This is a genomic window from Mesorhizobium sp. M0848 (assembly GCF_040319805.1).
In the GTDB taxonomy this organism is placed as follows: domain Bacteria; phylum Pseudomonadota; class Alphaproteobacteria; order Rhizobiales; family Rhizobiaceae; genus Mesorhizobium.
Genome location: NZ_JAMYOM010000041.1, coordinates 1 through 46398, shown reverse-complemented (window position 1 = coordinate 46398; position 46398 = coordinate 1). Strand labels below are relative to the sequence as shown.

At 63.8% G+C, this 46398-nt stretch carries 41 protein-coding genes; 18 read left to right on the top strand and 23 right to left on the bottom strand.

The features are described from left to right. Window positions 1-261: 261 nt before the first annotated feature. The gene (mutS, locus tag NKH95_RS31565; protein ID WP_352894317.1) at window positions 262-2985 is read right to left on the bottom strand and encodes a DNA mismatch repair protein MutS; all 2724 of its coding nucleotides are present in this window, start codon (window positions 2983-2985) and stop codon (window positions 262-264) included. 213 nt (window positions 2986-3198) lie between these two features. On the opposite strand from mutS, the gene NKH95_RS31560 reads away from it, so the two are divergent. Beyond that, window positions 3199-5478: an NADP-dependent malic enzyme gene (locus tag NKH95_RS31560; RefSeq protein ID WP_023811643.1), complete on the top strand. Its 2280-nt coding sequence runs from the start codon at window positions 3199-3201 to the stop codon at window positions 5476-5478. A 33-nt stretch (window positions 5479-5511) separates the two neighbouring features. On the opposite strand, the gene NKH95_RS31555 is transcribed toward NKH95_RS31560, so the two are convergent. Both NKH95_RS31555 and NKH95_RS31550 read right to left on the bottom strand, forming a co-directional pair. Further along, the gene (locus NKH95_RS31555; RefSeq protein WP_128304819.1) at window positions 5512-6213 is read right to left on the bottom strand and encodes an antitoxin Xre/MbcA/ParS-like domain-containing protein; all 702 of its coding nucleotides are present in this window, start codon (window positions 6211-6213) and stop codon (window positions 5512-5514) included. 490 nt (window positions 6214-6703) lie between these two features. After that, window positions 6704-7696, bottom strand: a complete 993-nt coding sequence (locus NKH95_RS31550) for an adenosine kinase (RefSeq protein WP_027039710.1) — start codon at window positions 7694-7696, stop codon at window positions 6704-6706. A gap of 228 nt (window positions 7697-7924) precedes the next feature. On the opposite strand from NKH95_RS31550, the gene NKH95_RS31545 reads away from it, so the two are divergent. Together NKH95_RS31545 and NKH95_RS31540 are read left to right on the top strand one after the other, a co-directional pair. Next, the gene (locus tag NKH95_RS31545; RefSeq protein WP_352439729.1) at window positions 7925-8857 is read left to right on the top strand and encodes a DMT family transporter; all 933 of its coding nucleotides are present in this window, start codon (window positions 7925-7927) and stop codon (window positions 8855-8857) included. 89 nt (window positions 8858-8946) lie between these two features. Continuing rightward, window positions 8947-9657: a sulfate transporter family protein gene (locus tag NKH95_RS31540; protein ID WP_352439728.1), complete on the top strand. Its 711-nt coding sequence runs from the start codon at window positions 8947-8949 to the stop codon at window positions 9655-9657. A gap of 9 nt (window positions 9658-9666) precedes the next feature. Here NKH95_RS31540 and NKH95_RS31535 read toward each other — a convergent pair whose 3' ends face one another. The 6 genes from NKH95_RS31535 to NKH95_RS31510 form a co-directional block, all read right to left on the bottom strand. Continuing rightward, on the bottom strand, window positions 9667-10665 hold the full coding sequence (locus NKH95_RS31535) for a proline racemase family protein (RefSeq protein WP_352439727.1): 999 nt from the start codon (window positions 10663-10665) through the stop codon (window positions 9667-9669). Window positions 10666-10679: 14 nt separating this feature from the next. After that, on the bottom strand, window positions 10680-11483 hold the full coding sequence (locus NKH95_RS31530) for an isocitrate lyase/PEP mutase family protein (RefSeq protein WP_352894315.1): 804 nt from the start codon (window positions 11481-11483) through the stop codon (window positions 10680-10682). Window positions 11484-11560: 77 nt separating this feature from the next. Further along, window positions 11561-12415 carry a hypothetical protein gene (locus NKH95_RS31525; RefSeq protein ID WP_352439725.1) on the bottom strand — a complete coding sequence of 285 codons (855 nt, stop codon included), beginning with the start codon at window positions 12413-12415 and terminating at the stop codon, window positions 11561-11563. 72 nt (window positions 12416-12487) lie between these two features. Then, window positions 12488-13150: an HAD family hydrolase gene (locus NKH95_RS31520; protein WP_128304824.1), complete on the bottom strand. Its 663-nt coding sequence runs from the start codon at window positions 13148-13150 to the stop codon at window positions 12488-12490. Continuing rightward, entirely contained in the window at window positions 13150-13635 is a 486-nt protein-coding gene (gene dut, locus NKH95_RS31515) for a dUTP diphosphatase (protein ID WP_352894313.1), read from the bottom strand. The genes NKH95_RS31520 and dut overlap by 1 nt, the downstream gene beginning before the upstream one ends. A gap of 301 nt (window positions 13636-13936) precedes the next feature. Beyond that, window positions 13937-14407, bottom strand: coding sequence for an Lrp/AsnC family transcriptional regulator (locus tag NKH95_RS31510; protein ID WP_023811653.1), 471 nt, complete (start codon window positions 14405-14407; stop codon window positions 13937-13939). A 114-nt stretch (window positions 14408-14521) separates the two neighbouring features. Between NKH95_RS31510 and NKH95_RS31505 the strand changes: the two genes are divergently transcribed. The 3 genes from NKH95_RS31505 to NKH95_RS31495 all read left to right on the top strand — a co-directional run bounded on the left by NKH95_RS31505 (window position 14522) and on the right by NKH95_RS31495 (window position 17288). Further along, a complete protein-coding gene (locus NKH95_RS31505; protein WP_023811654.1) occupies window positions 14522-14770 on the top strand; it encodes a DUF6356 family protein in 249 nt (82 codons plus the stop codon). A gap of 15 nt (window positions 14771-14785) precedes the next feature. Beyond that, window positions 14786-15586 (top strand): class II glutamine amidotransferase, encoded by an 801-nt coding sequence (locus NKH95_RS31500; RefSeq protein ID WP_352439724.1) that lies wholly within the window; start codon window positions 14786-14788, stop codon window positions 15584-15586. A gap of 328 nt (window positions 15587-15914) precedes the next feature. Next, entirely contained in the window at window positions 15915-17288 is a 1374-nt protein-coding gene (locus tag NKH95_RS31495; RefSeq protein ID WP_023811656.1) for an amidase, read from the top strand. Here NKH95_RS31495 and NKH95_RS31490 read toward each other — a convergent pair. Further along, window positions 17282-18355 (bottom strand): NAD(P)/FAD-dependent oxidoreductase, encoded by a 1074-nt coding sequence (locus tag NKH95_RS31490; protein ID WP_352439723.1) that lies wholly within the window; start codon window positions 18353-18355, stop codon window positions 17282-17284. The two genes, NKH95_RS31495 and NKH95_RS31490, sit on opposite strands and share 7 nt — an antisense overlap. A 237-nt stretch (window positions 18356-18592) precedes the next feature. Between NKH95_RS31490 and NKH95_RS31485 the strand changes: the two genes are divergently transcribed. Beyond that, complete coding sequence (locus NKH95_RS31485) at window positions 18593-20185, top strand: peptide chain release factor 3 (RefSeq protein WP_352439722.1); 1593 nt, start codon at window positions 18593-18595, stop codon at window positions 20183-20185. A gap of 174 nt (window positions 20186-20359) precedes the next feature. On the opposite strand, the gene NKH95_RS31480 is transcribed toward NKH95_RS31485, so the two are convergent. Next, window positions 20360-20830: a VOC family protein gene (locus NKH95_RS31480; protein ID WP_352439721.1), complete on the bottom strand. Its 471-nt coding sequence runs from the start codon at window positions 20828-20830 to the stop codon at window positions 20360-20362. A 250-nt stretch (window positions 20831-21080) separates the two neighbouring features. Here NKH95_RS31480 and ilvD point away from each other — a divergent pair, with 250 nt between their 5' ends. Beyond that, a complete protein-coding gene (gene ilvD, locus NKH95_RS31475) occupies window positions 21081-22925 on the top strand; it encodes a dihydroxy-acid dehydratase (protein WP_023811662.1) in 1845 nt (614 codons plus the stop codon). A gap of 159 nt (window positions 22926-23084) precedes the next feature. Here the strand turns inward: ilvD and NKH95_RS31470 are convergent, their stop codons facing one another. Further along, entirely contained in the window at window positions 23085-24839 is a 1755-nt protein-coding gene (locus NKH95_RS31470; protein WP_352439720.1) for an ABC transporter ATP-binding protein, read from the bottom strand. Window positions 24840-25008: 169 nt separating this feature from the next. Between NKH95_RS31470 and NKH95_RS31465 the strand changes: the two genes are divergently transcribed. Both NKH95_RS31465 and NKH95_RS31460 read left to right on the top strand, forming a co-directional pair. Continuing rightward, complete coding sequence (locus tag NKH95_RS31465; RefSeq protein WP_023811664.1) at window positions 25009-26289, top strand: amidohydrolase family protein; 1281 nt, start codon at window positions 25009-25011, stop codon at window positions 26287-26289. Between the two features lie 106 nt (window positions 26290-26395). After that, window positions 26396-27319, top strand: a complete 924-nt coding sequence (locus tag NKH95_RS31460; protein ID WP_023811665.1) for a DMT family transporter — start codon at window positions 26396-26398, stop codon at window positions 27317-27319. 5 nt (window positions 27320-27324) lie between these two features. Here NKH95_RS31460 and NKH95_RS31455 read toward each other — a convergent pair whose 3' ends face one another. Then, complete coding sequence (locus tag NKH95_RS31455; RefSeq protein ID WP_023811666.1) at window positions 27325-28227, bottom strand: phosphotransferase family protein; 903 nt, start codon at window positions 28225-28227, stop codon at window positions 27325-27327. Window positions 28228-28328: 101 nt separating this feature from the next. On the opposite strand from NKH95_RS31455, the gene NKH95_RS31450 reads away from it, so the two are divergent. Continuing rightward, a complete protein-coding gene (locus NKH95_RS31450; RefSeq protein ID WP_164893001.1) occupies window positions 28329-28961 on the top strand; it encodes a class I SAM-dependent DNA methyltransferase in 633 nt (210 codons plus the stop codon). 1 nt (window position 28962) lies between these two features. Here NKH95_RS31450 and NKH95_RS31445 read toward each other — a convergent pair whose 3' ends face one another. Both NKH95_RS31445 and NKH95_RS31440 read right to left on the bottom strand, forming a co-directional pair. Then, complete coding sequence (locus tag NKH95_RS31445; RefSeq protein ID WP_128304830.1) at window positions 28963-31416, bottom strand: GcvT family protein; 2454 nt, start codon at window positions 31414-31416, stop codon at window positions 28963-28965. Further along, window positions 31413-32300, bottom strand: a complete 888-nt coding sequence (locus NKH95_RS31440; RefSeq protein ID WP_128304831.1) for a phosphotransferase family protein — start codon at window positions 32298-32300, stop codon at window positions 31413-31415. The genes NKH95_RS31445 and NKH95_RS31440 overlap by 4 nt, the downstream gene beginning before the upstream one ends. A gap of 403 nt (window positions 32301-32703) precedes the next feature. On the opposite strand from NKH95_RS31440, the gene NKH95_RS31435 reads away from it, so the two are divergent. Next, complete coding sequence (locus NKH95_RS31435; RefSeq protein WP_127290028.1) at window positions 32704-33480, top strand: DeoR/GlpR family DNA-binding transcription regulator; 777 nt, start codon at window positions 32704-32706, stop codon at window positions 33478-33480. Here the strand turns inward: NKH95_RS31435 and NKH95_RS31430 are convergent. Both NKH95_RS31430 and NKH95_RS31425 read right to left on the bottom strand, forming a co-directional pair. After that, a complete protein-coding gene (locus NKH95_RS31430; protein ID WP_128304832.1) occupies window positions 33477-34376 on the bottom strand; it encodes an NAD(P)/FAD-dependent oxidoreductase in 900 nt (299 codons plus the stop codon). The genes NKH95_RS31435 and NKH95_RS31430 overlap by 4 nt on opposite strands. Continuing rightward, the gene (locus NKH95_RS31425; protein ID WP_128304833.1) at window positions 34366-34815 is read right to left on the bottom strand and encodes an RrF2 family transcriptional regulator; all 450 of its coding nucleotides are present in this window, start codon (window positions 34813-34815) and stop codon (window positions 34366-34368) included. Before NKH95_RS31425 ends, NKH95_RS31430 begins: the two co-directional genes overlap by 11 nt. Window positions 34816-34903: 88 nt before the next feature. Between NKH95_RS31425 and NKH95_RS31420 the strand changes: the two genes are divergently transcribed. From NKH95_RS31420 to NKH95_RS31395, 6 genes are all read left to right on the top strand, one after another. Beyond that, a complete protein-coding gene (locus tag NKH95_RS31420) occupies window positions 34904-35815 on the top strand; it encodes a LysR family transcriptional regulator (RefSeq protein ID WP_023811673.1) in 912 nt (303 codons plus the stop codon). Window positions 35816-36034: 219 nt separating this feature from the next. Further along, window positions 36035-37189 (top strand): ABC transporter substrate-binding protein, encoded by a 1155-nt coding sequence (locus NKH95_RS31415; RefSeq protein WP_023811674.1) that lies wholly within the window; start codon window positions 36035-36037, stop codon window positions 37187-37189. A gap of 172 nt (window positions 37190-37361) precedes the next feature. Continuing rightward, the gene (locus NKH95_RS31410) at window positions 37362-38372 is read left to right on the top strand and encodes an ABC transporter ATP-binding protein (protein ID WP_352894309.1); all 1011 of its coding nucleotides are present in this window, start codon (window positions 37362-37364) and stop codon (window positions 38370-38372) included. A 223-nt stretch (window positions 38373-38595) separates the two neighbouring features. Then, on the top strand, window positions 38596-39561 hold the full coding sequence (locus NKH95_RS31405) for an ABC transporter permease (protein WP_023811677.1): 966 nt from the start codon (window positions 38596-38598) through the stop codon (window positions 39559-39561). Beyond that, entirely contained in the window at window positions 39551-40366 is an 816-nt protein-coding gene (locus NKH95_RS31400; protein ID WP_352894306.1) for an ABC transporter permease, read from the top strand. The genes NKH95_RS31405 and NKH95_RS31400 overlap by 11 nt, the downstream gene beginning before the upstream one ends. 103 nt (window positions 40367-40469) lie before the next feature. Further along, window positions 40470-41897, top strand: coding sequence for a gamma-aminobutyraldehyde dehydrogenase (locus NKH95_RS31395; RefSeq protein ID WP_352439716.1), 1428 nt, complete (start codon window positions 40470-40472; stop codon window positions 41895-41897). Between the two features lie 123 nt (window positions 41898-42020). Here the strand turns inward: NKH95_RS31395 and NKH95_RS31390 are convergent, their stop codons facing one another. The 6 genes from NKH95_RS31390 to fdhD form a co-directional block, all read right to left on the bottom strand. Further along, window positions 42021-42335, bottom strand: a complete 315-nt coding sequence (locus NKH95_RS31390) for a hypothetical protein (RefSeq protein WP_127290045.1) — start codon at window positions 42333-42335, stop codon at window positions 42021-42023. Window positions 42336-42389: 54 nt separating this feature from the next. Next, entirely contained in the window at window positions 42390-42752 is a 363-nt protein-coding gene (locus NKH95_RS31385) for a nuclear transport factor 2 family protein (protein ID WP_127290047.1), read from the bottom strand. 77 nt (window positions 42753-42829) lie between these two features. After that, window positions 42830-43309: a carboxymuconolactone decarboxylase family protein gene (locus NKH95_RS31380; protein WP_023811682.1), complete on the bottom strand. Its 480-nt coding sequence runs from the start codon at window positions 43307-43309 to the stop codon at window positions 42830-42832. A gap of 108 nt (window positions 43310-43417) precedes the next feature. Beyond that, a complete protein-coding gene (locus tag NKH95_RS31375; RefSeq protein ID WP_352719599.1) occupies window positions 43418-44971 on the bottom strand; it encodes an alpha/beta fold hydrolase in 1554 nt (517 codons plus the stop codon). Between the two features lie 112 nt (window positions 44972-45083). Continuing rightward, on the bottom strand, window positions 45084-45395 hold the full coding sequence (locus tag NKH95_RS31370; protein ID WP_352610808.1) for a formate dehydrogenase subunit delta: 312 nt from the start codon (window positions 45393-45395) through the stop codon (window positions 45084-45086). Next, window positions 45385-46215 (bottom strand): formate dehydrogenase accessory sulfurtransferase FdhD, encoded by an 831-nt coding sequence (gene fdhD / locus NKH95_RS31365; protein ID WP_352894303.1) that lies wholly within the window; start codon window positions 46213-46215, stop codon window positions 45385-45387. Before fdhD ends, NKH95_RS31370 begins: the two co-directional genes overlap by 11 nt. Between the last annotated feature and the right edge of the window lie 183 nt (window positions 46216-46398).

Sequence of the window (46398 nt, the reverse complement as noted above, 5' to 3'; positions counted from 1 at the left end):
CTCCAACTTCCCATCCATCACGCTGGTGTTCCCAAATGGCATCGCGAACCTCCCGGCGCAAAGCACGCCAAACTGTTCGCGATGTTCTCGCACACCTGTTCGCGATGTCTCCGGTCCAAACAGGGGGGAGATAGGCAGCTTCCGCGCTCCGCTCTCCTTGCATGGTGATTGGCGAAAGCCAAGGTGACGTCCGATCTCCCCCCTTGCGGGGGAGATGCCCGGTAGGGCAGAGGGGGGTGCTGTCCCGCCGACCTTTACTGGCTACGCCAGTCCCTTAAGCCGGTAAAGCGCCTCCAGCGCCTCGCGCGGCGTCATCTCGTCGGGATTGATCGCGCCGAGCGCGTCGCCGAGCGCATCGTTTTTCGCCGGCTTTGGCGCTTCGCGCTTCACCGCCACCGAAAACAGCGGCAGGTCATCCACCAGCCGGTTGGTCTTGCCGGAGACTTCGCCTTCTTCGAGCTGATGCAGCACTTCCTTAGCCCGGTCGACCACCGCCTCCGGCAGGCCGGCCAGCCGCGCCACCTGCACGCCGTAGGAGCGGTCGGCGGCACCCTTGCCGACCTCGTGCAGGAAGACGACGTCGTTTTCCCATTCCTTGACCCGCATGGTGACGTTGGAGAGCCGCGCCAGCTTGCCGGCCAGCGAGGTCATTTCGTGAAAGTGAGTAGCGAAGATCGCCCGGCAGCGGTTCTTCTCGTGCAGGTATTCGACCGCCGCCCAGGCGATCGACAGGCCGTCGAAAGTGGCGGTGCCGCGGCCGATCTCGTCGAGGATCACCAGCGCGCGTTCGCCGGCCTGGTTGAGGATCGCCGCCGTCTCGACCATCTCGACCATGAAGGTCGAGCGGCCGCGCGCCAGATCGTCCGAGGCGCCGACACGCGAGAACAGCCGGTCGACGACGCCGATATGGGCCGATGTCGCCGGCACGAACGAGCCGGTCTGGGCGAGGATGGCGATCAGTGCGTTCTGCCTGAGGAACGTCGACTTGCCGCCCATATTGGGGCCGGTCAGAAGCCAGATCGCGCCATTCTTGGCGCTGCCCTCCGGCGACAGGTCGCAATCATTGGCGACGAACGGGCCTTCGCCCGAACGGCGCAAGGCCTGCTCGACCACCGGATGCCGGCCCCCCAAAATGTCGAAAGCAAGGCTCGAATCCACCACCGGCCGGCACCAGGCTTCGCTTTCCGAGAGAAGCGCAAGTGCCGCCGAGACATCGAGCACGGCCAGCGCGTCCGCACCGGCGCGGATCTTCTCCGCTTCGCCGACCGCTTCCGCCGTCAGCGCGTCGAAGGCGGCAAGCTCGATGCTGAGCGCCCGGTCGGCGGCATTGGCGATCTTGGTCTCGAGTTCGGCAAGCTCGGTCGTGGTGAAGCGCATGGCGTTTGCCATGGTCTGGCGGTGGATGAAGCGCGCCTTGGCGCCGTCGCTGCCGGTCATGATCGCGTGGTGATTGGCGGTCACCTCGATGTAGTAGCCAAGCACATTGTTGTGGCGGATCTTCAGCGAGCGGATGCCGGTCTCGTCGATCAGCGAGCGCTCCAGCCCGGCGATCACTTTGCGCGACTCATCGCGCAGCGCCCGCATCTCGTCGAGATCGGCATGGTAGCCGCCGCGCACGAAGCCGCTGTCACGCTTGAGCAGCGGCAGCTCGTCGCCGAGCGCCTGCGTCAGATGCTGCGAAAGCGCTTGGGGCAGTGCATGGATGGCGGCGAGTGCGGCCGTCAATTCCTGCGGCAGGGCGGTCGCCGCGAAAATCTCGGCGATCGCGCCTGCCGCCTCGAAGGCGGCGCGCAGCGCGCCGAGGTCGCGCGGCCCGCCCCGGTTGAGCGCCAGCCTAGACAGCGCGCGCGGCATGTCGGCGACGCTCTTCAGGCTCGACCGCACCGCCTGGCAGAGCCGGGTCTCGGAACGGAAGAACGAAACCGAGTCCAGCCTGCCGCCGATCGCCACCGGGTCGGTCAGCGGCGCCATCAGCCGGTCGGCGAGCAGCCTTGCGCCGCCGCCGGTGACCGTGCGGTCGATCGCCTTGAACAGCGAGCCTTCGCGGCTGCCCGACAGCGTGCGTAAGAGTTCGAGATTGCCGCGTGTTGCCGGGTCGATGAACAGGGTCGATCCCTGCTCCTCGCGCTCCGGCCGCGACAGCGGCGGACGCTCGGCTTTCTGCGTCTTCTCGACATAGGCGATGGCGCCCGAGATCGCCGATAGCTCGGCGCGCGAAAAGGCGCCAAAGCTATCCGGCGTCGCCACATCGAAGAAACGGGCGATGCGTCCCGTGGCCGAGGCCGAATCAAACAGCGACGGCGGTTGCGGGCTGGCGACGCGGCCGAGCACGTCGAACACCGGCTTCAGCTCCGGATCATGGAACACCGGCTCGGCGACGATCAGCTCGCGCGGATCGACGCGGAAAATGTCGGCCAAAAGCCGGTCGGCGGTGGTGTCGGTGACGCGGAAGGCGCCGGTCGAGATGTCGATCCAGGCCAGCGCAAAGGAGTGGTCCGCTCCGCCTTTCACCCGCCCCAGCGCCATCAGGAAACTCGATTCCGACGGCGCCAGCAATTTGTCCTCGGTGATGGTGCCCGGTGTCACCAGCCGCACCACGTCGCGGCGCACCACCGATTTGCCGCCGCGTTTCTTGGCCTCGGCCGGATCCTCGATCTGTTCGCAGACGGCAACGCGGAAACCCTGGCCGATCAGCTTTTGCAGATAATCGTCGGCGGCATGCACCGGCACGCCGCACATCGGAATGTCGAGCCCTTGATACTTGCCGCGTTTGGTCAGCACGATGCCCAACGCCCGGCTCGCCTTCTCGGCATCGTCGAAGAACAGCTCGTAGAAATCGCCCATGCGATAGAACAGCAGCGAATCGGGGTTCGCCGCCTTGATCTCGATGAATTGCTCGATCATCGGCGTGGCGCCGGCGTGGGCGGTCGGCACCGGCGTCATCGCCTCGGGGGCGTCTGGCTCGTTCGGGCTGTGCATGTTCATGCGCGGCACGCTAGCAGATGTGATGATGCGGTTTAATGCCAGAGCTTCGAAAAACAGGGGACGACGGGACGGCAGCTTGTCCGCAATTGCCGATGCGGACGGCGATTCCAGCGCGCTGGCGGTTTACACGCGGCGGCGCGTGGTCTTAATTCGGTCCGACACAAAGCACCCGCTTCAACGAGGTGCTGCACCGGTGAGGAAATCAGAAACATCATGGCCAGGAAAACCGAGAACAACGGTCCGTCCGTCAGTGCGCAGGAAGCGCTCGAATTCCACGCCATGGGTCGCCCCGGCAAGCTGGAGGTCGTTGCCACCAAGCCGATGGCGACGCAACGCGACCTCAGCCTCGCCTATTCGCCTGGCGTCGCGGTTCCTGTTCTGGCCATCGCCGAAGACCCCTCGCGCGCCTTCGACTACACGACGCGCGGCAATATGGTCGCCGTCATCTCCAACGGCACCGCCATTCTCGGCCTTGGCAATCTCGGCGCGCTGGCCTCCAAGCCGGTGATGGAGGGCAAGGCGGTGCTGTTCAAGCGCTTCGCCGATGTCGATTCCATCGACCTCGAGGTCGATACCGAGGACGCCGACGAGTTCATCAACTGTGTGCGTTTCCTCGGGCCCTCTTTCGGCGGCATCAATCTCGAGGACATCAAGGCGCCGGAATGCTTCATCATCGAGCAGCGCCTGCGCGAATTGATGGACATCCCGGTCTTCCATGACGACCAGCACGGCACTGCGATCATCTCGGCCGCCGGCCTGATCAACGCGCTGGAAATCACCGGCCGCGACATGAAGACCACAAAAATGGTCTGCAACGGCGCCGGTGCAGCCGGCATCGCCTGTATCGAGCTGATGAAGGCGATGGGTTTTGCGCCGGAAAACATCACTTTGTGCGACACCAAGGGCGTGGTCTTTCAAGGCCGCACCGAAGGCATGAACCAGTGGAAGTCGGCGCATGCGGTCAAGACCGAGGCGCGCAGCCTCGCCGAGGCACTCGATGGCGCCGACGTCTTCCTCGGCCTCTCCGCCAAGGGCGCGCTGACCACCGCCATGGTGCAGTCGATGGCCAAGAACCCGATCATCTTCGCCATGGCCAATCCCGATCCGGAAATCACGCCGGAGGAGGTCGCCGAGATCCGCACCGACGCCATCATGGCCACCGGTCGTTCTGATTACCCCAACCAGGTCAACAACGTGCTCGGCTTTCCCTACATCTTCCGCGGCGCGCTGGATGTCAGGGCAACCACCATCAATGACGACATGAAGATCGCCGCCGCCCAGGCGCTGGCGGCATTGGCACGCCAGGATGTGCCCGACGACGTCGCCGCCGCCTATCAGGGCAACCGGCCGAAATTCGGCCCCAACTACATCATCCCGGTGCCGTTCGACCCGCGCCTGATCTCGGCCATCCCGATTGCGGTGGCCAAGGCGGCGATGGATTCCGGCGTCGCCCGCAAGCCGATCCTCGATCTCGACCGTTATGCGCAGGAGCTGTCGGCCCGCCGCGACCCGATCGCCTCGACCCTGCAGCGCATCTACGACCGCGTGCGGCGCCAGCCCAAGCGCATCGTCTTCGCCGAGGGCGAAGAGGAGCAGGTCATGCGCGCCGCCGTCTCCTATGTGAATCAGCGGCTCGGCACCGCCATCCTGCTCGGACGCGACGACGTCATCAAGGAAAACGCCAAGCACGCCGGCATCGACCTCAACAAGCAAGGCATCGAGATCATCAATGCAAGGCTGTCGCGCCGCAACGGCATCTACACCGACTATCTCTACGAGCGCATGCAGCGCAAAGGCTTCCTGTTCCGCGACTGCCAGCGGCTGATCAACAACGACCGCAACCATTTTGCCGCCTGCATGGTGGCGCTGGGCGACGCCGACGGCATCGTGACGGGCGTCACCCGCAACTATTCGACAGCACTCGACGACATCCGCCGCGTCATCGACGCCAAGCCCGGCCATCGCGTCATCGGCGTCTCGATCGTGCTGGCGCGGGGCAAGACCGTGCTGGTCGCCGACACCGCCGTGCACGATATGCCGAACGCCGAGCAGATCGCCGACATCGCCGAGGAGGCCGCAGGCTTTGCCCGCCGCATGGGTTATGAGCCGAGGCTCGCCATGCTCGCTTATTCGACCTTCGGCCATCCGCAGGGCGAGCGCTCCGAGCGCGTCCAGGAAGCGGTGCGCATCCTCGACAAGCGCCGCGTCGACTTCGAGTATGACGGCGAAATGGCCGCCGACGTCGCCCTCAACGCCCGCGCCATGGCGCAATATCCGTTCATAAGGCTGACCGGCCCGGCCAATGTGTTGATCATGCCGGCGTTCCACTCGGCCTCGATCTCGACCAAGATGCTGCAGGAACTCGGCGGCTCCACGGTCATCGGTCCTCTGCTGGTCGGCCTGAACAAGCCGGTTCAGATCGTGTCGCTCAACGCCAAGGACAGCGACATCGTCAACATGGCGGCGATCGCGGCGTATACGGCGGGGACTTGAGGGGCGAGCCTGAGCGGTGAGGTCGCGAGGCGTTCAGCGCGGCGCGAATACGCGCGCGGCCTCAACGACCTCGTCGACCTGATCCTGCCGAAGCAGGTCGACGGGAATGCGGCCGTCGAGCTGCGCCGAGGGCCGCGTCAGCCACAGCCATGCGAGCCTTGGATTGGTGATCAGCGACAGCACGTCGCGAATGCCTGCAACCGGCCGGCCGTCGACGAACTGCGCCAGCGGGAAGACATGTTTGCGGCCGCCCTTGCGCAAGGCGATGACCTCACCCCGTCTCTGCCAACGGTGCAGGGTCGAGCGGGCGATGCGCAAATGCTCTTCCAGATAGGTCGAGCCGGCGACGCGGCCCGCCCAGTCCTCGATCAGCATCGATTCGAGATCGTCGGACTTTGGCAGCGAGGGGGGCTCGACATCGGTCAACGGGGTCATCGGCGGATTGATCACGCCGGCAATACCGGCTTCGCTGCGGCGCGCGGCTTCCGCCGCCAGCGCGCGCACGAATTTCGAGGCCAGGCCGGGCAGGTCGGCATGGATGGCGTCGATGGCGCGCTGGTGCTTCGGCGACAGCAAGGTGACGGCGGACGCTATGCTGCCGGCGATCTTGCCGACCGAGACCATGGTTGGCTTGTTGATGGCCTCATCATAGTGGGCAAGCGCGCGTTCGACCTCCTCCGCGACCATCTCCGCGAAGTCGTCCTGCCTGAGGGCCTGGATCTGAAATCTGTTCATGCATCTGTCTTCCGGGCCGCGCTCCCCTCAGCTGCGGCCGATTGTTGAATCTCTAGAGCGGAAAGCGGAAATCGCGGCGGCAATGAATCCGGCCGCCCGACAGCATGCTGTCTAGCATTTCTTGACACCCCAACTGACTGAGGGCGCACCGAAATGTCAGTCGCGGGACGCCCAGATTGCGTGTAGGTGCGATGTATGACAGCCGCGCGACGGTGAGAAGCGGACGGCCAAGCTGCCGATCTCCCCCCTCGTGGGGGAGATGCCCGGCAGGGCAGAGGGGCGCGCGAAGGATCGCTACGGAACGATGTTTTGCGCCCGCGCTCCAGGTCCTTCTGACGACGTCAACGTCGCGCAAGAATCCAGGAATTCATGCCGTCTATTTCGGGGTCGGCGGCAGTGTAAAGCCTTGAAGATGCTGGCGGGACGGTGCCCCCCTCTGGCCTGCCGGCCATCTCCCCCACGAGGGGGGAGATCGGCAGCTTGATGGCTGCTAAAGCAACCCCGCCTGCTCAGCCTCTCGGCGCAGATTCTGCCGTGGCCTGGGGCCGATCTGCTGGATCACCAGTCCGGCCGCCAGTGAGCCAAGGTCGCCGCAGGTCTGCAGGTCGCGGCCTTGCGTGTAGCCATGCAGGAAGCCCGCGGCATAGAGATCGCCGGCGCCGGTCGTGTCGACCAGTTCCTTGATGGCGGTCGCCTTGATCACCACGGTTTCGTCGCCGCGTACGATCACCGAGCCTTTTTCCGAGCGGGTGACGGCGGCGATCCGGCAATCCTTGCGGATCTGGGCCAGCGCCTCGTCGAACGACGACGTCTGGTAGAGCGACTTGATCTCGTGGCTGTTGGCAAAGACGATATCGACCGTGCCCGAGCGCATCAGGTCGAGGAATTCGTCGCGGTAGCGGTCGACGCAAAACGAATCCGACAGTGTCATGGAGACTTCGCGGCCTGCCGCGTGCGCCAGCTTCGCCGTCTGGCGGATTGCCTCCTTGGCGCGCGGCGGGTCCCACAGATACCCTTCGAAATAGGTGACCTTGGCGCCAGACGCCTTGTCGGCTTCGACATCCTCAGGGCCAAGCTCGACGCAGGCGCCGAGATAGGTGTTCATCGAGCGCTCGCCGTCGGGCGTGACGAAGATCATCGAGCGCGCCGTCGGCGGCTCACCCTTGAGCGGCGTGGTGTCGAAGGCGACGCCCTGCGCATGGATGTCGTGGGCGTAGATTTCGCCGAGCGCATCGTTGGAGACCTTGCCGAAGAAGGCGGCGCGGCCGCCGAAGCTGGCGACACCGGCCGCCGTGTTGCCGGCACTGCCGCCGGACGCCTCGATCGCCGGACCCATGCGGCTGTAGAGCAGTTCGGCGCGTTGTGTGTCGATGAGGTTCATCGCGCCCTTGATGATGCCGTTGGTCTCGAGGAATTCCTCGTCGCACTGGGCGATGATGTCGACAATGGCATTGCCGATGCAAAGCACGTCATAATCCGGCATCAAAATCTCCGCCAAAACCCGAGCCGGCTTCTTGCCACGCCGGTCCGGCGCGGGTCTAGCGATTTGAAACCGGTTTGCCTAGGGCGTGAGACGCAACTTTGGCGGAACAGGCAAAAGGCGCATCAGCCGGGAGGCGCTATGACAATTCGACCGTGGCCGAAGCATTTCGTCGCCGCACCGCCTACAAGCCTGGTTCAGCCGATCCCGTTTCGAAGGCGAGCCAGCCCCATGTCTACAAAGAAGATCTCGACAAAGAACGAGCCTGCAAAGAACGACATGACCACCGACCTGACACTGCTCGTCGTGCTGGCAGTGCTCTGGGGCGCCTCCTACACCTTCATCAAGATCGGCGTCGAAACCATCCCGCCGGTCACCTTCATAGCCGCCCGCACCCTGATCGCCGGCGGTATCCTGTTCGCCATCATCCGCTGGCGCGGGCTCGCCATGCCGGGCGATGCGGCAAGCTGGCGCCGCTTTGCCTTCCAGGCATGCCTCAACAGCGTCATACCATTCACCCTGATCGCCGCCGCCGAGCGCTCGGTCGATGCAGGCCTCGCCACCATCCTGAACGCGACCTCACCGATCTTCACCTTCCTGTTCACCGCGCTCATCACCCGCCATGAGCCGGTCACGGTGCGCAAGCTGATTGGCGTCGGCGCCGGTATAGCTGGAATATGCCTGATCATCGGAACCCAGGCGCTTGATGGCATCGGTCACCAATTGTGGGCGCAGCTTGCCATCGTCGCAGCGACAATCTGCTATGCCGGTGCGGCCATTTTCGGCCGTGGCTTCAAGGGCCTCGACCCGATGCTGCCGGCCGCCGGATCGATGCTGTGCGGCGCAATCATCCTGGTGCCGCTCAGTCTTGTGTTCGACCAGCCGTGGACGCTGGCGCCGTCGACCGCATCGATCCTGGCCTTGCTCGGCCTGTCGGTGTTTTCGACCGCACTGGCTTTCGTCATCTATTTCCGCCTCATCCACACGCTGGGCTCGGTCGGCACCACTTCGCAGGCCTATCTGCGCGTGCCGATCGGCGTCGGCATCGGCGCCGTCTTCCTCGGTGAAAGCCTTGGTTCGACGGCATGGCTGGGCATGGCGTTTGTCGTGGCTGGGGTCGCTGCCATGGCCATCCCGGTTCGCAGGCCGGCGCTTGCGCGGTAGGCGCCCGCCGCTTGTGCTGGCGACCTGCACTGCTTATCTCGGGGGCGTCCGTCTTTCGGCGGTATCCGCTAACCCTTGGTTGAAGCACGGTGATTTTCGACGCTGCCCGCACTGCGGCCCTTGAGCTGCTCTCGCCTCCGTTTCGTGCCGTGTTCCTCAAGACGCTGGGCTTGACCCTGCTGGCGCTGGTGGCGCTGTGGTTCGGTCTGACCAGCCTTGTCGAGTGGCTGGCCCTGCCATGGTTGCAGACGCTGTTGCCCGGCATGCCGTCCTGGGCCGGCTGGCTGGGCGGCATCATCGCGGCAATAGCGCTTGCCTTCGGTATGGCGTTGCTCATCGCGCCGGTAACGGCTGTTGTCGCCGGCCTGTTCCTCGACGATATCGCCGAGGTGGTCGAGCGCACCGACTATCCCGGCGATCCATCCGGCCGCGCCATGCCAGCGCTGCGCTCGCTGGTGCTATCGATGCGATTTCTCGGCGTCGTCATTCTTGGCAACATCGTCGCCCTGCTGCTTCTCTTGGTGCCGGGCGTCAACATCGCCGCCTTCTTCATCGTCAACGGCTATCTGCTCGGGCGCGAGTTCTTCGAATTCGCTGCCATGCGCTTTCGCGACGAAGAAGAGGCCAGAGCCTTGCGCAGACACTATGCCGGCACGGTGTTTCTCGCCGGCCTGCTCATCGCTGCCTTCCTCGCCGTGCCGCTGCTCAATCTGGTGACGCCGCTCTTCGCCGCCGCCATGATGGTGCATCTGCACAAGGCGATTTCGGTGCGGGAAGTGGCTCGCTCCTCACGCGGCTGAGCATTTTCGTCAGCGCAACAGGAAACCGCGTCCCAGTTCGTCGTCGGCCTCGACAATGAACTCGGCCCGCCCGGAATAGTAGGCGCGGCCGCCGACGCGGGCGATGATCGCCTCGTGCGGGCCAGCCTTCGCCGTCCGCACCACGGACCCGGAAAAACGCGAGCCGGCGATGCTCTCGAACATGCGTGTCTGCCCGATCGCGATCTCGCCCTTGGCATGCATGGCCGCCAACCGCGCGGTCACGCCGGAGCCGGTCGGCGAGCGGTCGACCTCGGCCTCGGCGAAGACGCAGATGTTCTTAGTCACCTCGCTGGAAAACGCGTCGCGGCCATCGGTCAGGATGGTGCCGTAGAGGAAGGCAAGGTCGGCATGGTCGGGATGCGACAGCGGCAATTCGGCCTTGAGCCTGTCCGTCAGCGCGGTTGCCGCATCGACGAAATCGCGCACCCGGCTTCTGCCGAATTCAAGCCCGAATTGGTGACAATCGGCCAGCGCGTAGAAGGCGCCGCCATAGGCGACGTCGAAGCCGATCGTGCCATGACCCGCCAGCTCTATCGTCTGCCCGCCGGCGAACAGGAAGGCCGGCACGCTTTCGAACGACACCGCACCGGCCTTGCCGTCCCTGACCTCGACCGAGGCGACGACCAGCCCGCACGGCGCCTCGATATTGACTGTCGTGATTGGTTCCTGTTTCGCCACCAATCCCTCATCTACGGCGTAGCGGCCGAGCGCGACGATGGCGTGGCCGCACATCGTCGAGTAACCCTCATTGTGCATGAACAGCACGGCGAGGTCGGCGCCGGGCAGGTCCGGCTCGACCAGCAAGGCGCCATACATGTCGTAATGGCCGCGCGGCTCGAACATCAGGATTTTCCTGAGATGATCGAGATGGTCGCGCACATAGGCGCGCTTTTCTAGGATCGTGCCCTTGGGAATACCGGGATAGCCGCCGGTGACGATCCTGAGCGGCTCGCCGCCTGTATGCATGTCGACGACGGTCAGCGTCATGCGATGGGCCCCGTTCAAGCTGAAGACTTGCCGAAGAGGGCCTGCAATTTGCCGAACGGCATGGCGGCGCGGGTGAAGCCGAAGGTGCCGTCCTGCTGGATCTCGCGTGCCGCCGTTTCCAGCATGCCATAGGCGAAATTGGTCAGCCACGGCCCGAGCGAGATGCGCTTGACGCCGGCCATGGCGAGGTCGGCGATGGTGAAGCCAGGCTTTGCCATGACATTGACCGGCTTGCTGACCGCCGAGCAGAGCGTGCGGATCATCTCGACGTCGCCGATGCCTGGCGCATAGAGCACGTCGGCGCCGGCCTTCTCGAACGCCTGCAGCCGCTTGATGGTATCGTCGAGGTCGGACTTGCCCCACAGGAAATTCTCGGCCCGCGCCGTGAAGACGAAATCGCGCTTCAGCGCCCGCGCCGCCTCCACCGCCGCCGCAACGCGCTCGACAGCGTGCGCGAAATCATAGATTGGCTTGTCGGGGTCGCCGGTGTGGTCTTCGATCGAGCAGCCGGCAAGACCGGCCGCTTCGGCCGCGAAGATGGTTTCGGCGGCCTGCTCGGCGCTGTCGCCCTTGCCTTTCTCGAGGTCGGCCGAGACCGGCAGGCTGGTCGCCCCCGACACCTCGCGGCAATGGTGGATCATCTGGTCGAAGGTCACCGCGCCGTCCGGCAAGCCGCACGAAAAGGCAAAGCCGGCGCTGGTTGTCGCCAGCGCCGTGAAGCCGAACGAGCCGAGCAGCTTCGTCGTGCCGATATCCCAGGGATTGGGCATGACGAAGGTCGAGGCATGCAGGTCGCGGAAGATCTTGCCCTTGTCCATGGTAGTACCCCCATATGCGGTGTGGCTAAGTGGATTTTATCCTGCCCCATTTGGCCGGGCAAACGAATGCGGTTGGTTCAGAAGCGTTTGGCGTTCTCTCCTGCCAATTTGTCCAGCGTGTCGGAATCCTTGATGTAGCGCGATGTCTTCTTGTCCCAGTGATAGATGACGGAAATCGCGTGGGACTCTGGTCGGGGCGGAGTGTCGTCGCAGCTTTCGCCGTTGAGCACCGTGGCATCGGTCACCGTCACTTTGATGGCAGCATAGGACTTCCCCTCCGCGATGGCCTGAAAAGCTACATCCTGCTTGCGGCTGTAGGCGCACAGGTTTTCGTCGAACGTATAGATCATGTCGATCAGTTCGAATTTGTCGTCGCGGACCATGATCAGCGGCGTGATCACATAGTTCTGGCTCGAGTTGAAATGCGCGCTCATGGTGATCAGGACGTCATCGTTGGCGCTGACCGAAAGCTTGCCCGGTTCGCGGAAGTAGGTGCCGCGGTCGAGCGCGACATTGACGGCGTCGAGCAATTTTGGCTTGGCCGTGACGTCGTAGAGCGCCAGCACCGCATAGCCTTCGGCGCTGTCGGGAGAGTCACCGAGGTCGAACAGCATGGCCAGCCGGTCCTTGCCGCCGGCCTTGATCGCAAGCACCGCGGCATTGGAAAAGCCCGAAGTTTCGGGCGGCGAACCGCCGCCGTCCGGTCGCTCGATATGTCGCATCTCGATCGGTAACCCGCCCCTGTAGAAGCCGTCCTGGTCCGCGGCGAGATCTGGAATGACCATCCTCGCGAGGTCGAGATAGGTGGCATCCGTGCGGCCGGGCAAAGCACTGCCGAGTTCCGGGAAGCCGACGGCTTGCGCGCCGGCCGCAGTCCACAAAAACGGCAGCAGCGTCAAGGTAAGGAAGAAGCGGAACAGGGCGGGTTTCATGCGTGGCCTCGAATTGGCGGGGCCAAGCTAGCACGGACGATCGAGGCGTACAGCCGCGGGCTGCAGATCAGCTTAGTGGATCGGCACCAGCCCGGCCAGTTCGCGCATGTCGTCGAACAGGATGCCGCCGGCCTGGATCAGGCCAGCGCGGTCGGAATAGGGATCGGCATGATAGGAAAACACCCGCATGCCGGCGGCGATCCCGGCCTGCGTGCCGGCGACGCTGTCCTCGATGACGATGCAGTCGGCGGGCGCGAAGCCCATGGTCTTGACCGCATGCAGGAACAGGTCCGGGAACGGCTTGCCACGGCTGACCATGGTCGAGGAAAACATCGCGTGTTCGAACAGCGGCAACAGCCCGGTCTGGCCGAGCGTGATGTGCATCTTCGACACTCGGGCCGAGGTGGCGACGCAATAGGCGATACCGGCTGAACGCACGGCTTCGACGAACTCGCGGACGTAGGGGATCGCTTCGACGCCGTGGGCAAACAGATCCGGCAGGCCGGCGTTCCAGCGATCGACGAAATCGACGCCGAGCCTGACGCTGGTCTCTGCTTCGATCTCTTTCTGCACCGACGCCATGCTGCGGCCGGAGAAATTCTTGCGGCAATATTCGAAGCTTGTCGGATAGCCGGCAGCGGTCAGCCATTCGGCGAGGCGCCGATTGGCGAGGTTCTCGGTGTCGACCAGGATCCCGTCGCAGTCGAAGATGACAAGTTTAGGCAGTTCAGGCATCAGGCGGTGCCGGTCGACCCGAACCCGCCCGCGCCGCGCGCCGTGCCGCCAGATAGGTTGCGCTCTTCCACGGCGGCTTGCGTCACCGCGGCAAAAACGATCTGGGCGATGCGCATGCCGCGCGTCACCGCGAAGTCCTCGTCGCCGAGATTGATCAGCAGCACCTTCACCTCGCCGCGATAATCGCTGTCGATGGTGCCGGGCGTGTTGAGGACAGTCAGGCCGTGCTTGAAAGCAAGTCCGGAGCGCGGCCGCACCTGGCCCTCCATGCCTTCCGGAATTTCCAGGATCAGCCCGGTCGGCACCAAAGTACGCTTGCCAGGCAGGATCAGCAGCGGCCGGTCGTCGGGCACGGCGGCGCGCAGATCCATGCCGGCAGCACCGGTGCTTTCATAAGCAGGAAGGGGAAGTCCTTCAGCATGCGGCAACCTGACGAAGCCGACGGTCGGACCGATGACGGAGGGAGTTTGAAGGGCTGCGCGCATAAAATCGATCCTATCGGCGCGAACGGCGATTCGGTCAACTCGACTGTAATTCTATCAACGGCTTTCTTTTGGGCGGCACTGTGACCACCCAACGCTTCGTCATCCACGGGCGAAGCAAGGAGCGAAGCGACGCAGCGCAGAACATAGGATCCATGCCGCGACTTTAAAGCGTTGCTGCGGTGCAGAATTCTGCTCCGCTGCACTCCTCGGCCAAGGTCACGGCATGGATCCTCGGGTCTTCGCGACGGAACTTCGCTCCTGCTCCGCCCGTGGACGACGAAGTTGGGAGGCTTCAGCTAATCTACCTCAGTTCCATCGGAACGACGGTGGTCTCCTTGATCTCCTCCATCACGAAGGACGCGGACACATCCGACAGCGCCACCTTGGCGATCAGCCGCTGGTAGAGCCGGTCATAGGCCTTCACGTCGGCGACGCGGGCGCGCAAGACATAGTCGAGGTCGCCCGACATGCGGTAGACGCCGGTGATCTCGGGAAAGCCGGTCACTGCCGCGCGGAATTTCTGCAGCCACTCCGGGTCGTGGTTGGACGTGCGGATCAGGATGAAGACGGAAAGGCCAAGTCCGAGCTTTTCGGCATCGACCAGCGCCACGCGGCCGGTGATGACGCCATCCTCCTCCAGCCGCTTCACCCGGCGCCAGCAGGCATTGCGCGACAGCGCCACCCGTTCCGACAGCTGGTCGACCGACAGCGTGCCGTCGCGTTGCAATTCGGCAAGCAATTTCCGGTCGATTTCGTCGATTTCCAACGCCATGTGGGATGTTTGTCCCATCAACGGGTCAAATACAAGGATATTTTGAGACCGATGAACCGGCGAAGCGTGTCAGGATACTCATATCAGGAACTTCAAGCGCTGAAGGGGACCAGCATGTCGGTCGCAAGGATTTTCACCTCTCATCCGGCCAAGGTCGGCGAAACCTATTTCACTCATATGGCCTTTGCCGGCTGGTTCTCGTCGCGGCTGCTGATGGCGGCTGGCGCCGCGCTCGTTCACGCTTTCTTGCCATTTCTGTTTGAGACTACCGCCAGCCGAATCGTTCGTGAGCTTTACGAGCGGACGCACAACAGAGGCACACACGCGATCAAGGAGCCTGCGGCTCTTATGGATCGCGCCTAGAGGGCGACAGAAGCGATGTGCCGGTGGGCGGCCTATCTCGGTGAAGCAGTCTTTCTCGAAGACATGCTCACCGCGCCCTGTCACTCGCTGATCGCCCAGAGCCATTGCGCCCAGGAAGCGAAATCGCCGACCAATGGTGACGGTTTTGGCCTTGCCTGGTATGGCGACCGCCCGGAGCCGGGTCTCTACCGAGACATCCTGCCGGCATGGTCGGATCCCAATCTGAAGAGCCTGTGCCGGCAGATCAAATCCGGCCTGTTCCTCGCCCATGTGCGGGCGTCCACCGGCGGCGCCACCAGCCGCATGAATTGCCATCCGTTCATCTCCAGCTCTTGGTCGTTCATGCACAACGGCCAGATCGGCGGCTTCGAAAAAATCCGCCGCGCGCTGGAGAATTCGCTGTCCGACGCTGTCTTCGACCAGCGCGAAGGCACCACCGATTCCGAATTGTTTTTCCTGCTGATGATCGACGAGGGATTGACCGGCGATCCGCAAGGCGCCGTCTCCCGCGCCACCAGCCGCGTGCTCGAAGCCTCGCGCCGCGCCGGCCTCGAACCGGCGCTGAAACTCACCGCCGCCTTCTCCGACGGGCAGGCGCTGCATGCGGTGCGCTACGCCACCGACGCTCACGCACCGACGCTCTACACGTCTGTCCTGCGCAAGGGCGGCGGCCGCTGCATCGTTTCCGAGCCGTTCGACCGCGAGGGCGGCGACTGGCAGGCGATCCCGCCGTCGAATTTTGTGACGATCACTGGCGATGGCATGGTCATTCGCCCTTTCGCACCCGCATCGGCCAGGCTGGCACTGGCCGTCTAGTTGCAAAAGTGCGGCAACGCCGCGGGACAGCCCCCCCTCTGTCCTGCCGGACATCTCCCCCACACGGGGGGAGATTGGCACCTGCGACTGCCGCGCTATTCCTTGCAACGTCCGAGATTAGCGAAAGCTGTCGTGACATCCAATCTCCCCACCTGTGGGGGAGATGTCCGGCAGGACAGAGGGGGGCGCCGTAGAGTGCAGACTTGGACAGTCCAGTCTGCACAATTTCGATCAAACGCAGCCAATCCTCGAATGCTCAACTCCATTTGAAGCAGCGCCGCTGTCCGCCATCCGATCAGGCGAACGCGGCCAAGCCGGAGCATTGTCAATGGACCTCGTCTTTTCCTCAACCATCGAGCTGGCCACTGCCATCGCCGCGCGGAAGATCTCCGCCGTCGAGGCACTCGACGCGCATCTGGCGCAGATCGATGCGCACAACGATGCGGTCAACGCCGTCATCTCGCTCGACAGGGAAGGGGCTCGCGAGTGCGCCAAGAAGGCCGACGCGGCCCAGGCGCGCGGCGAGGCCCTCGGCCCGCTGCACGGCGTACCGTTCACGCTGAAGGACATGCACGATACATCCGGCATGAAGACCACGGTCGGCTTTCCGCCCTTTGCCGACTATGTCGCCAAACAGGACAGTCCGGTCGTCGCCCGCTTGCGTGCGGCTGGCGGCGTGCTGATGGCCAAGACCAATGTCGCGACCATGCTTTCGGACTGGCAGTCGAACAATCCGCTGTTTGGTCGCACCAGCAATCCCTGGAATCTCCAGCGCACGGCGGGCGGTTCCAGCGGCGGCGCGGCGGCTGCACTTTGCTCGGGGATGACGCCGTTCGATGTCGGCACCGACATGCAGGACTCAATCCGGCTGCCGGCCAGTTTCTGCGGTGTCTATGGCCTGAAGCCGACGGAGCACCGCGTCTCGCTGGCCGGCGTCTTTCCCGATCCCGGCGGTACTGCGCGCAGCGTGCGGCTGATGTCCTGCCTTGGGCCGCTGGCGCGCAGTGTGGAAGATTTGGCGCTGATCTATCAAATCATTGCCGGTCCTAATGGAAGCGACACCGATCTTGCGCCGGTGCCGGTCGAGGATATGCCAAGCCTCGACCTCAAGACATTGCGCATTGCCTTCGCGCCGTTCTTTCCCGGGTTTCCAGTGGCGGGCGACGTCAGCGCCGCGGTCGAAAGTCTCGCAAGGCAGTTACAATCCGCAGGAGCGGTCGTCGAAGAAGCAAAACTGCCGAAACTCGACCTGCATGACGATCTGGAGCAGGGCGGCGCGCTGATCGGCATGATGCTGGAGGCCGCTCAGCCTGAGCCGCCGGAGGAACCGACACCGGTCTCGCGCTGGTTCGAGGCACTCGCCCGCCGCGACAAATCCATTCTCGCCTGGGACCGGTTTTTCGAGGCCTACGACGCGTTGATCTGCCCGGTCGCCATGACCACCGCCTTCCCGCATTGCGAGCCGGGCACGCCGATCAAGGTCGACGGCAAGGAGCAGAGCTACTGGATGCTGCCGGCCTATGGCGCCGTGTTCAACTACAGCGGCCATCCAGCGCTTTCCATGCCGTGCGGACTGGACAGCACCGGCCTGCCGATCGGCCTGCAACTGGTCGGCAAACGCTGGTCGGAGTCACGGCTGCTCGGCATCGCCAAGGCAATCGAACCACTCACCGGCGGCTTTCGCCGTCCGCCCGCCTATTGAGCGAAGCGCGACAATCCATAAGGGGCAAGTAAGGGGTCGCGCTCGCCGTCGAGAATTTCCCTTGTGGCGAACAGGCTGACGGCCGGCGCCAGCGTGATGCCGGAATGCATAACGGCGACATAGACACCGTCCACGCCCTCGGCGCGGCTGATGATCGGAAAGCCGTCGATCGGCGTCGGCCGGTAGCCGACCGTGTGGAAATCGAGTTCCAACCCGTCGCTGTCGCGCAGCATGGCTTTCATGGCCGCAAACAGCGCGTGGGCGGTGGCTTCGGCATTCATACCCGGATCGGCGCCGCCAAAATCCGAGCCGGCGATGATGCGGCCTTCCGCCGTCTGGCGCATGTGCAGCCGCTCGGCCAGAACCAGACCGTTGAGCAGCTTTTTGTAAGGCCGTGAGTGGACGATCAGGCCGGGCGGCGTTTCGATCGGCAGGTTGATCCCGGCGGTCGCGGCGATCTCCGGCGAGCCGACGCCGGCCGCGACCACCACCTCGTCTGATGCAATCAATCCGTGCGAAGTGTCGACACCGGTGATCCTGCCGCCGGTCTGGACCAGGGCCGTCACCGTGCTGGAGATGGTCTTCGCGCCATGTCGCTTCGCGTCTGCCAATAGGGCATGGGCGGCGGCCACGGGCTCTGCGACACCTTCCTCAGCCACATGCAGGGCAAAGTCGGGAAGCTCGGCGAGATTGGGCTCGATGCGCGCGGCACCGGCGCGGTCGACGCGTTCGATGCCGTAGCCCCAGGCGGAATGCTCCGTGGCGTAGATTTCCATGTCGGTGGCCGACAGATCCCAGCACAGGCCACCGCACCAGCTGAGCGGCAGGCCGGGTAGGTCCTGCGCCAGCCGCGACCATTCGGCCATCGCGCGGGTGCGCAGCCGGAAATAGGGCTCCGGATTGCCCCAGCTGGCATTGATCCAGGCAAACGAGTTTGGGGTGGCGATTCCACCGACGGGGCTGTCGGAAATGACCGTGACCTGTGCTCCCGCCTTGCTCAGATGCCAGGCGATGGACGCGCCGATGATGCCGGCGCCGATGACGATCACTTGTTTCGCCGCAGTCATGTCTTGCTCCTCTGCCTCGCCATCCGGAGGGATGTTCATCCAGTGCCATCCCGGCAGCCGCTTGCCAACATCGCGCAGCGCAAAATATGCGGCAATGCACTGGCCGGAGCCACAGCACGACTGAGCTGTATGCTCTGATGGTGAGGCGGCGATCAGCAGCTTCCGAGCCGTCGGACCGGTCGACAGCCCGGCACTGCGCTGCTAGAAGCCCGGCCTGTCACACGGAAATCCCAGAGAATGCCCGAAGCAATAGAAGAAGAAGTGGCGCGCCGCCGCACCTTCGCGATCATCGCGCACCCGGACGCCGGCAAGACCACGCTCACCGAAAAGCTGCTGCTGTTCGGCGGCGCCATCCAGCTTGCCGGCGAGGTCAAGGCCAAGAAGGACAAGATTCAGACGCGGTCCGACTGGATGAAGATCGAGCGTGAGCGCGGCATCTCGGTCGTCACCTCGGTGATGACCTTCGAGTATGAAGACAATGTCTTCAACCTGCTCGACACGCCCGGCCACGAGGATTTCGCCGACGACACCTACCGCACGCTGTCGGCGGTCGACTCGGCGGTCATGGTCATCGATGCCGCCAAGGGCATCGAGCCGCGCACACTGAAGCTGTTCGAAGTCTGCCGGCTGCGCGACATTCCGATCATCACCTTCATCAACAAGATGGACCGCGAAAGCCGCGATCCGTTCGAGATTTTGGACGAGATCGAGCAGAAGCTGGCGCTGGATACTGCCCCCGTCACCTGGCCGATCGGCCGCGGCAAGAATTTTGCCGGCACCTATCATCTGGCGCTGAATGCCGTGCGCAGGGGCGACGCGGAGAAAGAACGCACGCCGGTTAATGGTCCCGATTCCAACCGCGTTGCTGGCCTTTTGCCAGAAAACGAACGCGAAGCCTTCATCGAGGAACTGGAGCTCGCGCGGGAAGCGTGCAGACCCCTTGATATAGAAGCCTTCCGAGAGGGCCATCTGACGCCGGTCTATTTCGGCTCGGCGCTGCGCAATTATGGCGTGCGCGACCTGATCGAGGCGCTTGGCGCTTTTGGACCGCCGCCGCGCGCGCAGGAGGCCGACACCCGCAAGGTCGAGGCAACCGAGGAGAAGATGACGTCCTTCGTCTTCAAGATCCAGGCCAACATGGATCCCAACCACCGCGACCGCATTGCCTTCGTCCGCGTCTGTTCGGGCAAGCTCGAGCGCGGCATGAAGGCCAAGCTGGTGCGTACGGGAAAGCCTATGTCGCTGTCGGCGCCGCAATTCTTCTTTGCCCGCACCCGCGTCACCGCCGACGAGGCGTTCGCCGGCGATGTCGTCGGCATTCCCAACCACGGCACGCTGCGTATTGGCGATACGCTGACCGAGGGCGAGGAAATCCTGTTCCGCGGCGTGCCGAATTTCGCACCGGAAATCCTGCGCCGCGTTCGCCTCGGCGACGCGATGAAAGCGAAAAAACTCAAGGAAGCGCTGCACCAGATGGCCGAAGAGGGCGTCGTGCAGCTGTTTTCGCCGGAGGACGGCTCGCCTGCCATCGTCGGCGTCGTCGGCGCCCTGCAGCTCGACGTGTTGAAGGAGCGGCTGAACTTCGAATACACGCTGCCGGTCGAATTCGAGATGTCGCGGTTTTCGGTCTGCCGCTGGATATCGGCCGACGACAAAGCCGAGACGCTTCGCTTCATCGAGGCGCATCGCGGCGACATCGCCCGCGACCTCGACAATGATCCAGTGTTCCTCGCCCAGCACGCTTTCTCGCTGAACTACGAAGCGGAACGCTGGAAGGCGATCAGATTTGCCACGATCAAGGACTATCAGGTCCGCGACAGAGCGGCGTAAGTCGCGCTTTTTCCTCCTCTCCGCTCACGGGGAGAAGGTGCCCGAAGGACGGATGAGGGGCGGCGCGACCTGGGGCTGATAGACTCCAACTTCCCCCGGCCCGTCGCAGGCTCCGGGCGTTCGAAGCTCGAAAAGCCAAGCATTTGGCTTTCCGTCCGCTACGCGGACCGCTTCTCACCCTCTGGCCGCTTCCTCGATCCTTGCGATGTCGATCTTGCTCATCTGCATCATCGCCGACATCACGCGGCCGGCCTTGGCCCGGTCCGGATCCAGCAGCAGGTGCGGCAGCTGCTCCGGCACAACTTGCCAGGAGACGCCGAATTTATCCTTCAGCCAGCTGCATTGCGACGGTTGGCCGCCACCTTCGATGAGCTTGTCCCAGAAGTCATCCACCTCTTCCTGCGTCTTGCAGTCGATCGACTGCGACATCGCCTCGGTGTGCTTGAACTGCGGTCCACCATTGAGCGCCTGGAACTGCACCCCGTCGAGTTCGAACGTGGTCACCAGCACCTTGCCTTCATCGGCGTGGCCTTCGGGCCAGCGCATTACGCTCAGCACCTTCGAATTCTTGAAGATGGAGACGTAGAAATTCATGGCCTCTTCGGCCTGGCCGTCGAACCACAGGCAGGTGGTGATCTTTTGCATGTCGTGCTCCTCGGGTTGTTTTGGTTGCGTTACGGCGAAACGGCTGACTCCGAACGCGGTGCCATTTCCATGCCGTCTGCCCAAGGACGGGCATGCAGTGCGCCATCCGACAGTGCCACGCATTTTTTTGAGAGAATCTGGCGCATTGCAAAATTGTGGCCAGACCGAGCTTGCGCGTCTATAACGCCTGCGGTCCGAATTCAGCTCCGCCGCGCCATGCCTGGCTGTGGCCAGCCACCAAGGAAAAAACATGCCTGCCTATCGCTCCCGCACCACCACCCATGGCCGCAACATGGCCGGCGCTCGCGGCCTCTGGCGCGCCACCGGCATGAAGGACAGCGATTTCGGCAAGCCGATCATCGCGGTGGTCAACTCCTTCACCCAGTTCGTGCCGGGCCATGTCCATCTGAAGGATCTCGGCCAGTTGGTCGCGCGCGAGATCGAGAAGGCCGGCGGCGTCGCCAAGGAATTCAACACCATCGCCGTCGACGACGGCATCGCCATGGGCCATGACGGCATGCTCTATTCGCTGCCGTCGCGCGAGCTGATCGCCGATTCCGTCGAATACATGGTCAACGCTCACTGTGCCGACGCCATGGTCTGCATCTCCAATTGCGACAAGATCACGCCCGGCATGCTGATGGCATCGTTGCGCCTCAACATCCCTACCGTCTTCGTTTCCGGCGGCCCGATGGAAGCCGGCAAGGTGGTGCTCGCCGGCAAGACGCAGGCTCTCGACCTGGTCGATGCCATGGTGGCGGCCGCCGACGACAGAATTTCCGACGAGGACGTCAAGGTCATCGAGCGCTCGGCCTGCCCGACCTGCGGCTCCTGCTCGGGCATGTTCACCGCCAATTCGATGAATTGCCTGACCGAGGCGCTTGGCCTTTCATTGCCCGGCAACGGCTCGACGCTGGCCACGCATGCCGACCGCAAGCGGCTGTTCGTCGAGGCCGGCCACCTGATCGTCGATCTCGCCCAGCGCTATTACGAGCAGGACGACGAAACCGCGCTGCCACGCAACATCGCCTCCAAAGGTGCGTTCGAGAACGCTATGACGCTCGACATCGCCATGGGCGGCTCGACCAACACCGTGCTGCACATTCTCGCCGCCGCGCATGAGGGCGAAATCGATTTCGATCAGGACGACATCGACGCGCTGTCGCGCAAGGTGCCGGTGCTGTGCAAGGTTGCTCCGGCCAAGTCCGACGTGCACATGGAAGACGTGCACCGCGCCGGCGGCATCATGGCCATCCTCGGCCAGCTCGACAATGCCGGCCTGCTCAACCGCGACCTGCCGACGGTGCACACGCGAACGCTGGGCGAAGCGCTCGACCATTGGGATATTTCTCGCACGACCAGCCAGAGTGTGCGCGATTTCTTCCTCGCCGCCCCTGGTGGCGTGCCGACACAGGTCGCTTTCAGCCAGGACCGCCGCTGGGACGAACTCGATCTCGACCGCGAGAAAGGCGTCATCCGCTCGACCGAACATCCCTTTTCCAAGGATGGCGGCCTCGCCGTGCTGAAAGGCAATCTGGCGCTCGACGGCTGCATCGTGAAGACGGCCGGCGTCGATGAATCGATCCTGAAGTTCACCGGCCCGGCCCGCGTGTTCGAAAGCCAGGATTCCAGCGTCAAGGCGATCCTGTCGAACGAGATCAAGGCCGGCGATGTGGTCGTCATCCGCTATGAAGGGCCGCGCGGCGGCCCAGGCATGCAGGAAATGCTTTATCCAACCAGCTATCTGAAGTCGAAAGGGCTCGGCAAGGCCTGCGCTCTGGTCACCGACGGCCGCTTCTCCGGCGGCACCTCGGGCCTGTCGATCGGCCACGCATCGCCGGAAGCCGCCGAAGGCGGGCTGATCGGGCTCGTGCAGGAGGGCGATACGATCGAGATCGACATCCCCAACCGCAGCATCCGCCTGGCTGTCGACGATGCCGAACTGGCAGCGCGCCGTGCTGCTATGGAGGCCAGGGGCGCCCTGGCCTGGAAGCCCGAGGAAAAGCGCAAGCGCAAGGTGACGACCGCCTTGCGCGCCTATGCCGCGATGGCGACCAGCGCGGCCAAGGGCGCGGTCAGGTTTGTGCCGGAATAAGGTTCGCGCCCAGGCCCCCTCATCCGGCCGCTACGCGGCCACCTTCTCCCCGCAGGGGAGAAGAGGCTGGCGCCGGCGCTGACGATCTCTTCTCCCCTCGGGGAGAAGGTGGCCCGAAGGGCCGGATAAGGGGGGCTGGCTCCAACATCCGGAACACCATCACGGCATCAACTGATACTCATAAAGCTTCTGGTAAAGCCCGCCCTGCTTGAGCAAGGTCTTGTGCGGGCCGCTTTCCACCACCTTGCCGGCTTCGAGCACCACGATCGTGTCTGCCTGGTGCACGGTTGACAGACGGTGCGCGATAACGACCGTCGTGCGGCCTTCCGTCAATTGCTGCAGCGCGTCTCGGAACAGTGCTTCCGATTCGGCATCGAGCGCGCTGGTCGCTTCGTCCAGAAGCAGGATCTCGGCATTGCGCAGCATGGCGCGTGCGATCGAGATCCGTTGGCGTTGGCCGCCCGACAGCAGGCCGCCATTCTCGCCGACATCCGTCTCGTAGCCTTTCGCCTGCGCGCTGATGAAGTCATGGGCGTTGGCCGCCTTGGCGGCGGCGATCACCTCTTCGTCGGTCGCACCCTCGCGCCCAAGCCGGATGTTGTGCATGATGGTGCCGGCAAACAGGAACGTGTCCTGGCTGACATAGGCGATCTTTTCCCGCAGCGATGCGAGCGTCGCATGGGAAATATCCTGACCATCGAACAGCACCTTGCCGCTCTTCGGGTCGTACATGCGCATGATCAGGTTTAGAATCGTCGACTTGCCGCCGCCGGAAGGCCCGACCAGCGCCGTCATCTTGCCGGGCGCAAGCGTCAGATCGAACCTGTCCAGCACCGGCGGCCCGTTCTGATAAGCGAAGTCGACGGCGTCGAACCGGATCTCGCCCGGTCCGGCCAGAAGCGGCTTCGCGTCCGGCTTCTCGACCAGAGTCAGCGGCTGGTCGGCGAGCTCGAACATCATGCGCACGCCGACAATGCCGCTTTCCAGCGATATGCGCACGCGCGCAAGGCGCTTTGCCGGCTCATAGGCAAACAGCAGCGCCCCGATGAAGGCCATGATGTTTCCCGGCATCTGGCCGCCCTGCAAGACCAGGAAGCCGCTGACGAAGATGGCCCCGGCAATTGCCAGCCCGGCCAGCGTCTCCATCACCGGGCTTGTCGCAGCCTCCAGCGTCGCGATGTTGTTGGCCCGGTTCTCGACGTCCGACACAGCCTTGTACATGCGGTTGCGCATTGCGCCTTCGAGGTTGAAGGATTTGACGACGCGGACGCCGATTGCCGTTTCCTGCATCACCTGCACGATCTGGCCGACCGAGCGAAACTCCATCGCGGCGAACTTGCGAACACGTTTGAGGATGCGGTTGACCCCGTAGATAGCCAAGGGGCCGACGACGAAGCAGATTATAGACAAGGCTGGCTGCTGCCAGACCATGACTCCTACCAGCACAACCAGCGACAACAGGTCGCGCACATAGGACGTGACAACGAGGTCGAGCACGTTGCGCGCCGCCTGCGCATTGTTGGTCATGCGTGTGATCAGGTCGGACGAGGAGGTCGAATGGTAGAATTCGATGCCTTGCGCCAGGATTCGATCGTAGATCTTGCGCTGGCGATCGGCGATGATGGCGTTGCCGACCCGGCTCATGAAATAAGCCTGGATGAAGTTGGCGAGACCCTTGAGAATGAAGATCGTGGCGACCCCCGCCGCAATCAGGTTGACGCGGTCAATCCGCTTGAAGACCACGAATTCGTCGGTGATCTCTTTGAGAATCCAGGCGCTGGCGCCGGTCGTGGCGGCCACCACAAGCATCGACAAGATCGCGGCGCCGTAGCCAAACCTGTGCTGATAAAAGGATTCCCGGATCAACCTCGCAACGAGGCGCTGGTTTTCCGTCGAGCGGAAGAAACGAAACAAACGGCGGATCCTTGAAACCGGGACAACGAAGGCGGCTTATAGAGGGAGTTGCGGCCGGATGGAACCATCCGCGGCCGCCGCGGACAAACCGCTGTTGCAAGCGGCATCGACGGGATGCGATTTTCAGCCTCGGCTATATCAGATGATTCTTTTGACGGGATGACGACAGATGGATTTCGACCTTATCGTTCGCGGCGGCACGCTGCCTGATGGCAGGGTTGCCGACATAGGCATCAGCGGCGAGACGATCGCGGCGATCGAGCCCATTATGCAGGGTTCCGCGCGAACCGAGGTCGACGCCCGCGGCAATCTGGTCTCGCCGCCCTTCGTCGATCCGCATTTCCACATGGACGCGACGCTCTCATACGGCATTCCACGCATCAACGCGTCGGGTACGCTGCTCGAAGGCATTTCGCTATGGGGCGAGTTGAAGCCGCTTTTGACGCATGAGGCGGTGCGTGATCGCGCATTGGCCTATTGCGACTGGGCGGTGTCGATGGGCCTGCTCGCCATCCGCACCCATGTCGATGTCTGCGATGACAGGCTGCTGGCGGTCGAGGCGCTGCTCGAGGTCAAGAAGACGGTCGCTCCCTATATCGACCTGCAACTGGTCGCTTTCCCGCAGGACGGGTTTTATCGCGCTCCATCTGCGCGTGAAAACACCATTCGCGCGCTCGACATGGGCGTCGACATTGTCGGCGGCATCCCGCATTTCGAGCGCACCATGGCCGACGGCACGCGCTCGGTAACGGAGCTGTGCGAGATCGCGGCCAGGCGCGGCCTGATGGTCGACCTGCATTGCGACGAGACCGACGACCCGCTGTCGCGTCACATCGAACAGCTTGCCTATGAGACGCAGCGCCTTGGTCTGCAAAACAGGGTGGCCGGCTCGCATCTCACATCGATGCATTCGATGGACAATTACTACGTCTCGAAGCTGCTGCCGCTGATCGCCGAGGCCGGCGTCTCGGTCATTCCCAATCCGCTGATCAACATCATGCTGCAGGGCCGCCACGACACCTTCCCGAAGCGCCGCGGCCTGACTCGGGTCAAGGAGATGCTGGCGCTCGGCATTCGCGTCGGCTGGGGCCAGGATTGCGTGCTCGATCCCTGGTATTCGCTTGGCACCGCCGACATGCTCGATGTCGCCTTCATGGGTCTGCACGTTGCTCAGATGTCGAGCCCGGCCGAGATGGCGCGCTGCTTCGACATGGTCACCAACGTCAATGCCGCGATCATGGGCCTCGATCATCTCGGCCTGGCGGTCGGCAAGCGCGCCAGCCTTGTCGTCCTCGATGCCGGCAATCCGGTCGAAGCCCTGCGCTTGCGCGCCGAGCGCCTGTGCGTCATCGCCAGGGGCAAGGTGGTGGCGGAGCGGACGAAGCAGGAAACCAGGCTGTCCATCGACGGAAGGCCGGGAATGGTGAACCGGCGGCACATATCCAGCTAGATACAGCCGATTCCTGGCGCTGGTCTTACCCATTGCCCGAATTCTCCTCGTCAAAGCCGCCGCTTCCGTCTACGACGCGGCTTACTAGGGAGGAATCGGGATCGGCATGACGCAGCCCGTGGCGCAGAATTCGACGATCAGGAATGTGCTTCTGGCCGGCATTCTGCTGATGCTGGCCGGCGACTTCCTGTTTGCGCTGAACGACGCCATGGGCAAGTGGCTGGTCGCCAGCTTCTCCGTCGGTCAGGTGGTGCTGATCCGCTCCATCGGCGCCTTTTTCGTGCTTGGCCCGATGATTGCCCATCAAGGCACGGCCAAGCTGTTTCGCATGGAGCGCTTGGAGCTGCAGCTGCTGCGCGTTGTCATGACCACGCTCGACACCGCGCTCTTTTATGCCGCCGTGGTCTATCTGCCGCTTGCCGATGTCATGAGTTTCTACATGGCCGGGCCGATCTACGTTGCGGCGCTCTCGCACCTCTTGCTTGGCGAAAAGGTCGGTTGGCGCCGCTGGATGGCGATCCTGCTCGGCTTCTGCGGCGTTTTGATCATGCTGAAACCGTCCTCGGCGGCGTTCTCGCTGTCGTCGGGCTTTGCGCTGGTGGGCAGCATCTCCTTCGCCTTCGCCATCATCCTCAACCGCCGGCTGCGCGGCACCAGCGACACCAATCTGGTGACATGGCAGACTATCGGCACGCTGCTGGTCGGGGGTGTGCTGACCATCGGCGCCTGGCAGACGCCGTCGGCGCTCGATCTCGGCGCCATGCTGCTGCTCGGCATCGTCTCCTGCGGCGCGCATCTGATGATCACCAGGGCGCTCAAGCTGGCGCCGGCTTCGACATTGGCGCCGCTGCACTACACGCTGCTGCTGTGGGCGGTGGTGTTCGGACTGGCATTCTTCGGCGACGTGCCAGGCCCGCGCATACTGATCGGCTCGGGCATCGTCGTTCTGGCCGGCCTGTTCATCTTCCACCGCCAGAAAGTGGTCGAGACTGCGGTGCCGCCCGAAAACGTGCCGAAGGGCGTGAATTAGTAGGCTCAGCCCTGACGTATCGCCGCCAGGTGCCGTGAAAACTCCGTCGTCTCCATCAGCGCCTTGCAGCGCGCGAACCGACCGTCGGCATAGGCGCGAAAATCATCGACCGGATTGTTGTTGGCGAGCTGGATCAGCCCCCACAGCGTCCACAACAGGTCGCACATCGCCTTGTAGATGACGATGCGGCCGCGCTCCGCCGGCTTGGCCTCGCCGCCGAAATAGGCGCGCATCATCTCCTCATCCTGCCCCGTGTCGAATTTGCCTTCCACGCTGAGGTCGCCAAGGTCCCAGAGTGGGTCATTCATGCCCGAATACTCCCAGTCGACGATCCACATCCGCTCGCCGGTATCGAGAAAGTTCTCGCACAGCGGATCGCAGTGGCAGGCAACGAGCGGCAGCGGATAGGCGGCCAGCGCCGAGCGCACGCTCTCGGCGTCGCGCACCACGTCATGATAACCGGCGGGCAGGGCGACCTCCTTGGTGGACAGCACCTTGAGGTAATCGTCGATCATCGCGAACAATTCGAAGCGGAAGGGAAACACCGCGCCTGAATCGTGCAGCTTGCGAAAGGCCTCGCCGGCGCGGGCCGGACTGCCCGGACGTGTCCGGAATTTCTCCGGCGACATCGTTTCGGCGCCGGCGATGTAGCGTGTCACCATCACCCCGGTGCCGGGGTCGACATGCAGCACCTCGGGACTGACCCCTGCCTTTGCCGCTTCGCGTGCAGCCACTGCTTCGTTGGCCCGGTTGATGTATTCCTCGGTGCCCTTGCCGGGAATGCGCAGGCAGAAGTCGCCGGCCTTGAAGACGAGGTTGGTGAGGCCGCCCAGCCGTTCCAGCGGCCCGCTGTAGCCGGCCAGCATGGGAATGGCGTCCAGTGCCGCACGCGCCTCGTCAGTCACCATGCCTGCGCCCCCACGCCGTTATTTGTCGCAGCGACGGTTCCACAATTTTCGCGCTTTGGCTATCATCACTGCGAGATCAAAAATTGGCGGACTGGATAAAAGTGGCGGACAGCAAACATCATGGCGCGCTCGGCGCGGCCTACGCGGCAAAGCGGCCCGAAGAGGTGGCCGCACTCTATGATCGCTGGTCGGAAACCTATGACGCCGACATGTCGGCCGCCGGCTATCGCCATCCGACGATCTGCCTTGCCTTGCTGGCCCGCCATCTGCCGCGCGGTTCAGCACCGCTGCTCGATGCCGGGGCCGGCACCGGGCTCATCGGCGAATGGCTTGATATTGCTGGTTACCCGCAAGTCGAGGCACTCGATATTTCACAAGGCATGCTGGATCAGGCGGCCCGCAAGGGCGTCTATTCCGCGCTCCATTGCCTGGCGCTCGGCGGTCATCTGCCCTTTGCCGATGATGCCTATGCCGGGATCATCTCGGCCGGCGTCTTCACCTCGGGCCATGTCGGCGTCGAGGGGCTGGACGAGCTAATCCGCATCTGCCGCCCGGGCGGCGTGATCGTGCTGACGGTCAAGAACACGCTGTGGGATGCCGGCTTTGCCACGCGTGTCGGCGAGATCGAGGCGCAAGGCCTCGTCACCCGCGTCGAGGAAACGCGCCCTTACGTCTCCATGCCGGGCGAAGCCGACACCGTGCCCAGCCGCGGTCTCGCACTGCGCGTGACCTGACCTACGCTTTGACCCTGGCGCCTGCCGGGTCGTACATCGGCTCGAGATGGATCTTGGCCGGTGTCCTCTCCATCGCAACCACCAGTTCATAGTCGCCCGAGACCAGAAAATCGTCGCTCACCCCGTCGGCGTTGCGCACATAGCCGTAGCCGATGGTCTTGCCCAGCGTGTAGCCATAACCACCGCTGCTGAGATAACCGACCGGATCGCCATTGCGCAGTATGGTTTCGCGACCGAGCAGCACGATCTCGGGGTCGTCGACCGTGAAGCCGGCAAAGCGTTTCTTCAGTGCCGCGCCGCTGGTCTTCTCCAGCGCGCGCCGTCCAACGAAATCGGTGTTCTTGCGCAGCTTGACCGCCCAACCGAGCCCGGCTTCCTGCGGCGTGTCGTTGGGGGTGATGTCGGAGCCCCAGGCGCGATAGCCTTTTTCCAGCCTTAGCGATTCCAGCGCCCGATAGCCGACCGGGCGGATGTCATGCTTCTCGCCTGCCGCCAGCAGCGCGTCGAAGACTTCGCCGGTGGCCGCGATCGGCACATGCAGTTCCCAGCCGAGTTCGCCGACATAGGTGACGCGCAGCGCCCGAACCGTGTGGCCGGCGATGGCAATCTCATGCACATGGCCGAACGGGAAGCCGGCATTCGACACGTCGGTTCCGGTCGCCGCCGAGAGCACGTCGCGCGCCCGAGGACCCATCAGCGACAGCGTGCCGAAATCCTCGGTGACGTCGACAAGCCTGGCGTCGAGCCCTTCGCCGATATGATCGCTGATCCATGAGAAATCATGCGTGCGGAAACCTGTGCCGGTGACGATGTAGAATTTCTCCTCGGCCAGCCTCGCCACAGTGAGATCAGCCTCGATACCGCCGCGCGTGTTGAGAAGCTGCGTGTAGGTCAGCCGGCCGACCGGTTTGCTGACGTCGTTGGCGCAGATCCAGTCCAGCGCCTTCAGCGCATCGGGCCCGCTCAACTCGTATTTGGCGAAGGAGGATTGATCGAATATGCCAACCTTTTCGCGCACATGACGGTGTTCGTCGCCGACCGCCGCGAACCAGTTCTGCTGGCCCATCGAATAGATGTCCTGCGGCTCGACGCCTTCGGGCGCGAACCAGTTCGGCCGCTCCCAGCCGAGCTTCGAGCCGAACACAGCATTATGCTGTTTCAGCCTGTCGTAGAGCGGCGAGAGGATACGGGGCCTCCCGCTGGCATACTCCTCATGCGGGAAGCCGATCGTATAGTGCTTGCCATAGGCCTCCAGCGTGCGGTCGCGGACCCACTGACGGTCGCGGTGCAGGTTGGAAAAGCGCCTGATGTCGACCACCCAAAGGTCGAGCGGCGCTTCGCCGTCGACCACCCACTGCGCCAGCACCCAGCCGGCGCCGCCGCCCGAGGCGATGCCGAAGGCGTTGAAGCCGGCGCCGACGAACATGTTGGCACATTCGGGCGCTGTGCCGAGAATGAAATTGCCGTCCGGCGTAAAACTCTCCGGCCCGTTGATCATCTGCTTGACGCCGACGGTTTCCAGCGCCGGCACGCGCGCGATCGCTTGGCTCATGTGCTGCTCGAAATGGTCGTAGTCGTCGTCGAACAGCCTGAACTCCCAATCATTGGGTACGTCGCCGCCGGGGAGACCAGTCGCCCAGGCCTGCGGGTTCGGCTCATAGCCGCCCATCACCAGCCCGCCGACTTCCTCCTTGAAATAGGTGCGTCGGTCAGGGTCGCGGATGGTCGGCGCGTCGGTCGCCAGACCGTCGATCTTCTCGGTGATGATGTACTGGTGCTTCACCGGCTGAAGCGGCACGTTGATGCCGGCCATGGCCCCCACTTGCCGCGCCCATTGGCCCGCACAGTTGACCACCTTGTCGCAGGCGATGTCGCCCTTGCTGGTCTTCACCGCCGTGATGCGGCCGTCCTTCATTTCGAAGCCGGTGACACGGACATCCTCGAACAGTTTGGCGCCATGCATGCGCGCGCCCTTGGCCAGCGACTGCGTGATGTCGGAGGGGCTCGCCTGGCCATCGGTCGGCAGCCAGGAGGCGCCGACGAGATCGCCGGTCTCCAGCAGCGGCCACATTCTTTTCACCTCGTCCGGCGACAGCAATTGCATGTCCATGCCGAAGCTTTTTGCTGTTGTCGCCAGCCTTTTGTACTCCGTCCAGCGGTCGGCATTGGTGGCGAGCCTGAGGCAGCCGGTCATCTTCCAGCCGGTGGCGAGACCGGTCTCGGCCTCCAGTCCCTTGTAGAGGTCGACGGAGTATTTCAGCACGCGGGTGATAGACGCCGACGAGCGCAATTGCCCGACAAGGCCGGCCGCATGCCAGGTCGAACCCGAGGTCAGCTTGCCCTGCTCCAGCAGCACCACGTCAGCCTTATGGTCGCGCGCCAGATGATAGGCCGTCGAACAGCCGATGATGCCGCCGCCGATGACGACGATGGCGGCCTGGCTCGGCAATGTCATGATTTCTGTATCCCGTATTTTGTCCGGTAGTTTTCAAGTGCCGCGTCGAGCCGGACGAGGTTTTCCTCGGTGTAGGCGACGTAGTCGATGCCTGGCGCGTCGAGATAGAGCTCGGAGACCATGCTCCACATCGCCTCGCGCAGCAGCGAGGCGCATTGCATGGCCGCGTGCGAACGGCGGATCGCATCGTCCGGCTCCTTCATGAAGTAGGCTGTCAGGAAGGCGAAGGATTCCTCGTCGCTCATGCCGGCGTTGGAGGCGGCGCCTGCGAGGTCGAACATCGCCGTGTTGAAACCGGCATATTCGAAGTCGATCAGCCACAGCCTGTTGCCGTCATCGAGAATGTTGGCCGGCAGCAGATCATTGTGGCCAAAGACGATCGGCAGCAGCTTCTGCGCGCGCTCCAGTTCGTCGGCCAGTGTCAAAAGGCGCGGCAAGTCGCTGCGCTTGCGGCTCCCGCCCTCTTCAAGCGTGCGCGCATAGTCGCGGATGACATGGAACACCCAGAACATGAAGCCGGCGCCGGAAACGTGATTGGGCATCTCCCGGTGGAAGGCGCGCATCAGAGCCGCGACGCGGCCGAGATTGGCGCGCACGTCTTCCGCCAGATAGGTTTTCGCACCGAGAAATTCCGTTACCAGTATGCCCGGTTCGGCATGGTGGACGGCTGGCGCGAAACCGGCGGCATGCGCCGCCCGCGCGGTCATAACCTCGCGCTCGCGAAAGACATGGTGGAACGGATAGTCCTTGCCGAAGCGCACGACATGTCGTCCGGCCGCGTCCGTGACCACATAATTCGCGTTGCTCAGGCCGCCGGGCAGCGGTGCGATCTCGATGCCACCGGTCCAGCAGGGCAGGGCGCGGATGCGATCTTCGGCGGTCACGGAATCATCCCTGGTTTGCTGGGCTTCGACAAGGCGCCGTGAACAGCGCAACGACGGCGGGGAGAAACGTAAATACTCTCGTCGGTGCGGGACGCCAGGATCGGTATCCCGCACCGCACCGACGAGCCCCTTGGCCAGGTTTTTGAGCCCGGCATCCGCCCCCGCGGATCTGAAAATTCCTTGTACAGGCACGTTCCAAACGGCCTGACCACTGAGTTGCGTCTCTGCCCCCAGTCGCAGATCTGAAGCCTGTTGATGTCTTTGATTTCACGCCCGGGTTGCCCGCTTGTCAATAAAAAGGTGTGACTTTTTTTGGGTATTTTGCCCGAAAGCATAAGGTAGTTCCTTTAAAAGCACTTGAATTACCTTAGAATCGGTCAGGAGCATCAGTTCGGGAAACCAGATGGCCCAGTCCAAACGACACGGCGAGATCCTGCGTCTCCTGCAGGAAGAGGGCACCGTCACCATCGCCAGTCTGGCCGACCGGCTGGGCGTGTCGCTCGAGACAGTGCGCCGCGACGTCAAGCCACTGACTGGTGATGGCTCTGTCCTCAAGATGCATGGCGCCATCGGCCTGCCGTCGATGATCGGCGAAGCGCCGTTCGAGCGGCGTATGCGTGAGAACGCCGACGCCAAGCGCGTCATTGCCCGCATGGTCGCCGCCACCATACGCGACGGCGAATCGATCATGCTCGACACCGGCACGACGACCTCGTTCCTTGCGCGTGAACTGCTTGGCCACCGGCGCCTGACGGTCGTCACCAATTCCTCGGATATTGCCCGCACGCTGGCCACCATCAACGGCAACAAGGTCTATATGGCGGGCGGCGAGCTGCGCAGCGATTCCGGCGCTGCTTTCGGCGCCTCGGCAATCGATTTTGTCAGTCGTTTTTCGGTCAGCCACGCCATCATTTCCACCGGCGGCGTCGACGCGGTGATGGGCGTCATGGATTTTGATCTGGATGAAGCCGAGTTCGCCCGCATGGTGCTGTCGCGCGGCCAGCGGTCCCTGGTCATCACCGATCACTCGAAATTCGGCCGTCTTGGTCTGGTCCAGGTCTGCGGCTTCGACAGCTTTTCCGAACTCGCCACCGATCGCTCGCCGCCGCACGACCTGGCCGCCGCCCTTGCGCAGGCCGGCGCGCGGCTTAGCATCGCCGACGAGGAAGCCGGGTTTTAGCTAAACACCAGCGACTGGTGGGCGCAGACGCCCGCAAAGGTGCCAGCCGATACCGCAAAGGCGATGTTGTGCATCGAACGTGCCGCGTCGCCGGCGGCGTAGACGCCGGGCACGGTCGTCTGCTGCCTGTCATCGACGGTGATTATCGGACCGAGAAGGCCTTCGGTGAAGCCGCAGCCGAGCTGTTCGGCCAGCGGGCTGGCCATGGTGTTGCGCGGCGCGGTGAACATCGCCCTGACGCCGGCCTTTCGGCTATCGTCGAGGTGGACGATCAACCCGCCGGAGCCGTCTTCCCGCAGCTCGGCAACGCTGGTGGGCTCAAACCGCACCTTTCGGCTCTCCAGCGCGCGCATCTGCTCTGTGTCAGGCTCGAACAGGCCGTTGCCGAACAGCGTGACATCGCCCCAATCGGCGATCAATTGCGCCTGATGCAGGGACATCGGGCCGGTTGCGAGCACGCCGAGCGGCCCGCCGGAAACCTCGTAGCCGTGGCAATAGGGGCAGTGCAGCACTTTTCTGCCCCAGAGCTCGGCAAGACCGGCAACCTCCGGCAGGATATCGCGCACCCCGGTGGCCAGCACCAGCCGTGTGGCGCCGAATGTCTCGCCGCCGTCGGTGGCGATTTCGAAATCGCTGCTGTCAGCAGCAACGGCCTTGTCCGCACGCCTGTCGACAACCCTGGCTGTCGGATAGGCCAGCAGCTGCCGCCTTGCGTCATCCAGGATTGCGCCGGGCGCGCGCCCGTCATGTCCGAGGAAGCCGTGCGAATGCTCGGCAAAGCGGTTGCGCGGCTGGCCGGCGTCGATCACCAGCACCTTGCGTCCAGCGCGCGCCACCTGGATGGCGGCGGACAGGCCGGCAAAGCTGCCGCCGACGACGGCAAGATCATACTGCATGGCTGGAGACTCCAATGAGGTCAAAACGGCGGCGGAAATCGGCGGTCAGGTCGGCCAGCGTGATGCGGCTCAGTTTCTCCGCCAGCAGCTTTTCGGCGGCGATGCGAAAATCGTCGAGCACGGCGATCACCGCCTGCTCGACGAGGCAGCCGGGGCTTTCCGGCTCGGTGCTGAACGGCAGCAGCGTCTCGCCAAGCGCTGCGCTGATCTCGGCCAGGGAGATTTTCTCGGGCGCCCGTCCGAGCAGCCAGCCGCCACCGTGCCCGCGTGACGAGGTGACGATGCCGGCATCGCGCAAGCCTGCGATGGTGCGGCGGACCACGACCGGATTGGTGTGGATGAAGGTGGCAAGCTGCTCGGAGGTCAGCGCCTGTTCGGGCTTCTCGGCCATGTGGACGAGAATGTGCAAGGTCGAGGACAGTCGGCTGTTGCGCTTCATGTAACTTAGTTAGTTACGATTGGCGAAGCCGTCAAGTGTTCGCCGGTTGCCACTTCCCAGCATCGCGTCCGCCGTGTTTAGTCCGGCCATGGCTTTCACCATCCGCCAGTTGCAGTTCTTCATCGCCGTCGCCGAGCAAGGCACGGTCTCGGGCGCCGCGCAGAACCTGTCAATCTCGCAATCGTCGGTCACCGAAGCGATCAAGGAGCTCGAAAGCGATCTCGGCGTCGAACTGTTCGAACGCCATCCGCGTGGCCTCAACATCACCCACAAGGGCCACCAGTTCCTGCGCCACGCGACGAAGATTCTCGCGGACGTTTCCGACGCGCGCCGCTCTTTCTCGGGCGAGCAGACGGTGGCGGCCGGCCGGCTGCAGCTCGGCGTCACCTCACTGGTCGCCGGCTATGTGCTGTCGGATCTGCTCGCCCGCTACCGCCGCGCCTATCCCGGTGTCGAGGTCTCTGCCATCGAGGACAATGGCGATTATCTCGAACACCTCCTGATCGGCGGCAAGCTCGACATTGCCGTCATGGTCACCTCCAATTTGCGCGACCGCACCGCGTTGCAGTCGGAAATCCTCGAAGTCTCGGCCTATCGGCTGTGGCTGCCGCTCGGTCATCCGCTCGTCGGCGCCGACATCATCGGCATTGGCGACATTGCCTCCGAAACGCTGATCATGCTGACCGTCGACGAGATCGAGGAGAATACCGGCAAGCTGCTGACGGCGATCGGCGCCAAGCCGCATGTCGCCTTCCGCACCCGTTCCGTGGAGGCCGTGCGCAGTCTGGTCGCCACCGGCGCCGGTGTGGCGCTGCTGCCCGACCTCGTCTACCGGCCCTGGTCGCTGGAAGGCGACCGCATCGAATCGCGCGACATTTCCGGCTCCTTGCCGGTGGTCCAGGTCGGCATGGTCTGGCGGCGCGGCTCCGGTCTGCCGCAGGCGGCGCGCGATTTCATCGGCCTTGCCCAGTCGCAACGGACGGTCCGCCAGCGTCCCTGAGAGATCGACTGCCCACCTATCGGAAAAACCGATATCGCCCTTCTGATAAATGAATTTGCGAAACCGGAGTTTTCAAAGCACTTTCGGTCCAGGGACCAAAGCCGCCATCAGAGCGGCATCAAGCCCAACGGACGAACTGACAGTTTTCAGTCCGCGCGTGACCCCTAGCGAAGACCGAAACCGGCTTTCAGGGTCAGGCGCCTAAATGGGAGATCGACAATGAATTCATTCCTGAAGTCATGCACTGCTCTGACGGTCGCGCTGACCTTTTCCGGTCAGGCCGTCGCCCAGGTCAAGGAACTTGGCAAGGGCGAAGGCCAGGTCAACATCGTTGCCTGGCCGGGCTATATCGAGCGCGGCGAAACCGACAAGGGCTATGACTGGGTGACCTCCTTCGAGAAGGAGACCGGCTGCAAGGTCAACGTCAAGACCGCCAACACCTCCGACGAGATGGTCTCGCTGATGAATGAGGGCGGCTTCGACCTCGTCACCGCTTCAGGCGATGCCTCGCTGCGCCTCGTTGCCGGCAAGCGCGTGCAGCCGATCAACACCGATCTCATCCCGAGCTGGAAGACGGTCGACGAGCGCCTCAAGGACGCGCCGTGGTTCACCGTCGGCGGCGCCCATTACGGCGTTCCTTACCAGTGGGGCCCGAACGTCCTCATGTACAACACCGACGTGTTCAAGGAGGCTCCCAAGAGCTGGAACATCGTCTTCGAGGAAATGAAGCTGCCTGACGGCAAGTCCAACAAGGGCCGCGTCCAAGCCTATGACGGGCCGATCCACATCGCGGATGCCGCCAACTATCTGATGTTCCACAAGCCGGAACTCGGCATCAAGGACCCCTACGAACTGAACGAGGATCAGTACAAGGCTGCGCTGGAATTGCTGCGCGTCCAGCGCACGCTGGTCGGCCGCTATTGGCACGACGCCGCCATTCAGGTCGACGATTTCCAGAACGAAGGCGTCGTCGCTTCCGGCTCGTGGCCGTATCAGGTCAACACGCTGGTCGCCGCCAAGAAGCCGGTCGCGTCCACCATCCCGGAGGAGGGCGCCACCGGTTGGGCCGACACCACGATGATGGAAGCCGATTCGGCCAACCCAAACTGCGCCTATATGTGGATGGAACATTCGCTGTCGCCCAAGGTGCAGGGCGATGTCTCGGCCTGGTTCGGTTCGCTGCCCGTCGTGCCCGCCGCCTGCAAGGGCAACGAGCTTTTGACCGACGAAGGCTGCAAGACCAACGGCTACGAGAATTTCGACAAGATCAAGTTCTGGAAGACGCCGGTGTCGAAATGCACCACCCAGAACGACCAGTGCGTGCCCTACTACCGCTGGGTGTCGGACTATATCGGCGTCATCGGCGGGCGGTGATTTTTCTTACCCTCCCTCTCGTGGGGAGGGTCGACGCATAGCGTCGGGGTGGGGTCGGCTCGGCGTTTTTCGAGGCACCCCCACCCGCGGCTTCGCCGCGACCTCTCCATAAGGGGGGAGGTAGGACGTCGCGCGACATCAGCACACCAAACCGGCAACGGACTGACAGCCCATGACCTCCGCCGTCTCCTTCCAGAAAGCCTCGCGCCATTTCGGCAGCGTGCGCGCCGTCGACGCGGTCGATCTCGATATCGCGCCGGGGGAATTCTTCGCCATGCTCGGGCCGTCCGGTTCCGGCAAGACCACTTGCCTGCGCCTCATCGCCGGCTTCGAGCAGCCGACATCGGGCTCGATCTCGATCTTCGGCGAACGCGCCGAGGGCGTTCCGCCCTATCGCCGCAACGTCAACACCGTGTTTCAGGACTATGCGCTGTTCCCGCATCTGAACGTGCTCGACAACGTCGCCTACGGGCTGATGGTCAAGGGCGTCGGCAAGGCTCAGCGGCACAAGGCGGCGGAAGAGGCGCTGTCACTGGTGCGGCTGCCCGGCTATGGCGCCCGCCGCCCCGGCCAGCTTTCCGGCGGCCAGCGCCAGCGCGTCGCGCTCGCCCGTGCGCTGGTCAACCAGCCAAAGGTGCTGCTGCTCGACGAGCCGCTCGGCGCGCTCGACCTCAAATTGCGCGAGAACATGCAGGAGGAGCTGAAGTCGCTGCAGAAGGCGCTCGGCATCACCTTCGTCTTCGTCACCCACGACCAGGGCGAAGCACTGTCGATGGCCGACCGCGTCGCCGTTTTCAACGACGGCAAGATCATGCAGGTCGGCACGCCGGAGGATATCTACCAGCGGCCGAAGACGCGTTTTGTTGCCGATTTTGTCGGCTCATCGAATGTACTGCCACCGGATTTCGTCCAGCGTTATTCCGGCCAGCATCGCTGGGGGAGTCTCCGCCCTGAATCCATTCGCGTCGGCCGCGCGGCCAGCGGGGGCACAAGTGGTGAAGGCGTGTCCGCCCGCCTCGTCTCGACCAACTATCTCGGCGCCACGACAAAACTGGCGCTCGACGCCGACGGCCTTCGACTGCACGCCATCATGCCGGCCGGCACGGCCTTGCCTGGGGAAGGCGAGGCGGTCGTGCTGACTTTCAACCGCGAGCACCTGCATCTGATGGACGAGCCGGCATGATGAAGGTTTGCGCATTGCACCCCCCTCTGTCCTGCCGGACATCTCCCCCGCAAGGGGGGAGATTGGCTGTTACCACTGGCTTCGCCAGCTTCCAACGCTGCAGAGCCGGTGAGGCGGACAAGCTGCTGATCTCCCCCCTTGCGGGGGAGATGTCCGGCAGGACAGAGGGGGGTGTGAAGGATCTCGGCCTCTCATACATCCTCCATGAGTACAGAGCTCCATCATGACGACCGCCGCGCTCAGCTCCAATCCCGCGCCCGCCATCCTGCCGGGCAGCGGCGGCCTGCGTGGCGCGCTGTCGGACCTTTTCTGGCGCAAGCCGAAGGTCCTGCTGTTGCTCATGCTGCTGCCGCCGGTGCTTTGGCTGGGCATCGTCTATATCGGCTCGCTGTTTGCGCTCCTGGCGCAGAGCTTTTTCTCCATCGACGAGTTTTCCGGTCTCATCAACCGTGAGTTCACGCTCAAGACCTATGGTGACCTGTTCCAGGCCGCCAATCTCGATATCATCCTGCGCACGGTGACGATGGCGGCTCTGGTCACGCTGGCCTCGGCCGTCATCGCTTTCCCCATCGCCTACTACGCGGCGCGCTATGCGCGCGGTCGCTGGAAGGCCTTGTTCTATCTCGGCATCATGCTGCCGCTGTGGTCGAGCTATCTGGTCAAGATCTACGCCTGGAAGCTCATCCTGGCCAAGGAAGGCATCCTCACCTGGCTCCTCGCCAAGCTGCATTTATTGTGGGTGCTCGACGCCTGGCTGTCGCTGCCGATCGTCGGCGGCAATTCGCTGTCGGTATCGTTCACCGGCACCTTCATCGTCTTCGTCTATGTCTGGCTACCGTTCATGATCCTGCCGGTACAGGCGGCGCTCGAGCGCGTGCCCGGCAATCTCGTCGAGGCCTCGTCCGATTTGGGCGCTTCGCCCGGCCAGACCTTCCGCAACGTGCTGTTCCCGCTGGCGCTGCCGGGCATCGTCGCCGGTTCGATCTTCACCTTCTCGCTGACGCTCGGCGACTATATCATCCCGCAGATCATCGGCACCTCGCGGCTGTTCATCGGCCAAGCCGTCTATTCGCAGCAAGGCACCGCCGGCAACATCCCGCTCGCCGCCGCCTTCACCGTGGTGCCGATCGTCATCATGGGCTTCTATCTCTGGGGCGCCAAGCGCATGGGGGCCTTCGATGCGCTCTGATGGTTCCCAGTCGGCGCCGCTCGGCCTGAAGATCGCCGCCGCCTGCGGCCTGCTGTTCCTGCATCTGCCGATCCTGCTGATCTTCGTCTATGCCTTCACCACCGAGGAGAAGAGCTTTGTCTGGCCACCCCCCGGCCTGACGACGCAATGGTTCGCCGTCACCTGGAACCGGCCGGATGTCTGGCAGGCATTGTCGCTGTCGGTCAGGGTTGCCGCGATCTCGACGGCGATCGCGCTCGTCCTCGGCACGCTCTGTTCGGCGGCGGTTTCGCGGACAAAATTCTTCGGCCGCGAAACCATCTCGCTGCTGGTCATCCTGCCGATCGCGCTGCCCGGCATCATCACCGGCATCGCGCTGCGCTCGGCCTTTTCGCTGGCAGATATCCCGTTCTCGTTCTGGACGATCGTGCTCGGCCACGCCACCTTCTGCGTCGTCGTCGTCTACAACAATGCCGTCGCCCGCTTTCGCCGCACCTCCGGATCGATGATCGAGGCGTCGATGGATCTCGGCGCCGACGGTTTTCAGACCTTCCGACATGTCGTGCTGCCCAACATTGCCACGGCGCTGCTTGCCGGCGGCATGCTGGCCTTCGCGCTGTCCTTCGACGAGGTCATCGTCACCACCTTCACCGCCGGCCAGCAGCAGACATTGCCGATCTGGATGCTGGAAGAGCTGATCCGTCCGCGCCAGCGCCCGGTGACCAATGTCGTCGCCATGGTCGTGGTGCTGGTGACGCTGCTGCCGATCGTTGCCGCCTATTACCTCACCCGCGACGGCGACCAGATTGCGGGCAGTGGAAAATGAAATCAGCGAATAGGGAGTGACGAATAGCGAATAGGGAAGATCGACAGTCAAACCCTACTCGCTATTCGCTACTCGCTACTCGCTCCTGTTAAGGAGAAACCTTATGGACACCCAGATGCTGATCGGCTCGAGATTCGAGAAGGGCACCGAAACCGAGGAGCCGATCCTCAATCCAAAGACCGGGGCGACCATCCTCAGCCTGCCCGAGGCCAGCCAGGCACAGATTGAGGCGGCGATCACTGCCGCCGAACAAGCGTTCGTCTTGTGGTCGCGCACCACGCCGGCGCAGCGCTCCGGCTATTTGCTGAAGATCGCCGACCGCATCGAGGCCGATGCCAAGGAATTCGCCACGCTCGAGGCGCTCAATTGCGGCAAGCCGATCAACGCCGTGCTCAATGATGAAATCCCGGCCATCGTCGACTGCTACCGCTTCTTCGCCGGTGCCGTCCGTTCGATGCCCGGCGTCGTCGCCGGCGAATACATTCCCGGCCATACTTCGATGGTCCGCCGCGACGCCATCGGCATCGTCGCTTCCATCGCGCCGTGGAACTATCCGCTGATGATGATGGCCTGGAAGTTGGCGCCGGCAATCGCCGGCGGCAACACCGTCGTCTTCAAGCCTTCCGAGCAGACACCGCTGACGGCGCTGAAGCTGGCAAAAATCCTTGCGGAAATCCTGCCGGAAGGCGTGGTCAATGTCGTGCTCGGCCGCGGCGACAGCGTCGGCAACACGCTGATCAACCATCCCAAGGTCAACATGATCTCGATCACCGGCGATGTCGCCACCGGCAAGAAAGTGCTGCAGGCGGCCGCCAAGTCGGTCAAGCGCACGCATCTCGAGCTCGGCGGCAAGGCGCCGGTCATCGTCTTCGACGACGCCGATCTTGGCGCCGTGGTCAACGGCCTGCGCGCCTTCGGCTATTACAATGCCGGCCAGGACTGCACCGCCGCCTGCCGTATCTACGCCGGCAGGAAGATCTATGACAAACTCGTCGCCGATCTCTCCTCGGCCGTCTCGACCATCAAGTACAATCGTCCCGACGACACCGAAAACGAGATCGGCCCACTCATCTCCCGCCGCCAGCGCGACCGCGTCTCCAGCTTCGTCGAGCGCGCCTCGGAACTGAACCACATCGAGATCACCACCGGCGGCAAGCCGGGCGAGGGTTCCGGCTTCTACTACCAGCCGACAGTCGTTGCCGGCGCGCTGCAGGAAGACGAAATCGTGCGCCGCGAAGTGTTCGGCCCGGTCGTCTCGGTTACTCGTTTTTCGGAGGTCGACGAGGCGGTGAACTGGGCCAATGACAGCGACTACGGCCTGGCGTCCTCGGTATGGACCAAGGATGTCTCGCGCGCCATGGCGACGGCCGCCCGCCTGCAATATGGCTGCACATGGATCAACACCCACTTCATGCTGACCAACGAGATGCCGCATGGCGGGCTGAAGCAGTCCGGCTACGGCAAGGACATGTCGCTCTATGCGCTGGAGGACTACACCGCCGTGCGGCATGTGATGGTGGCGCATGGTTGAGAAGTGGTCCGCGTAGCAAACGAAAAGCCAATTGCTTGGCTTTTCGAGCTTCGAACGCCCTGCGCCTGCGAAGGGCCGGGCGTGGCTATTTTCTCTTCTCCCCGTTCACGGGGAGAAGAGTCGCTACTCCACAACGCGATAAATATTCCATAGGCTGGTGCCCGACACGACATAGGGCTCGATCTCCTTGCCCCATTTCGCGTGCGCGTCGATCTTGCCGATCTTGGCGAAGAACGCCTCCAACTGGGCCAGGCTTTCGACCTGGTGATGGGACTCGACCGTCGCCTCCCGCGCGCCGATAGAACCGGTCATGATCTGGAACTCCAGCTCGGCGAGGCCGACCTGCGAGCCGATCTCGCGTTCCCATTTCTTCAACAGGTCGAGCACGGTCTGCTTGTGTCCGAACTTGGCGTCGATCTGCCATCTGGCGCTGAACATCGTCTTCTCCTCCAGGTTTGCGGCCCAGGCCGCGGTTGATCCACCGGCTGTTGCCTACTCGTCCCAGGCCTGCACGACGGTCTGCCTTGCGATCCGCCCGTTCTTCAGCTCCAGCATCGCCGCGCAGAACACCTTGGTTCCGTCCGGATAGGCGCAGGCCTGGGTGAAGGCGAGGCTGTCGCCGTCGGCGATGGTGGTGTCGACCTTGTGGGTCATCGCCCGGCTGCAGATGTCGTCCCAGAATGTGGTGATCGCGGCGCGCCCGCGGATTTCACGCGGCTTGCTCGGCGGGTTGTTGCGGTCGATCACCCGCACCAGCGCGTCATCGGCATAGAAGCTCGACAGCATCTTGCCGTCACGGGTCTCGATGGCCTTCTTGATCGCCGCGCCATCCACTGTTTGGGTCTTGGTCAGCATTTCATCCTCCATTGGCCCGTCTTCCGGGCGGTTGATGGTCGAAGTGCTGCCCGGCGCTTGTCGCCAGGCAGTGGTTTTTACTGCGACTTCGCCTTGACGGCCGCGAACACGTCGTCGGCCTGCTTCTTGAAGGTCGTCAGATCGACCTGGCTGCCGTTGAGCATCGTCGACCAGTGGCGCACGATCGCGGACATCGCCACCGCCTCCTTGATCTCCTCGTCGCTGGCGCCGTTGAGCCTGGCCGCCTCGGTGTGGAAATAGATGCAATACTGGCACGGGATCTGCGCCGCGACGGCGAGGCCCAGCAGTTCCTTGGTCTTGCCGTCAAGCGCCGTCTTCGGGTTGAGCTGCACGCCCTTGATCTCGGCCCAGGCGCCGGCGACGGCCACATCCGGCAACGTCTTGAACATGTCCGGCACCGAGCCGAGCGTCGCCTCAATGTCCTTGTAGGTCGCCGCCGCGGACGCATCCTCGGCCTTTGCCGGAGCGATGGCGAACAGCGCTCCAATGCCTGCCGCTATCACAAGCGATTTGAGTGTTTGGTTCGACGTCAGCATTTCCTCCTCCGTTCGCAGCACCTTTCCGGCGACATCCGCCTGGCCTGCATGGGAGAATTGATAGCGCCTAGCCGCCCTTGGCCGCTTCGCCCGAAAGCGCCATGGCTCTCATGGCCCGTGCGGGCCAGGGTGCCTGACTGAGAACGCCGCCGCCGCCGCCCGCGACGGCAGGTCCAGCTTGAGCAGTATGTTGGCGACATGGCGCTTGACCGTGTGTTCGCTCAGCCTCAATTCGGCGGCGATCGCGGCATTGCTCTTGCCGTCGGCGACGAGGCTCACCACCTCGGTTTCGCGCGCCGTCAATGCGGCAGGCTCGGCAGCCTTGGGTTTGGGCCGGCAGGCGGGTTCCAGGTGTTGTTCGGACGTCGCATGGACCAGCGCCAACGGCTCCTCCAACTCGTCGACGCTGATGCGCCCGGCGTCGGTGAAATGCAGGCCCGACCCAGCCGCTAGATCGGCGATCAGACGCGACGCGATAATGTCGCCGCGGCCGGCATGGGCGGCTAGTTGCATCGCCACCCGCGCCGTCATCCCAACGGGCGGACCGCGCACTTCGATCTCGCCGACATGCGCCCCTTGCGCGCTTGCCACGCCGATTTCCTGCGCCGCCTCGCGCAGCGCCGCCGCGCAGCGAATGGCGCGTGCCGGGCCATCGAAGCGCGAAATCATCAACTCGCCCTGCAGGCCCACAGAGCGCCCGCCATGGCGCCCGACCAGCAGCTGCCAGGTTTCCTGAAAGCGTTGGCTGCGTTCGCTCCACATGCGGTCGCCGAGCCGCGCCGTGTCGTAGATGCGTGTCACCAGCAGCGCCGCCAGCACACGGTCCACTTCGCCTACGGCGCGCTCGCCGGTCAGGAATTCCTCGATCAAGTCGGCCACCCCATCGACATCGCCGGTCCAGATCGGATGATCGCGTCCCGGAATCTCGACGAGCCGGGCATCGGGAATCTTTTGCGCAAGGAAGCGGCTGGCATCGGGGTCGACCCGCGCATCGTTGCGGCGATGTATCACAAGCGTCGGCGCGCTGATCACGCTCAGGATATGGCGGATGTCGACGTCGGCGTTCATGCGCCACAGCGCCGCCGCCGAAGTCGGGCTCGCCGATAATCGTTCGAAACGTGCCCACCACTGAGCGAAATGCGCGTCGTCGACCCGGCTCGGCGCGAAATGGGGCAGCGTGGCGCCGGTGCCCCAGGCTGTCTCCGCCATCTCGATGAAAGCGTCGAGGCGTTCGCGCGACATCACCCATTTGTGGAAATGCGCATAGCCGCCATAGAGCGCCAGAGCTCGCGTCCGCTCCGGATAGGTGGCGGCGAACAGCATCGCCATCGGCGCGCCTTCGGAGGAGCCGAGCAGGGCTGCACGGCCGCTGCCGGCGGCGTCCATAACCGCGCGCACATCGTCCATCCGCGTTTCGAGACTGGGCAGGTTATGCGCGTCGACGCGGTCGGAAAGACCGGTGCCGCGCTTGTCGAACAGGATCAGCCGCGAGAATGCCGAAAGCCGCTTCAAGAGCCTGGTATAGCCCTCGTCTTCCCAGTGCAGGTCGAGGTTGGAAATGAAACCCGGCACGAAGACGAGATCGAACGATCCCTGCCCGACCACCTGATAGGCGATCCGCACATCGCCGCTACGGGCGTATCGCGTCTCGATCGGCCTCACGAGATTTCCACCCCGGCCTGACGATTTCTGGTCGTCAAACCATAGCAGAACAGCGCAGATTGCCGCAGCTAAACTTTAGCGATGGAGAATATAAGCCGGCGCGGCTTGGCGACTATTCCTGCGAGGCGGCGACATCGGCAGGGGAGGGCTCGAGTCCGAGTTTGAGGTCGGCCGCAGCCGGCGTGATCGGCCGCCTGATCCTGGCGGAGGCGGCCACCACCAACTCGTTGAAGTTCCCGGTGCCGTCGTCCAGCATTTCGAAGAACTGCCGCCGCATCCTCGGCTCCCAGAACTTGTTGATGTGCTCGGCGACGCCGGCAATGCCTTCCTCGCGCGGCTTGGAATGGAAGAAATCGGCGATCTGGTTTGCCATGCGCACCAGCTTGTCGGCGGTGCTCATAATGTGTTCTTCGTCATGCGACATGCTTGGCAACTCCGCAAACCACCCGGTCGGGGTGGGTGAAAATATCAAAATCGTCGCCGCGAACCAGCGCCACCAGCGTCATGCCGGCCTCTTGCGCCGTGCGGATGGCAAGTGCGGTCGGCGCCGAGACGGCGATGATGAAGGCCGAGCCGATAGAAGCCGTCTTCTGCACCATTTCAACCGAAACCCTGGATGTCACCACGACAGCACCGGATGCGCCGTCGATGCGGGCTTTGGCCAGCGCGCCGGCCAGCTTATCGAGCGCATTGTGACGGCCGACATCTTCGCGCGCCATGACGATGCCCTTGCCAGGTACATAGAAGCCGGCGGCGTGCACGGCTCCGGTCTCGGTGTGCAGCGGCTGCACTTTCGACAGAAGCTTGACCGAACGGACAATGTCGTCGGCATCAAGCGTAAGCTTTGAAGCACCAACCGCATCGACCGAGCGCATTGCTTCCTCGATCGATTCGATGCCGCAGAGCCCGCAGCCGACCGGGCCGGCGAGCCTTCGCCGCCGCGCTTCAAAACGAGTGTTGGCTCGGTCCTTCAGCCGGATCTGGATGTCGATGCCGGCGCCATGGTCCTCGACCTCGATCGCTTCGATCTCATCCGGTAACGAGATGATGCCTTCGGTCAGCGAGAAGCCGAGCGCGAAATCCTCGAAGTCGGCCGGGCTCGCCATCATCACCGCATGGGTGGTGCCGGCAAAGGAGAACGCCACCGGCGTCTCTTCCGGCACCATGCGGTTCGCGGCCGCAGTGCCGCTGGCGCGGTGCGCGAGACGAGAGATTTGGGTGATTGGCTGGCGGGAGCGTGTCACAAGCCGCCACCGTCTGGTCTGCTGGTTATTTCACTTAGGAAGCGTCGAAGGTTTCTTGCTTCAATTGGCGGTTGCTCTCCCAAGCCATCCCCCACTCCGTCTCGGCTTCGCCGAGCCACCTTGTATCTACACGAGAGAGATTTCGTGGGATTAGAGCGATTGAGCCAAGGTCCGGGCGGCCGC

Coding starts and splice junctions, on each gene's coding strand:
- mutS (WP_352894317.1), bottom strand. CDS start 2,985: ATGAACATGCACAGCCCGAACGAGCCAGACGCCCCCGAGGCGATGACG.
- NKH95_RS31560 (WP_023811643.1), top strand. CDS start 3,199: ATGGCCAGGAAAACCGAGAACAACGGTCCGTCCGTCAGTGCGCAGGAA.
- NKH95_RS31555 (WP_128304819.1), bottom strand. CDS start 6,213: ATGAACAGATTTCAGATCCAGGCCCTCAGGCAGGACGACTTCGCGGAG.
- NKH95_RS31550 (WP_027039710.1), bottom strand. CDS start 7,696: ATGCCGGATTATGACGTGCTTTGCATCGGCAATGCCATTGTCGACATC.
- NKH95_RS31545 (WP_352439729.1), top strand. CDS start 7,925: ATGTCTACAAAGAAGATCTCGACAAAGAACGAGCCTGCAAAGAACGAC.
- NKH95_RS31535 (WP_352439727.1), bottom strand. CDS start 10,665: ATGACGCTGACCGTCGTCGACATGCATACAGGCGGCGAGCCGCTCAGG.
- NKH95_RS31530 (WP_352894315.1), bottom strand. CDS start 11,483: ATGGACAAGGGCAAGATCTTCCGCGACCTGCATGCCTCGACCTTCGTC.
- NKH95_RS31525 (WP_352439725.1), bottom strand. CDS start 12,415: ATGAAACCCGCCCTGTTCCGCTTCTTCCTTACCTTGACGCTGCTGCCG.
- NKH95_RS31520 (WP_128304824.1), bottom strand. CDS start 13,150: ATGCCTGAACTGCCTAAACTTGTCATCTTCGACTGCGACGGGATCCTG.
- dut (WP_352894313.1), bottom strand. CDS start 13,635: ATGCGCGCAGCCCTTCAAACTCCCTCCGTCATCGGTCCGACCGTCGGC.
- NKH95_RS31510 (WP_023811653.1), bottom strand. CDS start 14,407: ATGGCGTTGGAAATCGACGAAATCGACCGGAAATTGCTTGCCGAATTG.
- NKH95_RS31505 (WP_023811654.1), top strand. CDS start 14,522: ATGTCGGTCGCAAGGATTTTCACCTCTCATCCGGCCAAGGTCGGCGAA.
- NKH95_RS31500 (WP_352439724.1), top strand. CDS start 14,786: ATGTGCCGGTGGGCGGCCTATCTCGGTGAAGCAGTCTTTCTCGAAGAC.
- NKH95_RS31495 (WP_023811656.1), top strand. CDS start 15,915: ATGGACCTCGTCTTTTCCTCAACCATCGAGCTGGCCACTGCCATCGCC.
- NKH95_RS31490 (WP_352439723.1), bottom strand. CDS start 18,355: ATGACTGCGGCGAAACAAGTGATCGTCATCGGCGCCGGCATCATCGGC.
- NKH95_RS31485 (WP_352439722.1), top strand. CDS start 18,593: ATGCCCGAAGCAATAGAAGAAGAAGTGGCGCGCCGCCGCACCTTCGCG.
- NKH95_RS31480 (WP_352439721.1), bottom strand. CDS start 20,830: ATGCAAAAGATCACCACCTGCCTGTGGTTCGACGGCCAGGCCGAAGAG.
- ilvD (WP_023811662.1), top strand. CDS start 21,081: ATGCCTGCCTATCGCTCCCGCACCACCACCCATGGCCGCAACATGGCC.
- NKH95_RS31465 (WP_023811664.1), top strand. CDS start 25,009: ATGGATTTCGACCTTATCGTTCGCGGCGGCACGCTGCCTGATGGCAGG.
- NKH95_RS31460 (WP_023811665.1), top strand. CDS start 26,396: ATGACGCAGCCCGTGGCGCAGAATTCGACGATCAGGAATGTGCTTCTG.
- NKH95_RS31455 (WP_023811666.1), bottom strand. CDS start 28,227: ATGGTGACTGACGAGGCGCGTGCGGCACTGGACGCCATTCCCATGCTG.
- NKH95_RS31445 (WP_128304830.1), bottom strand. CDS start 31,416: ATGACATTGCCGAGCCAGGCCGCCATCGTCGTCATCGGCGGCGGCATC.
- NKH95_RS31435 (WP_127290028.1), top strand. CDS start 32,704: ATGGCCCAGTCCAAACGACACGGCGAGATCCTGCGTCTCCTGCAGGAA.
- NKH95_RS31430 (WP_128304832.1), bottom strand. CDS start 34,376: ATGCAGTATGATCTTGCCGTCGTCGGCGGCAGCTTTGCCGGCCTGTCC.
- NKH95_RS31425 (WP_128304833.1), bottom strand. CDS start 34,815: ATGAAGCGCAACAGCCGACTGTCCTCGACCTTGCACATTCTCGTCCAC.
- NKH95_RS31420 (WP_023811673.1), top strand. CDS start 34,904: ATGGCTTTCACCATCCGCCAGTTGCAGTTCTTCATCGCCGTCGCCGAG.
- NKH95_RS31415 (WP_023811674.1), top strand. CDS start 36,035: ATGAATTCATTCCTGAAGTCATGCACTGCTCTGACGGTCGCGCTGACC.
- NKH95_RS31410 (WP_352894309.1), top strand. CDS start 37,362: ATGACCTCCGCCGTCTCCTTCCAGAAAGCCTCGCGCCATTTCGGCAGC.
- NKH95_RS31405 (WP_023811677.1), top strand. CDS start 38,596: ATGACGACCGCCGCGCTCAGCTCCAATCCCGCGCCCGCCATCCTGCCG.
- NKH95_RS31400 (WP_352894306.1), top strand. CDS start 39,551: ATGCGCTCTGATGGTTCCCAGTCGGCGCCGCTCGGCCTGAAGATCGCC.
- NKH95_RS31395 (WP_352439716.1), top strand. CDS start 40,470: ATGGACACCCAGATGCTGATCGGCTCGAGATTCGAGAAGGGCACCGAA.
- NKH95_RS31390 (WP_127290045.1), bottom strand. CDS start 42,335: ATGTTCAGCGCCAGATGGCAGATCGACGCCAAGTTCGGACACAAGCAG.
- NKH95_RS31385 (WP_127290047.1), bottom strand. CDS start 42,752: ATGCTGACCAAGACCCAAACAGTGGATGGCGCGGCGATCAAGAAGGCC.
- NKH95_RS31380 (WP_023811682.1), bottom strand. CDS start 43,309: ATGCTGACGTCGAACCAAACACTCAAATCGCTTGTGATAGCGGCAGGC.
- NKH95_RS31370 (WP_352610808.1), bottom strand. CDS start 45,395: ATGTCGCATGACGAAGAACACATTATGAGCACCGCCGACAAGCTGGTG.